At 73.0% G+C, this 55,419-nt stretch carries 48 protein-coding genes and 4 pseudogenes (1 of these 52 running past the window's edge); 28 read left to right on the forward strand and 24 right to left on the reverse strand.

What is annotated here, in order from left to right:
• Nucleotides 1-199 precede the first annotated feature (199 nt).
• From ACZ7IF_RS04010 to ACZ7IF_RS04030, 5 genes are all read left to right on the forward strand, one after another.
• Complete coding sequence (locus ACZ7IF_RS04010; RefSeq protein WP_470962615.1) at nt 200-622, forward strand: CBS domain-containing protein; 423 nt, start codon at nt 200-202, stop codon at nt 620-622.
• Nucleotides 623-716: 94 nt separating this feature from the next.
• Nucleotides 717-2,132 carry an amidase gene (locus tag ACZ7IF_RS04015; RefSeq protein ID WP_470962618.1) on the forward strand — a complete coding sequence of 472 codons (1,416 nt, stop codon included), beginning with the start codon at nt 717-719 and terminating at the stop codon, nt 2,130-2,132.
• A 165-nt stretch (nt 2,133-2,297) separates the two neighbouring features.
• Nucleotides 2,298-3,851: an alpha/beta fold hydrolase gene (locus ACZ7IF_RS04020; protein WP_470962621.1), complete on the forward strand. Its 1,554-nt coding sequence runs from the start codon at nt 2,298-2,300 to the stop codon at nt 3,849-3,851.
• A 12-nt stretch (nt 3,852-3,863) separates the two neighbouring features.
• Nucleotides 3,864-5,453, forward strand: a complete 1,590-nt coding sequence (locus ACZ7IF_RS04025; protein ID WP_470962624.1) for an alpha/beta fold hydrolase — start codon at nt 3,864-3,866, stop codon at nt 5,451-5,453.
• Nucleotides 5,454-5,663: 210 nt separating this feature from the next.
• Nucleotides 5,664-7,163: a DHA2 family efflux MFS transporter permease subunit gene (locus ACZ7IF_RS04030; protein ID WP_470962627.1), complete on the forward strand. Its 1,500-nt coding sequence runs from the start codon at nt 5,664-5,666 to the stop codon at nt 7,161-7,163.
• A 138-nt stretch (nt 7,164-7,301) separates the two neighbouring features.
• On the opposite strand, the gene ACZ7IF_RS04035 is transcribed toward ACZ7IF_RS04030, so the two are convergent.
• Together ACZ7IF_RS04035 and ACZ7IF_RS04040 are read right to left on the reverse strand one after the other, a co-directional pair.
• Nucleotides 7,302-8,081, reverse strand: a complete 780-nt coding sequence (locus tag ACZ7IF_RS04035; protein ID WP_470962630.1) for a GNAT family N-acetyltransferase — start codon at nt 8,079-8,081, stop codon at nt 7,302-7,304.
• Nucleotides 8,071-9,699, reverse strand: a complete 1,629-nt coding sequence (locus ACZ7IF_RS04040; RefSeq protein WP_470962633.1) for an amidase — start codon at nt 9,697-9,699, stop codon at nt 8,071-8,073. Before ACZ7IF_RS04040 ends, ACZ7IF_RS04035 begins: the two co-directional genes overlap by 11 nt.
• Before the next feature lie 122 nt (nt 9,700-9,821).
• Here ACZ7IF_RS04040 and ACZ7IF_RS04045 point away from each other — a divergent pair, with 122 nt between their 5' ends.
• Nucleotides 9,822-10,211 carry an SSI family serine proteinase inhibitor gene (locus tag ACZ7IF_RS04045; protein WP_470962636.1) on the forward strand — a complete coding sequence of 130 codons (390 nt, stop codon included), beginning with the start codon at nt 9,822-9,824 and terminating at the stop codon, nt 10,209-10,211.
• A gap of 136 nt (nt 10,212-10,347) precedes the next feature.
• Here the strand turns inward: ACZ7IF_RS04045 and ACZ7IF_RS04050 are convergent, their stop codons facing one another.
• Nucleotides 10,348-11,166 (reverse strand): alpha/beta fold hydrolase, encoded by an 819-nt coding sequence (locus ACZ7IF_RS04050; RefSeq protein WP_470962639.1) that lies wholly within the window; start codon nt 11,164-11,166, stop codon nt 10,348-10,350.
• Between the two features lie 90 nt (nt 11,167-11,256).
• On the opposite strand from ACZ7IF_RS04050, the gene ACZ7IF_RS04055 reads away from it, so the two are divergent.
• Both ACZ7IF_RS04055 and ACZ7IF_RS04060 read left to right on the forward strand, forming a co-directional pair.
• Nucleotides 11,257-13,281 carry a transcriptional regulator gene (locus tag ACZ7IF_RS04055; RefSeq protein WP_470962642.1) on the forward strand — a complete coding sequence of 675 codons (2,025 nt, stop codon included), beginning with the start codon at nt 11,257-11,259 and terminating at the stop codon, nt 13,279-13,281.
• 277 nt (nt 13,282-13,558) lie between these two features.
• Nucleotides 13,559-15,208, forward strand: a complete 1,650-nt coding sequence (locus ACZ7IF_RS04060; protein ID WP_470962645.1) for a purine-cytosine permease family protein — start codon at nt 13,559-13,561, stop codon at nt 15,206-15,208.
• 251 nt (nt 15,209-15,459) lie between these two features.
• On the opposite strand, the gene ACZ7IF_RS04065 is transcribed toward ACZ7IF_RS04060, so the two are convergent.
• The 3 genes and pseudogenes from ACZ7IF_RS04065 to ACZ7IF_RS04075 all read right to left on the reverse strand — a co-directional run.
• Nucleotides 15,460-16,071 carry an endonuclease gene (locus tag ACZ7IF_RS04065; protein WP_470962648.1) on the reverse strand — a complete coding sequence of 204 codons (612 nt, stop codon included), beginning with the start codon at nt 16,069-16,071 and terminating at the stop codon, nt 15,460-15,462.
• Between the two features lie 74 nt (nt 16,072-16,145).
• Nucleotides 16,146-16,337 (reverse strand): annotated as a pseudogene (gene ligD / locus ACZ7IF_RS04070) (non-homologous end-joining DNA ligase LigD); the annotation flags it as partial.
• Nucleotides 16,338-16,418: 81 nt separating this feature from the next.
• Nucleotides 16,419-16,922 (reverse strand): annotated as a pseudogene (locus ACZ7IF_RS04075) (DNA polymerase ligase N-terminal domain-containing protein); the annotation flags it as partial.
• 395 nt (nt 16,923-17,317) lie between these two features.
• On the opposite strand from ACZ7IF_RS04075, the pseudogene ACZ7IF_RS04080 reads away from it, so the two are divergent.
• Nucleotides 17,318-17,621: pseudogene (locus ACZ7IF_RS04080) on the forward strand (ornithine decarboxylase); the annotation flags it as partial.
• 64 nt (nt 17,622-17,685) lie between these two features.
• On the opposite strand, the gene ACZ7IF_RS04085 reads toward ACZ7IF_RS04080, so the two are convergent.
• From ACZ7IF_RS04085 to ACZ7IF_RS04105, 5 genes are all read right to left on the reverse strand, one after another.
• A complete protein-coding gene (locus ACZ7IF_RS04085) occupies nt 17,686-18,189 on the reverse strand; it encodes a hypothetical protein (RefSeq protein ID WP_470962652.1) in 504 nt (167 codons plus the stop codon).
• Between the two features lie 191 nt (nt 18,190-18,380).
• Nucleotides 18,381-18,941 carry a hemerythrin domain-containing protein gene (locus tag ACZ7IF_RS04090; protein WP_470962655.1) on the reverse strand — a complete coding sequence of 187 codons (561 nt, stop codon included), beginning with the start codon at nt 18,939-18,941 and terminating at the stop codon, nt 18,381-18,383.
• 134 nt (nt 18,942-19,075) lie between these two features.
• On the reverse strand, nt 19,076-20,077 hold the full coding sequence (locus ACZ7IF_RS04095; protein ID WP_470962658.1) for a PHP domain-containing protein: 1,002 nt from the start codon (nt 20,075-20,077) through the stop codon (nt 19,076-19,078).
• The gene (locus ACZ7IF_RS04100) at nt 20,074-20,967 is read right to left on the reverse strand and encodes an SDR family oxidoreductase (protein WP_470962661.1); all 894 of its coding nucleotides are present in this window, start codon (nt 20,965-20,967) and stop codon (nt 20,074-20,076) included. The genes ACZ7IF_RS04095 and ACZ7IF_RS04100 overlap by 4 nt, the downstream gene beginning before the upstream one ends.
• A 34-nt stretch (nt 20,968-21,001) precedes the next feature.
• Entirely contained in the window at nt 21,002-21,631 is a 630-nt protein-coding gene (locus ACZ7IF_RS04105; RefSeq protein WP_470962663.1) for a flavodoxin family protein, read from the reverse strand.
• A gap of 238 nt (nt 21,632-21,869) precedes the next feature.
• Between ACZ7IF_RS04105 and ACZ7IF_RS04110 the strand changes: the two are divergent.
• Nucleotides 21,870-21,956, forward strand: a pseudogene (locus tag ACZ7IF_RS04110) (plasmid stabilization protein); the annotation flags it as partial.
• Between the two features lie 175 nt (nt 21,957-22,131).
• Here the strand turns inward: ACZ7IF_RS04110 and ACZ7IF_RS04115 are convergent.
• On the reverse strand, nt 22,132-22,539 hold the full coding sequence (locus tag ACZ7IF_RS04115) for a cofilin family protein (protein ID WP_470962666.1): 408 nt from the start codon (nt 22,537-22,539) through the stop codon (nt 22,132-22,134).
• A gap of 272 nt (nt 22,540-22,811) precedes the next feature.
• Between ACZ7IF_RS04115 and ACZ7IF_RS04120 the strand changes: the two genes are divergently transcribed.
• The 5 genes from ACZ7IF_RS04120 (at nt 22,812) to ACZ7IF_RS04140 (ending at nt 26,067) form a co-directional block, all read left to right on the forward strand.
• A complete protein-coding gene (locus ACZ7IF_RS04120) occupies nt 22,812-23,087 on the forward strand; it encodes an isoamylase early set domain-containing protein (protein ID WP_470962668.1) in 276 nt (91 codons plus the stop codon).
• A gap of 14 nt (nt 23,088-23,101) precedes the next feature.
• On the forward strand, nt 23,102-23,578 hold the full coding sequence (locus ACZ7IF_RS04125; RefSeq protein WP_470962672.1) for a hemerythrin domain-containing protein: 477 nt from the start codon (nt 23,102-23,104) through the stop codon (nt 23,576-23,578).
• On the forward strand, nt 23,575-24,006 hold the full coding sequence (locus ACZ7IF_RS04130; RefSeq protein ID WP_470962675.1) for a hypothetical protein: 432 nt from the start codon (nt 23,575-23,577) through the stop codon (nt 24,004-24,006). The genes ACZ7IF_RS04125 and ACZ7IF_RS04130 overlap by 4 nt, the downstream gene beginning before the upstream one ends.
• 83 nt (nt 24,007-24,089) lie before the next feature.
• Nucleotides 24,090-24,785: a DUF6766 family protein gene (locus ACZ7IF_RS04135; RefSeq protein ID WP_470962678.1), complete on the forward strand. Its 696-nt coding sequence runs from the start codon at nt 24,090-24,092 to the stop codon at nt 24,783-24,785.
• A 289-nt stretch (nt 24,786-25,074) separates the two neighbouring features.
• Nucleotides 25,075-26,067: a DUF4344 domain-containing metallopeptidase gene (locus ACZ7IF_RS04140; RefSeq protein ID WP_470962681.1), complete on the forward strand. Its 993-nt coding sequence runs from the start codon at nt 25,075-25,077 to the stop codon at nt 26,065-26,067.
• 176 nt (nt 26,068-26,243) lie between these two features.
• Here the strand turns inward: ACZ7IF_RS04140 and exaC are convergent, their stop codons facing one another.
• Both exaC and ACZ7IF_RS04150 read right to left on the reverse strand, forming a co-directional pair.
• Entirely contained in the window at nt 26,244-27,767 is a 1,524-nt protein-coding gene (gene exaC / locus ACZ7IF_RS04145; protein WP_470962684.1) for an acetaldehyde dehydrogenase ExaC, read from the reverse strand.
• A gap of 56 nt (nt 27,768-27,823) precedes the next feature.
• Nucleotides 27,824-29,110: a GAF domain-containing protein gene (locus tag ACZ7IF_RS04150; protein WP_470962687.1), complete on the reverse strand. Its 1,287-nt coding sequence runs from the start codon at nt 29,108-29,110 to the stop codon at nt 27,824-27,826.
• Between the two features lie 197 nt (nt 29,111-29,307).
• On the opposite strand from ACZ7IF_RS04150, the gene ACZ7IF_RS04155 reads away from it, so the two are divergent.
• Nucleotides 29,308-29,880, forward strand: coding sequence for an MOSC domain-containing protein (locus ACZ7IF_RS04155; RefSeq protein ID WP_470962690.1), 573 nt, complete (start codon nt 29,308-29,310; stop codon nt 29,878-29,880).
• Between the two features lie 18 nt (nt 29,881-29,898).
• On the opposite strand, the gene ACZ7IF_RS04160 is transcribed toward ACZ7IF_RS04155, so the two are convergent.
• Together ACZ7IF_RS04160 and ACZ7IF_RS04165 are read right to left on the reverse strand one after the other, a co-directional pair.
• On the reverse strand, nt 29,899-30,375 hold the full coding sequence (locus ACZ7IF_RS04160; RefSeq protein ID WP_470962693.1) for an SAM-dependent methyltransferase: 477 nt from the start codon (nt 30,373-30,375) through the stop codon (nt 29,899-29,901).
• Nucleotides 30,376-30,421: 46 nt separating this feature from the next.
• On the reverse strand, nt 30,422-31,210 hold the full coding sequence (locus ACZ7IF_RS04165) for a hypothetical protein (RefSeq protein WP_470962696.1): 789 nt from the start codon (nt 31,208-31,210) through the stop codon (nt 30,422-30,424).
• A gap of 144 nt (nt 31,211-31,354) precedes the next feature.
• Here ACZ7IF_RS04165 and ACZ7IF_RS04170 point away from each other — a divergent pair, with 144 nt between their 5' ends.
• Nucleotides 31,355-32,269 (forward strand): oxygenase MpaB family protein, encoded by a 915-nt coding sequence (locus tag ACZ7IF_RS04170; RefSeq protein WP_470962699.1) that lies wholly within the window; start codon nt 31,355-31,357, stop codon nt 32,267-32,269.
• A 74-nt stretch (nt 32,270-32,343) separates the two neighbouring features.
• Here the strand turns inward: ACZ7IF_RS04170 and ACZ7IF_RS04175 are convergent, their stop codons facing one another.
• Nucleotides 32,344-32,952 carry a class I SAM-dependent methyltransferase gene (locus tag ACZ7IF_RS04175; RefSeq protein ID WP_470963477.1) on the reverse strand — a complete coding sequence of 203 codons (609 nt, stop codon included), beginning with the start codon at nt 32,950-32,952 and terminating at the stop codon, nt 32,344-32,346.
• Between the two features lie 169 nt (nt 32,953-33,121).
• Here ACZ7IF_RS04175 and ACZ7IF_RS04180 point away from each other — a divergent pair, with 169 nt between their 5' ends.
• The 7 genes from ACZ7IF_RS04180 to ACZ7IF_RS04210 all read left to right on the forward strand — a co-directional run bounded on the left by ACZ7IF_RS04180 (nt 33,122) and on the right by ACZ7IF_RS04210 (nt 39,741).
• Nucleotides 33,122-34,003: an MHYT domain-containing protein gene (locus ACZ7IF_RS04180; RefSeq protein WP_470962702.1), complete on the forward strand. Its 882-nt coding sequence runs from the start codon at nt 33,122-33,124 to the stop codon at nt 34,001-34,003.
• Between the two features lie 48 nt (nt 34,004-34,051).
• Entirely contained in the window at nt 34,052-36,664 is a 2,613-nt protein-coding gene (locus tag ACZ7IF_RS04185) for a sensor histidine kinase (RefSeq protein WP_470962705.1), read from the forward strand.
• Complete coding sequence (locus ACZ7IF_RS04190; RefSeq protein ID WP_469112578.1) at nt 36,664-37,107, forward strand: roadblock/LC7 domain-containing protein; 444 nt, start codon at nt 36,664-36,666, stop codon at nt 37,105-37,107. Before ACZ7IF_RS04185 ends, ACZ7IF_RS04190 begins: the two co-directional genes overlap by 1 nt.
• 17 nt (nt 37,108-37,124) lie before the next feature.
• Nucleotides 37,125-37,505: a DUF742 domain-containing protein gene (locus ACZ7IF_RS04195; protein ID WP_470962708.1), complete on the forward strand. Its 381-nt coding sequence runs from the start codon at nt 37,125-37,127 to the stop codon at nt 37,503-37,505.
• Entirely contained in the window at nt 37,505-38,146 is a 642-nt protein-coding gene (locus ACZ7IF_RS04200; RefSeq protein WP_469112580.1) for a GTP-binding protein, read from the forward strand. The genes ACZ7IF_RS04195 and ACZ7IF_RS04200 overlap by 1 nt, the downstream gene beginning before the upstream one ends.
• 299 nt (nt 38,147-38,445) lie before the next feature.
• Nucleotides 38,446-38,844 carry a roadblock/LC7 domain-containing protein gene (locus tag ACZ7IF_RS04205; RefSeq protein ID WP_470962711.1) on the forward strand — a complete coding sequence of 133 codons (399 nt, stop codon included), beginning with the start codon at nt 38,446-38,448 and terminating at the stop codon, nt 38,842-38,844.
• Nucleotides 38,845-38,958: 114 nt separating this feature from the next.
• Nucleotides 38,959-39,741, forward strand: coding sequence for a DUF6397 family protein (locus tag ACZ7IF_RS04210; RefSeq protein ID WP_470962714.1), 783 nt, complete (start codon nt 38,959-38,961; stop codon nt 39,739-39,741).
• On the opposite strand, the gene ACZ7IF_RS04215 is transcribed toward ACZ7IF_RS04210, so the two are convergent.
• The 3 genes from ACZ7IF_RS04215 to ACZ7IF_RS04225 form a co-directional block, all read right to left on the reverse strand.
• Complete coding sequence (locus ACZ7IF_RS04215; RefSeq protein ID WP_362462577.1) at nt 39,705-40,106, reverse strand: YchJ family protein; 402 nt, start codon at nt 40,104-40,106, stop codon at nt 39,705-39,707. The genes ACZ7IF_RS04210 and ACZ7IF_RS04215 overlap by 37 nt on opposite strands.
• Before the next feature lie 92 nt (nt 40,107-40,198).
• Nucleotides 40,199-41,101 carry an acyl-CoA thioesterase gene (locus ACZ7IF_RS04220; protein WP_470962717.1) on the reverse strand — a complete coding sequence of 301 codons (903 nt, stop codon included), beginning with the start codon at nt 41,099-41,101 and terminating at the stop codon, nt 40,199-40,201.
• 67 nt (nt 41,102-41,168) lie between these two features.
• On the reverse strand, nt 41,169-43,691 hold the full coding sequence (locus ACZ7IF_RS04225) for a DEAD/DEAH box helicase (protein WP_470962720.1): 2,523 nt from the start codon (nt 43,689-43,691) through the stop codon (nt 41,169-41,171).
• A 145-nt stretch (nt 43,692-43,836) separates the two neighbouring features.
• On the opposite strand from ACZ7IF_RS04225, the gene ACZ7IF_RS04230 reads away from it, so the two are divergent.
• The gene (locus tag ACZ7IF_RS04230) at nt 43,837-44,628 is read left to right on the forward strand and encodes a metal-dependent hydrolase (protein ID WP_470962723.1); all 792 of its coding nucleotides are present in this window, start codon (nt 43,837-43,839) and stop codon (nt 44,626-44,628) included.
• Between the two features lie 31 nt (nt 44,629-44,659).
• Here the strand turns inward: ACZ7IF_RS04230 and ACZ7IF_RS04235 are convergent, their stop codons facing one another.
• The 4 genes from ACZ7IF_RS04235 to ACZ7IF_RS04250 all read right to left on the reverse strand — a co-directional run bounded on the left by ACZ7IF_RS04235 (nt 44,660) and on the right by ACZ7IF_RS04250 (nt 51,879).
• On the reverse strand, nt 44,660-46,441 hold the full coding sequence (locus ACZ7IF_RS04235) for an ABC transporter ATP-binding protein (RefSeq protein ID WP_470962726.1): 1,782 nt from the start codon (nt 46,439-46,441) through the stop codon (nt 44,660-44,662).
• On the reverse strand, nt 46,438-48,267 hold the full coding sequence (locus ACZ7IF_RS04240) for an ABC transporter transmembrane domain-containing protein (protein ID WP_470962729.1): 1,830 nt from the start codon (nt 48,265-48,267) through the stop codon (nt 46,438-46,440). Before ACZ7IF_RS04240 ends, ACZ7IF_RS04235 begins: the two co-directional genes overlap by 4 nt.
• Nucleotides 48,268-48,408: 141 nt before the next feature.
• The gene (locus tag ACZ7IF_RS04245; protein ID WP_470962732.1) at nt 48,409-51,345 is read right to left on the reverse strand and encodes an FAD-binding and (Fe-S)-binding domain-containing protein; all 2,937 of its coding nucleotides are present in this window, start codon (nt 51,343-51,345) and stop codon (nt 48,409-48,411) included.
• A gap of 63 nt (nt 51,346-51,408) precedes the next feature.
• Nucleotides 51,409-51,879, reverse strand: coding sequence for a MarR family winged helix-turn-helix transcriptional regulator (locus ACZ7IF_RS04250; protein ID WP_401242498.1), 471 nt, complete (start codon nt 51,877-51,879; stop codon nt 51,409-51,411).
• A gap of 85 nt (nt 51,880-51,964) precedes the next feature.
• Here ACZ7IF_RS04250 and ACZ7IF_RS04255 point away from each other — a divergent pair, with 85 nt between their 5' ends.
• The 3 genes from ACZ7IF_RS04255 to ACZ7IF_RS04265 all read left to right on the forward strand — a co-directional run.
• Nucleotides 51,965-53,854, forward strand: a complete 1,890-nt coding sequence (locus tag ACZ7IF_RS04255; RefSeq protein WP_470962735.1) for an ABC transporter ATP-binding protein — start codon at nt 51,965-51,967, stop codon at nt 53,852-53,854.
• A 62-nt stretch (nt 53,855-53,916) separates the two neighbouring features.
• Nucleotides 53,917-54,831, forward strand: a complete 915-nt coding sequence (gene mltG, locus ACZ7IF_RS04260) for an endolytic transglycosylase MltG (RefSeq protein WP_470962738.1) — start codon at nt 53,917-53,919, stop codon at nt 54,829-54,831.
• A 71-nt stretch (nt 54,832-54,902) separates the two neighbouring features.
• Nucleotides 54,903-55,419, forward strand: partial view of a hypothetical protein gene (locus ACZ7IF_RS04265; protein WP_470962741.1) — the 5' portion only. It continues 422 nt past the right edge of the window; only the first 517 of its 939 coding nucleotides appear in the window; its start codon is at nt 54,903-54,905; its stop codon lies off the right edge, out of view.

The raw sequence follows: 55,419 nt of genomic DNA on the forward strand, positions 1-55,419 counted from the left end.
GCCCCCCAACTATCCCCCCTCACCACCCCCCCCCCCCCCCCCCCCCCCCCCTCCTCCCCCCCCCCCCCCCCCCTTTCCCCCCCCCCCCCCCCCCCCCCCCCCCCCCCCCCCCCCCGGGCCCCGGGCGAGGGGGTGTGCGTACCGCTCGCCCGGGCGGGTAGGCGCCCGGCAGGAGCCGCTTCCAGCAGCGGGAGGACCCATGACCCGAAGCGTCCACGAGGTGATGACCTCGAACCCGGTGACCGTCGAGAAGCTGACCTCACTGGCAGAAGCCGCACGGGTGATGCGGGACGCCGGCATCGGGGACGTCCTCGTCGTCGACGAGGGCCGGCTCCACGGCATCGTGACCGACCGGGACCTCGTCATCCGGGGCATGGCAGAGAACCGGGACCCGGCCGAGACGACCGTGCACGCCATCTGCACCACCGAACCGCTCACCGTCCGGCCCGGCGACGACGTGCACCAGGCCGTCGCCCTCATGCGCCGCAACGCGCTGCGCCGGCTGCCCGTGCAGACCGAGGACGGGGAACTGGTGGGCGTCGTCACCCTGGGCGACCTCGCGGTCGAAAGCGACCCCGGCTCCGCCCTCGCCGCCATCGCGGCCGCCGAACCCGGCAGCTGAAGCCGTGTGCCGAACCCGTTGAATCCCTCCCGTGTTACTTCTCGGTAGGCAATGATGGCGGGCGACCACTCACACGGCGGGGGGCTGAACAGCGGTGACCACTTTCGACGACCGGACCAGGGTGCACGCGTTCCGGGACGACGCCTTGGGCGAGCACGACGCCGTCGGCCTCGCCGCGGCGATCCGGCGGGGCGAGGTCTCCGCCGCCGAGGCCGCCCGGGACGCGCGTGAGCGGGTCCGGGCGGTCGAGGACCGGCTCAACGCGGTCCAGGCGTACGCGGACACCCCCGCTCCCAAGGGCGCGGCGGCCGGCGCCTTCGCGGGCGTGCCGACCTTCGTCAAGGACAACACCGACTACCAGGGGCTGCCCACCGGCCACGGCAGCACCGCCTTCCGGCCCGGGCCGGCGCGGCGGCACGCGCCCTTCGCCCGGCAGCTGCTGAGCAGCGGCGTCACGGTGCTGGGCAAGACCCGCCTGCCCGAGTTCGGCTTCAGCCCGACCACCGAGTACGAGGACGCCGAACCGGTCCGCAACCCGTGGCACACGGGCCATTCCGCCGGCGGCTCCTCGGGCGGGGCGGCGGCACTCGTCGCCGCCGGAGCGGTGCCCCTCGCGCACGCCAACGACGGCGGCGGCTCGATCCGGATACCCGCCGCCTGCTGCGGACTCGTCGGCCTCAAGCCGACCCGCGGCCGGGTCGTGCCGAACGACCAGAGCCGCCGGCTCCCGCTCGACCTCGTCTGCGACGGCATCGTCAGCCGGTCCGTGCGCGACGCCGCCGCCTTCCTCTCCGCCGCCGAGACGTACTGGCGCAACCCCGCGCTGCCGCCCGTGGGCCTGGCCGAAGGCCCCTCGGGGCAGCGGCTGCGCATCGGCTTCCTGGCCGACTCGCCGAACGGCGTCCGGTCCGACGCCGCCACCCGGGAGGCGGTCACGCGGACGGCGGCCGTGCTCCAGGGGCTCGGGCACACCGTGGAGCCGGTGGAGATGGCCATCGACCCCGCCTTCACCGACGACTTCCTCACCTACTGGGGGTTGCTGTCCTTCCTCATCGGCGTCACGGGCCGCACCCTCGGCACGGACTTCGACCGGAACCGCATGGACGCCCTCAGCCGGGGGCTGCGCGAGACGTACCTGGAGAACTGGCGGCGCACCCCCGGCGTGCTGCGCAGGCTGAAGCGCACCAGGGAGGCGTACGCGGCCGCCTTCCGAGGTCTCGACCTCGTCCTCACCCCCGTGCTCGCCCACACCACGCCGCCGATCGGCCACCTCAGCCCGGCAGTCGCCTACCCGACGCTGATCGAGCGGATCCTCGCGTACGTGGCCTTCACACCGGTCGACAACGTCGTCGGCACCCCGTCGGTCTCGCTCCCCGCCGCGAGCACGACGCGGGACGGACTGCCCGTCGGCGTCATGTTCTCCGCCCGCCCCGGCGGCGAACGCAAGCTGCTGGAGATCGCCTTCCAGTTGGAGGCCGAGCAGCCGTTCCGGCGCATCCAGGACCGGTGACACCGCCGCCGGACCGGCTCCGGGCCGGGCCCGCGGCGGCTCCCGGCCGCCGATGTGCGGGGGTCCCGACCGGGCGGTAGCGTCGGTCGTGTGCGTTCCGTCCGCACCGCTGGGCACCGCCCAGCCGGGCAGCTCGGGGATGTCGGCCGAGGAGCGGGATCCGGTATGACGAAGCACACCCTCCACGCGGCGGCCGCCGCGGCCGCCCTCGCCTGCCTGTCGGCGTTCGGTCCGGCACAGGGGACCGTTGCCGCGGCACCGGCGCAGCCCGCCGGGACCGGCCAGGCGGCGCCACCGGCACGGTTCGTGCCCGGCCCCTGCCCCAAGACGCCCGAGCCGATCGAGGCGCTGAGCACGGCACGGTGCGGATACCTGGAAGTCCCCGAGAACCGGTCCCGGCCCGGCGGCCGGACCATCAGACTCGCCGTGGCGGTCATCAAGCCCGCCTCGGCGAAGCCCGCACCGGACCCGCTGGTGTTCATGGCGGGCGGCCCCGGCGCCGACACCTTCGACGACATCCCCTTCCTGATCGATTCCGGTCTGAACAAGGACCGCGAACTGATCGTCATGGCCCAGCGCGGCAACCTCTACGACCAGCCCGACCTCGCCTGCCCGGAGGTCGACCGGTCCACCGAGAAGACCGTCGCCTTCGGCTGGGACGCGGACGAGGCCAAGCAGCTCGTGCTGAAGGCGTTCAAGGAGTGCCGGGACCGCCTGACGGCCGACGGGACCGACCTGAGCGCCTACAACAGCACCGAGAACGCGGCGGACTTCGCCGATCTGCGCACCGCCCTCGGCATCCCGCAATGGAACGTCTACGGGTATTCCTACGGCAGCAACCTGGCCCTGACCTACCTGCGCCTGCACCCCCAGGGGATCCGCGCGGTGGGGCTCGACTCGCTCAGCCCCCCGCAGGTCACGATCCTGCCGTGGGGCTGGAGCAGCGCCAGGGAAGGGCTCGACGCCGTCTTCGACGCCTGCGCGGCCGAACCCGCCTGCAAGAGCCGCTACCCAGACCTCCACAAGACCCTGAACGAACAGGTGGGCAGGCTGGAGGCCGATCCCCTGACGCTGAACGCCCGTCCGCCGGGCGGCGGGAACCCGGTCGAGGTCGTCCTCGACGGAGGCACCCTGCTGAACATGATGGTCGGCTTCAACGTCAAGCCCGTCGACCTCCCGGCGGCGCTGGAGGAGCTCGGCCGCGGCAACCCGGAGCGCTTCGCACAGGGCCGCGCGAAGGACTCCGTCCAGCCCGTGGGCCAGACCGCGCACGGCCTGACGCAATCGGTGGCGTGCAGCGAGTGGGTACCGGGCACCTCGGAGCCCGGCGTGCTGGCCGCGGGGCGCGAGGCCTTCCCGGGCTGGCCGGAAACGGTCCTGGCACAGACACCGCAGCTGCCCTTCGAGTACGACGTGTGCAAGGTGTGGAACGTCGCGGACAACGCGGCCGAGCACCGGGTGGCCACCGTCAGCGCGGTGCCGGCGCTCGTCATCTCCGGGACGTTCGACATGAAGACCGGGGCGAGCTACGCGAAGGACGCCTCCCGCACCCTGTCCCGCTCCACCTCCGTGCTGATCCCCGGCATCGGGCACTGGGTGGTCCCGCAGTCGAAGTGCGCGCAGCAGGTGCTGGCCTCGTTCCTCGCACGTCCGGCCGCACCCGACACCGGCTGCGTCGCCGGCCTCACCCCGCAACCGTTCACGATCACCCCGAAGTGACCGGGAGGACAGATGGCTTCCCAGCACGCGCCCCGCCGCCGCACCGCACGCCGGGTCCGCGCCACCGCGGCCGGCGCCGCGACCGGGCTCCTCATCACCGGCCTGCTGGCCGCCCCCGCCCAGGCACGGGACGACACCGCGGGGCCGGCCGGAACGGCCGCCGGGAAGGCGGGCGACGCCCGCTACGAGCCGGGCCCCTGCCCGAAGACGCAGCAGCCCGTCCCCGAACTCGAAGGGGCCCGCTGCGGCACGCTCACCGTGCCCGAGAACCGCGCCGAGCCCGGCAGCCGCACCATCAAGCTCGGCGTCGCGATCGTGCCGGCCAAGTCCGCCCAGCCGAAACCCGACCCGATCGTCTGGCTCGCCGGCGGACCCGGCGACGACGCGGTCGGAGAGGCGAAGATGGCGGTCGACGGCGGCCTCAACCGCGACCGCGACGTGATCCTCATGTCCCAGCGGGGCACCTACTCCGCCGACCCGGCGCTCACCTGCCCCAACGTCGACGAGTTCAACGCGCGCGTGGTCGGCCTCGTCTACGACGCGGCGTCCACCGAGACCGCGCACGTCCAGGCCACGAAGGCGTGCCGCGAACGGCTGGCCGCCCTCGGCGCCGACCTGAGCGCGTACAACGACGTCGAGAGCGCCGCCGACCTCGCGGACCTGCGCACCGCGCTGGGCCTCAAGGAATGGAACGTCTTCGGCATCTCCTACGGGACCCACCTGGCGCTGGTGTACATGCGCCTGCACCCGGAGGGCATCCGGGCGGTCGGCATCGACGGCATCCTGCCGCCCTCCAGGGGAGGTTCGGCCACGGCCTGGAGCAGTGCCCGGCAGGGCTTCGACGGCCTGTTCAAGGCCTGCGCGGACCAGCCCGCCTGCAACAGCCGCTATCCGAACCTGCCGGCCACCTTCGAACGCCTCGTCCGCGAACTCGAAGCCAAACCGGTCACCACCACCGTCACGGTCCCCGGCCAGGCGAAGCCCGTGAAGGTCGTACTGGACGGCGGAGCCCTGGTGACCTGGATGACCTCCGCGACCCACACGGCGACCGCGGTGCCCCGCTCCCTCGACGAACTGGCGCACGGCAAACCGCAGCGGATCGCGCAGCAGTGGGCGGGATGGAGGCTCGCCCCCCAGGCCATCGGGAGCACCTCCCACGGACTCGTCTACGGAGTCTTCTGCAGCGAGTGGATCCCCTACGAGACCCAGGACCAGGCGCTCAAGGGAGGTCAGGAGGCCTTCCCGTCCTTCCCCCGCTCGGTACAGGCGCAGGCCCCCCAGCTCAACTCCCTGCGCCCCGACTGCGACGTCTGGAAGGTCCCCCCGGCGCCGAGCTCGATCCGTGACGCCACGAACAGCGACATCCCCACCCTCGCCATCTCCGGCGGCTTCGACGCCCAGACCGGCGCGGACAACGGCCCGTACGTGGCCCGGACCCTGAGCAAGGCCCACGTCGTGACGATCCCCTACGAGCCCCACGTGGTGTTCGCGACGTCGAAGTGCGCCCAGGAGATCACCGTCTCCTTCTTCGACGACCCGGCCGCACCGGACACGGACTGCCTGAAGGGCCTGAAGGCCCCGGAGTTCGAGACCGGGCCCTGACGGCCGGGCGCCCCGCCGCCCCGATCACCGGGATTCCATCGCCCCTCCCCGACGTCGGCCCGGGCAGGACATCCGGAACCATCCGGAGTGACGCGCGGCCCGGTCCGGGCCGACAAAATGGTTTGAGCCCCGGCGGCGCTGCCGACAGGATCGGAGGAGGACTGCCCGTGTGACCGGCCGCGCGCGCAGAAGTACCCGATGGAAGGCACCATGCCCGTACCCCCCGCATCTCCCGCCCACCCGCCCGCCCGCGTCACCGCCGTGCTGCGGGTCCTCGTGCTGTCCACGTTCGTCGTCTTCCTCAACGAGACGATCATGGTCAACGCGATCCCGAGGCTCATGCGCGAGTTCGAGGTCACCGCGGCAGCCGCCGGGTGGCTGTCCACTGCCTTCATGCTCACCATGGCCGTCGTCATCCCCGTGACGGGGTGGTTCCTCCAGCGCGTGACGACCCGGACGGCCTTCGGCCTGGCCATGGCGCTGTTCCTCGCAGGCACGGCCCTGGCCGCGGCCGCGCCCGCCTTTCCCGTACTGCTGGCCGCCCGCGTCATCCAGGCCAGTGGCACCGCCGTCATGATGCCGCTGCTCATGACCACGCTGATGACCCTCGTGCCCCCGCAGGACCGCGGCCGCGTCATGGGCAACATCACCCTCGTCATCTCCGTCGCACCCGCCCTCGGCCCCGCGGTCTCCGGCGTCCTGCTGCAGCTGGGGAGCTGGCGGCTGCTGTTCCTGGCCGTGCTGCCCATCGCGGGGGCCATGGCCGTCTTCGGCCGGCGCACCCTGGTCAACGTCGGCGAGCCGCAGGCCGGCCCGATCGACTGGGTTTCCGTCCCGCTGGCGGCAGCCGGCTTCGGCGCCCTGGTCTACGGCCTGAGCGAGCTCGGCGCGGGGAACGCGTCCCAGGCCCCCGTGTCCCCGGCGGCCACGACCGCGGTGGGCGCCGTGCTGGTGGCCCTGTTCGCCTGGCGGCAGCTGGCACTGCAACGCTCGTCCACACCGCTGCTCGACCTGCGCGCCCTGACCTTCCGCCACTTCTCCGTGGCGCTCGCCCTGATGTGCCTGTCCTTCATGGGCCTGATGGGCACGTTCATCCTCCTGCCGATCTACCTCCAGGAGGTGTGCGGCCTGACCTCGCTGCAGACCGGGCTGCTCCTCATCCCCGGCGGCCTGACCATGGGCCTGCTCGGACCGCAGGTCGGCAAGCTCTACGACCGGCTCGGCGCACCGCGCCTGGTCGTGCCCGGAGCCGTGCTCACGGCGCTCTGCCTGGCGCTGTTCGCCCTCACGGGCGAAGGGACCTCGCCGTGGCTGGTGCTCGCCCTCCACGTGGCCCTGAGCGCCGGCATGGCCTTCGTCTTCACCCCCGTCTTCACCTCGGGCCTGTCCGTACTGCCGCCGCACCTCTACCCCCACGGTTCCGCCATCCTGGGCTCGCTCCAGCAGGTCGCGGCCGCGGCCGGAACCGCCCTGGTCATCAGCGTCATGACGGGACACGCCGCCTCGGCGGCCGCCGAGGGCGCCGACGCCACCGGCGCCCTGGCCGAGGGCATCCGGTGGGGATTCGGCATCGGCGCCGTACTCGGCGGACTGACCGTGCTGGTCGCGCTGCTGGTCCGCACCCCTCCCGTGCCGGAGCCGCCCGCCGGTCCGCAGGCCCAGGACGAGGGCGGCACCACGACGGACAAGACCGCCGACAAGCCCGCCTGACGCCCTCGCCGGCCGGCCTCCACTGCGAACAGCCCGCCGCCGCCCTCCCCGGGCCGGCGGCGGCCCGGTGCCCGGCATGCGCGACGGAGCGGCCGTGGCCGGCGCCGGCTGACGCGCACACGCTCCGGGGCCGCTGCGTCAGGTGCGTTCGAAGCCGTGGGAGCGGCCGATGACGGTGAAGCCACGTCGTTCGTACCAGTGGCGTGGCCAGTCGCGGGCGTCGGCGGTCAGGAAACGCGTACCGCAGCCGGCGTCCGCCGCCCGGTGCAGCGCGGCGGTCAGGACCGCGTTGGCGTGACCGCGGCGCCGGTGCTCTTCGGCGGTCATCAGGTCCTCGATCCGGGCGATCCCGAGACCGGGTTCGAGGTAGAGGTCCGTCCAGGCGGCCACGTCGCCGTTCTGCGCCCGCGCGCCGAGAAGGCACACCCGCTCGGCGCCTCGACGGTGCGTCGCGTGCCGGTCGACCAGCATGCGGATCACCTCCTCACCGGCCTGCGGCATCGCGGTCCGCCAACTCGCCGCCAGCGGATCCCGGATCGCCTCCAGGGTCACCTCCTCGACCAAGGGCCCGCCTTCGGCGACGGGACCGGGGGCGGGGGCGGTGTGCAGCATCACCAGGTAGGTGGAATGCCGGTAGCCGGCCCGCAGCAGGGGCCCGGCGCATGCCTGGCCGAAGGCTTCGTCCAGGACGGAGACGATGCGGAACGGCCGCTCGCCCATCGCCTCGTCCACCAGGCCCGGCAGGGCCGCCGGTTCCACGACCGCGCGGTCGATCACGACCTGGTTGTGCGACCAGGAGTCCGCGAAACGATCGTCGAAGACCGCGAAGCCGCCCGGCAGTTCCTTCGTCCACTCGGCCTGCCGTCGTGCGGACCCCGACAGGAACGTGTTGACCCGCCGAAGCTCGTCACTCCACACGGCCGTCCTCCAGGGCTCCGCCGGGTGCCGACGAGGGCAGGTACCGCGGTGCGCGCCGGGCGTCCAGCCGCTGCTCGACCGCCGCCCCCAGCGACAGCAGCCCGGCGTCCTGCCGGTCTCCGGCCATAAGGAGCAGGCCGACCGGCAGCTCGCCGACGAAGCCGGCGGGTACGGACAGCGAGGGGTAGCCGGCGACGGCGGCCGGGGTGGAGGACGGGATCACGTCGTTGTCGCCCCGCGCGCAGTCGGTCGTCCAGGCGGGCGGGTTCGCCGGGGAGGCGATGGCGTCCAGGGCACGGGCGGCCATGGTCTCGTCGATCGACCGCCGGGACAGGTCCTTCAGCTCCGCGCGCATGGCCAGGTAGCGCGGGTCCGCGGTCGACGGGGCGGCGAGGGCCTGCTCGAACAGCTCCTGGCCGGCGAAGCAGGTCTGTTCGGCCGGGTGAGTGCGGTTGAACGCGATCAGCCCGGCGAGGTCGCGCGGCCCGTCGCGGGAGGCGAGGTAGGCGTCGATGTCCCGGTGGAACTCGCTCAGCAGGGCGGGGAACTCCAGTTCGGCGAGCCGGTCCTGGTACGGCGGGGTCACTTCGACGACCTGCGCGCCGGCGGCACGCAGCCGCTCCGCGGTCCGGGTCATCAGGGCGTCCACCCCCTCGCCGAGCGAGGGGAGCCGCCACAGGCCGATCCGCTTGCCGCGCAGACCGCCGGTACGCGTCTGCGCCTCCGTGAGGCCGAAGGCACCGTCGGCGCCCGCGGCGTCGTGGCCGCTGAGCACCGCGAAGGCGATCGCGGTGTCGATGACGCTGCGCGCCATGGGGCCGGCCGTGTCCTGCTCGGCGGAGATGGGGACGATGCCGGACTGGCTGACCAGTCCGAGGCCGGGCTTGTGGCCGACGACCCCGTTCATCCCGGCCGGGCACACGATGGAGCCGTCCGTCTCGGTGCCGATCGCCACCTGCGCCAGCGACGCGGCGATCGCGGCGGCCGAGCCGGCGGAGGACCCGCACGGATTGCGGTCCAGGACGTACGGGTTGTGCGTCTGCCCGCCCACCGCCGACCAGCCCGACGTCGGCTTCGCCGCGCGGAAGTTGGCCCACTCGGACATGTTGGCCTTGCCGAGGATCACCGCGCCCGCCGCACGCAGCCTGCCGACCAGCTCCGCGTCCGTGTCCGGCGGACTTCCGGCCAGCGCCAGCGAACCGGCCGTCGTCGGCATGTCGCGCGTGTTCACGTTGTCCTTCAGCAGGACGGGGATGCCGTCGAGCGGGCCGCGTACCCTTCCGAGGCGGTGCCGGACATCACTGTCGGCCGCCTGGCGCAGGGCCGTCGGGCTGGTGCGCAGCACCGAGTTGATCTTCGGGTCGACGGCCTTGATCCGCCGGAGGTACGCCAGGGTCAGCTCCGAAGAGGTCAGGGACCCGCGCTTCATGCGCGTCTGCAACTCGGGGATCGTCACCGCGTCCAGGTCGATCCCACGCAGGAGCACCGGCTCGGCGCGGGATGAGGAACCGTCCGCACCGGGTTCGGCGGCCGACGCACGCTGCCCCGCGCCGCCCGCCGCCAGAAGGGGCGCCACGGCCAGGGCCACGGTCAGTGCCGCGGCACTTCTCTTCTTCATGGGGGACAGCCCACTGCACGAGGAACTCCGGGCACAAGAGACTTCTGCGCCTCTTCACGCCGCCGGGTACTCCTCACCGCCCGTGCGGTGACCTCGGCGGGGACGGTCGCGTTGGACTGCACATGAAGAAGATCGTCCTCGCCCTCGGAGCGGTTCTCGCCACCGCCTTCCCGGCCGTCGCCGCCCCGCCCCCGGCCGCCGATGCCCACATCCGGCTCACCGTCACCCGTGCCACGGGCGGCGCGGACGGAAACGGCTCCGTCTGGCTCGACTGCCCCGCCCGACCGGGTACGGACCACCCGGACCGGGAATCGGCCTGCGCCGACCTGGCCGCCGCGGACGGCGACTTCGACCGGCTGCCGGGGCAGGAGACGGCCATCTGCTCGAACGACTCCTCGCTGGTCACCGTGACCGCGGACGGCACCTACGGGGGACGCGAGGTGCACTGGCGGCAGGTGTACGGGAACGACTGCCTGCTGACACTCGCGACCGGCAAGGTCTTCGACTTCTGATCCGCGGCCCCGGACACCCCCGGACACCCCGGACGGCCCTTCGCGCACCGAACTGCCGCGCCTGCTCTCGGAAGCCCGCCGCCCCCTCGGGGAGTGAGCGGCGCACCGCCCGCGGAACCGGTCGGGGTGCCCGTGGTCAGGATGCGATCGGGTGCCGCTCCAGGAACCGGGCCAGGGCCTCGGCGACCGGCCGGGACCGTTCGATGTGGAGCAGGTGACCGACGTCGTCGATGACGCACTCCTCGATGCCGGGCACGGTCGCGCGGAGGAACTCGGCGACCTCGACCCACAGCTGCAGGGTGCCGCTTCCCAGCAGGGACAGCACCGGCTGGCGGATCGCCGCGGCGTTCTCCGGGCCGAAACGCCACTCGGCCAGGGCGGGGAGCTCGATCCCGAAGAACGTGTCGGCGTCCTTGACCGCCTGCTCGAAGCTGCCCGGCATACGGTCCTCCAGCAGGGCCCGGCAGCGTTCCCCGTCCATGCCGCTGACCAGGGACAGGAACAGCTCGATGGCGCGTTCGGCGTCTCCGTCGGCGTACGCCCCGAACGCCGGCGCCGCCTGAGCGAAGAACGCCTCGCCCGCGGGCACGGACAGCAGGGAGAGCTCCAGCAGGGCGACCGTCGCGATGCGGTCGGGGTGGTCCTGGGCCATCTGCGCGGCGACGGCCGCGCCGCTCGAGTGTCCGGCCACGTGGGTGCGGTCGATGCCGAGGTGGTCGAGCAGCGCGATGGCATCGGCGGCGTGGTCGGCGATGGCGACCGGCCCGGGGGTGTGGGTGCTGCCGCCCCAGCCGCGCTTGTGGTAGCGGACGAGCCGGTAGCGCTCGGTGAGTGCCGGTTCGGCGAGGAGCGGGGCGAACCCGTCGGCGAGGACCGGGCTGATGAGCAGGACCGGCTCCCCGGTTCCGCGGATCTCGTGTTCCAGCCGGATGCCGTTCACTGTGGCGGTGTCCATGACGTCCTCCGATGCGGTTGTGTCTCACCATGGAGGCGTAAGCAGGACGCTTACCGCCGTAAGCGACGAACCCGGGTCGAGGGAATGCCCGTGACCCACGCCGCTGGGGACGGAACCGGCCTGGAGCGGGCGCGGAACGCCGCGGCCCGCGGAGCGTGGTCGGACGCCTACGCAGGGTTCCTGTCGGCCAGGGAAGCGGGCGGCCTCGACCCGGACGGGCTCGCCGAGCTCGCCGACGTCGCGTATGCCGCCGGCCACCTCGACGTCACGATCGAGACCTGGGAGCAGCTCCACGGCGAACTGTCCCGGCTCGGCGAGGACAACGCCGCGGCCGGAGCCGCCGTACGGGTCGCCATGCACCTGCTGTTCGACACCGCGCTCATGGCACCCGTACGGGGGTGGCTGCGCCGCGCGGACCACCTGCTGGCCCCCCTGCCACCGCTGACCGGCGCGCACGCGTGGTTCGCGGCGGTGCGCACCTTCGAGCGCCTCCTCAGCGGCGACCTGGAAGCGGCGCGGGGCTGGGCCGAGCGGGCGATCGAGACCGGCTCGCACACCGATCCGGCGGCGGCGGCGATCGGGCGGGTGGCGCAGGCGAGACTGGTGATCCTCGACGGTGACGTCGCACGGGGCCTGGAACTCCTCGACGACGCCGGCACGGCGGCGATGGCGGGCGACCTCGATGCGCTGTCGACCGGAGTCGTCTACTGCGAGCTGGTGTGCGCCCTCCAGGGCCTGGCCCAGTACGACCTGGCCGAACAGTGGACCGAGGCGATGGAACGGTGGGCGCGCACGAACGCGATCGGCAGCCTGCACGGCCGGTGCCGGGTGCACCGGGCCGAGATCCTGCGTCTGCGGGGCCAGTGCGCGCGCGCCGAGCAGCAGGTGTTGCTCGCGTGCGAGGAGCTGCGCCCCTATGTGCGGCGCGAGCTGGGCTGGCCGCTGGCGGAGCTGGGCCGGATCCGGCTGCGGCGTGGCAACCGGACCGGCGCGGAGGAGGCGCTGCTCGCCGCCCATCGCCTCGGGTGGGATCCCGAACCGGGGCTCTCGCTCGTCCGGCTCGCCGACGGCGACGTCGACACGGCGGCCGCCGCGATCCGGGAGGCACTGGCGCGGCCGCTGCCGGTGCCGTCGAAGGAGCTGCCCCCCACCTCCGAACTGCGGCGGGCACCGTTGCTGGACGCACAGGTCAGGATCGCCATCGCCGCCGCCGACCTGGAGACGGCGCGGGTCGCGGCCCGCGAGCTCGAGGAGGTGGCCGTCGCCTTCGAAAGCAACGCGCTCGCCGCATCGGCACTGCGAGCCCGGGGGGAGGTCCTGCTCGCCGAGGGCGACGCGTCCGGCGCGTCCGCGTCCTTCACCGGTGCCGTCCGGGCCTGGAACGAGGTCGGCGCCCCGTACGAGACGGCCGAGTGCCGGCTCCGGCTCGCGGACGCCCAGCGGGCCCTGGGCAACCTCCAGGCGGAGGCCTTGGAGCGGGAGGCGGCACGCACCGAGCTCGACCGGATCACCCGCGCTCCCGCGGCCGAGGAGCCGCGGACGGACACGGCCGAGCCGGCCTCCTTCGTCCGGGAGGGCGACTACTGGAGGGTCGTCTTCGACGGTCGGAGCGTGACCGCGCGCGACAGCAAGGGCATGCACCACCTCGCCCGCCTGCTCGCCGCGCCGGGCCGGGAGTTCCACGTCCTCGACCTCGCCGCCGCCGACACCGCCGACCCTGACGCCGCGGCCAGGCTCGCCCGCGCAGGTGACGCCGGTCCCCTCCTGGACGCCCGCGCCAAGCAGATGTACCGCCGGCGGCTCGCGGAGATCGAGGACGACATGGAGGAGGCCCGCGCCGACAACGACATCGCCAGGCAGGAACAGGCCGAACTCGAACGCGGATTCCTGATCGGCGAACTCACCCGGGCCGTCGGGCTCGGCGGGCGCGACCGGCACGCCGGCGCAGCCTCCGAACGGGCCCGGGCCGCCGTCACCCAGGCCGTACGCAAGGCCATCGGCCGTCTCCACGACCTGCTGCCGGCCCTCGGTGACCACCTCGACCGGACGATCCGCACGGGGACCTACTGCGTCTACGTCCCCGATCCGCGCGTTCCTCCCTCGTGGTCCACGTGACGGGTGCGGAGGCCGGGCACCGGTCCCACGACTGCTCCTGTCGATGTGCGGCGACGGCGTCTGCGGCCACGCAGCTTGCAGCAACACGGTGTTCACAACGACGCCGACCCGGGGTAACAACCGCTCCCTAGCGTGACCGACCGTGGGATGACGGCCGTAACAGGGCTGCCGGAAGCCACTCATGACGGCCCTTCGTCCCCCCGTTCTGCCAACGGTGCCACACGGGGCTCCACATCGCATCGCAGCACCTGCACCCAGCCCCATCGGGAGGCGTGGCATGAGCACCACCGAGTCACCACGGATCACGACGGACCCCGCGAAGACCGCTGCCGACCAGGCGGTCAAGGAAACGCTGGAGGACTACACCCTCCGTTTCGCGCCCCGCAGTTACCGCCGCTGGACCCCCCTGGTCGTGGCCACCACGGCCCTCGGCGGCATCGCGTACATGGCCGACTTCTCCATCGGCGCCGGCATCGGCCTGGCCCACGGCACCGGCAACGCGCTCGTGGCCATCGCCGTCGCCGCGGTCGTCATCTTCATCACCGGCTTCCCGCTGGCCTACTACGGCGCGCGCTACAACATCGACCTCGACCTGATCACCCGCGGCTCCGGCTTCGGCTACGTCGGCTCCGTCATCACCAGCGTCATCTTCGCCAGCTTCACCTTCATCTTCTTCGCCCTCGAAGGCGCGATCATGGCCCAGGGGCTCAGACTCGGCCTCGGACTGCCGCTGTGGCTGGGCTACGCCGTCTCCACGCTCATGGTCATCCCGCTGGTCGTCTACGGCATGAAGGCACTCAGCACGCTCCAGGTGTGGACCACCCCGATCTGGCTGCTGCTCATGGTCGGTCCGCTGGTCTACCTGATCGCCAATGACCCCGGCACCGTGGACCGCTTCCTGGCCTACCCCGGCACGGACGGAGACGGCGCCGTCAGCACCGCCTCCGTCATGCTCGGAGCGGGTGTGTGCCTGTCGTTGATCGCGCAGATCGGCGAGCAGATCGACTACCTGCGCTTCATGCCGCCCAAGACCGAGGCGAACAAGCGCAGCTGGTGGACCGCCGTGGTCATGGCAGGGCCCGGGTGGGTGGTGCTCGGTGCACTCAAGCAGGCCATCGGTGTCTTCCTCGCCGTCCACATCATCGCCGAGGTCGGACCGGCGGCCGCGCCCGAGCCCATCCAGCAGTTCCGCGGCGCCTTCGACGCGATGTTGCCCTCCTGGACGGTCGTCCCGCTGGCCGTGGTCCTGGTGGTCATCAGCCAGATCAAGATCAACGTGACGAACGCGTACTCCGGCTCGCTTGCCTGGACGAACTCCTTCACCCGGATCACCAGGCACTACCCCGGCCGCATGGTCTTCGTCCTGGTCAACCTGGCCTTCGCGCTCGCCCTGATGGAGGCCGACATGTTCAGCTTCCTGGGGAGCGTCCTGGGCTTCTACTCGAACTGCGCGATCGCCTGGGTGGTCACCGTGGCCACCGACATCGGCATCAACAAGTACGTGCTGAAGCTGTCCCCGCTCCAGCCGGAGTTCCGCCGGGGGATGCTCCACGCGGTCAATCCGGTCGGCGTCGTGGCCTTCCTCGCCGCCTCCGGCCTGTCGATCGCCATGTACTTCCACCTCCTCGGCGACACCCTCCAGCCGTACTCGCCCGTGGCCGCAGCCGTCATCGCCTTCGTCGTCACCCCGCTGATGGCCGTGGTAACAAAGGGCCGCTACTACCTGCGCCGCGCCGACGACGGCATCGCCGAGCCCCTGCTGGACGCCGACGGGAACCCGAGCTCGATCACCCTCGACTGCCACGTCTGCCACCAGCCCTACGAGCGCCCCGACGTCACCGCCTGTGTCACCCACGACGCGGTCGTCTGCTCGCTGTGCCTGAGCACCGACAAGACCGGCGACCACGTCCTGCCCGCCGCCGTGTAGGACAGCCCCGGTCGGGACGGCCCGGCGGGCCGGCCGAGGGAGCTGTCGCCGTGTACCGCCCGGACGGACACCCACCAGCCGGATCCTCGGCCTCACCCCCTGGTGAGCCCGCGAGGTCACCAGGAGCGGCGAGGCGACGCCACCCACCGGGTTGACGGCTCCCCTCCTCATGGTCACCGGAGACCATGGCCAGGGGCGCAGCACGGCGGAAGGCGGGTGGCGGAAACGACTGCGCCTGTGCCGTGTGCGGCTCAGGCCGTTCTGAGGAGGTCGTCGGCGGCGTTCTTGGACAGTTCGACCCTCACCAGGGCGGCTGCCAGCCGTGGCAACGCCTCGGTGTCCACCAGACGGGCGAGGCCGTCAGGCGAGGTCGGGAGGCCGAGCTTGGCGGCGGCCTCGCGGGCGCGGTCGTCGAACGCCGGGAGCAGCTCTGGCCATACGGTTTGGGCCTCGCGGCAGAAGATGTCCGCTCCCACCGGCCCGATCCGCGGGATCTCCCGCAGCAGTTCGCGGATCCGGTCGGGGTCCCCGTCGGCCGCATCGCGGAGCCGGCGCAGGTCGCCGCGGTACCGGTCGAGGACGAGTTCCGCTCCGGCGCCCAGCGCGGTGGCCGTGCTCTCGTCGTAGCGGCGGTAGTGGGCGCGGCCGAGCGCGTCCACCCGATCCTGCCAGGAGGCGTCCGCCATCGCCCGGGGTGTCCGCATCCCGGCTCCGAACAGCTCGCGGGCGGCGGCTACCGCGATGTCGGCCTTGATGCGTACGGAGAAGAGCACGCAGAGGGTGAGCAGTTGGTAGAGGGGCGCGGGTGTGTTCCGCAGCTTGATGCCGGCTTCCTCGGCATGGGTCCGCCCGTACGCGTCCATCAGCCTTCCTACGGTCGTGTGTGGTCGCTGTGTCATGGCGTCGGGTTCGTTTCGTCACGGGTCAGTGCGGCGAGCAGGCCGTGGGAGCCCGTGGACATGAGCAGGGACGGCAGTTCCAGCTCGTCCAGGAGCCGGCGGAGCCCGAGCGCGGCGTCCCGCACCGGAGTGAAGTCTTCTCCGGCCGGATCGAGGTCGAACACCAGCCGGTCGGGATGGCCGGGCCGGTCGGCCCTGGACAGGAAGCGGTGTGCGTCGGCCGCGACCTGGTCGAGGGTCCGGCCGGTACGGACCGGCCTCGCCCGCCGGGGGTCAGGTGTGCCGGTGGCGGCGGCCCGCTCGTCGGCTTGCTTGACCAGCAGCCAGGCCTCCTTCCCGCTGTCTCCGTCGTCACGGATCCGGGTGAGCGAGTAGCCGCCGTGCAGCTTGCGGCCATCGAGCCGGAACGAGGCATGCCCACGCTCCAGCGCCTCGGTGAGCGGGATCTCGCGGCCGTCGTGGTCGGAGGTGGCGTTGCGGTACGTTCCCTGGTCCCAGACGATCACCGTGCCGCCGCCGTACTCGCCTTCCGGAATCGTGCCCTCGAAGTCGCGGTACCTCAGCGGATGGTCTTCGGTCGGTGTGGCGAAGCGCTTGTCGTGGGGATCGTTGGAAGGCCCCTTGGGCACCGCGAAGGATTTCAGTACGCCGTCGGCTTCCAGCCGGAAGTCGAAGTGCATGCTGCGGGCGTCGTGGATCTGCACCACGTACGAGGGCTGCTCGTCGGATGGTTCTTCCTGTCTTCCCTCGGGCCCGGCAGTCCTGGAGAAGTCACGTCGCCGGTGGCAATGAGCCAGTGATCTCTTGGCTGTCATCGCAGCCTCCTCACACCGTGGGGCAAAGGGCCCTACCCACGCGCCTACCCGGCATCGCGGCCGTCATCCACAGCGGCCCTCCGTCGTACACCCGCAGAGGGCGAAGGGTGCTTTTCGCCGATCAGCTCACCGTGCCGTGCCGAACGAGCCGGGTGTGGGCTGCTCGGCGGATCCGGAAGAGGATCCTGCGGACCATGACCGAGCAGACGAGGGCATGCCCGGCACCGGCCACGAGGGGCATAGCCGACGTCACCGTGGGATCACAGACGCGGCCGCCGTCACCGGCGTCGCCCTTCAGGTCCCCTCCCGCGGAGGCGAAAGCGCACTGATCCCGCGGTCACGGCCCTCGACCGGTACTGCCCGCGCGCGCGGGGCGGCGTTTCCGCGCCCTCGGGATGGGCGGGCGGGCAGGCACGGATCAGCCGAGGACGCCCGTTCTGGATGCGCCGGCCGCCTTCCACGATTCCGCTCAGACGCCGTTCAATCCGCCGGGACACACACAGGGACGCGGGGCCGACCCCCGGGTGCGTGCCGTGCTGGGCGACGCCGTGTTCCGTTCGGACGTCCTGGCCACCAGCGGCCCACAAGTCGGTGGTCTCGGGCCTGGTCCTGTCCGGCATCCGCCCCATCTGGGTCGATCCGCAGTGGGACGCCGAACGCCACCTGGCCCACGCGCCCTCTGCCGAGGCGTTCGAGGAGACAGGCCGGCCCGGAATCGGCCGGGCGGACAATGCCGGGAACCCCTGCTGTGGCGGAGCCCGCCCTACCTCGTAGCGGCGGTCTCGTTGTCCAGCAGGTCCAGCAGCAGTGCCCGGTGCAGGGCGGCGACCGGTTCGAGCAGGTCGGGATGGCGCAGCAGGGGCGCGGCGTCCTGTTCGTGGTCGCCGGGGCGGGTGAGCCGGGCCACATCACCGGCCTGGCCACGGTCGACGTGACGGTGGGCGTCGAGGGCGAGGGCGGGGGCGGCCAGGAGGCAGGCGGCCCAGCTGACGACGGTTTCGTCCACCCATGTCCGCCAGTCGGCGTCGGCGTCGGAGCCGTGATCGGCGCCGGTCAGCCAGTCCAGCCGGGCGCTTCCGCCCGGGCCGAGGAGATGCAGGAGCTCTGCGTCGAGCGGCGTCGGGTACCGCAGGGCCGCGGCCAGGGTGACGGCCTGGCGGGCCTGGGCCTCGGCCAGGGCCTGGCTGAACGCTCCCGGGGAGGGCGGGAAGGCGGTCAGCAGCCAGCGGGAGCCGGCGGCTATGACAGGTGCGAGATCGGCGGACACGGCGGCTTCCTCGGGGGAGTGCTCGCCTGGGCCCGGCCGGGTCCGCGAGCTGCGGCGCGAAGCTGCGCCGCTCCGCTCGTGGCCGACCAGCGTAGCCGCAAGCGACGGGCGTGCGGCATGACGCACGTCACCGTCCGTCCGGGGCGGCGGGCCCGGACGCGTACCTGCGGCCCGCCGCCCCGGACCGCCGGTCAGGACTTGCCGCGGCCGGTCACGAAGTCGCGCGCCCGGTCCACCAGACCGGCGCCCGGTGCGAGGAGCTTGCTGGCCGTGGGGCTGCTGGGTACGGCAGGGTGCGGGCGGGTGGGCGCCATGGCCTTGGCGCGGCGGATCTTGTCGCCGAGATCGTCCAGCTGCTGCGGGGTGCAGGCTCTCCTCAGCTTCGGGAAGAGGTTGCTCTCCTCGTCCTGGATGTGGGCGGCGACCTCCTCCATGAGCTGCTGCAGGAGCGGGCTCATGTGTGCGTCGTCGGTGCTCGTCTTCTCCAGCCGCTTGAGCATCTTCTCGACGCGGCCGTGGTCCTCGATCTCCTTGTCCGCCATCGGGCCGCCGCCCTCGACGTGCTCGCGTACGGCCGGGTAGAGGTACTGCTCCTCGGCGACCGAGTGCCGCACCAGCTCGATGGTGATCTCGTCGATGAGATCGCGAAGATCCTGCCCGGTGCCGGTCATGGCCTGGAGCCGGGCGAACATCCCCTCCACCTCGCGGTGGTCGGCCATCAGCTCGTCGATCACGTTCCCGCCGTGTCCCATGTCGCCTCCATACGTGTTCGGGTCGGGCCCGTACGGCCCGATCCGATCGGTTCCCCGCCGGACGTGCGGGCGCCCGCACGCCCGGGGTGTCTCACCCGCTCGGGGGAGGCAGCCACCTGCGGAAGGTGGACGGTTCACCGCACGCTGCTCCTGCTGGTCAGCAGTCGGCCGAGCGGCCAGGTCGTGATCAGCCGGTCCGCTCCCAGGCCGATCCGGGCCGCACGTGCGTATCCGGTGCTCTGCCAGTGCAGCTGTTCGGGGGCGTGGGCGTCGGTGTCCACGGCGAAGAGGCAGCCCGCGGCGGCGGCCTGCGCGAGCAGGTCGTCCGGGGGGTCGCGCCGTTCGGGCCGGCAGTTGATCTCCACCGCGGTACCGGCCTCCGCGCACGCGGCGAACACGGCCCCGGCGTCGAAGCGGGACTGCGGGCGCCCCCGCCCGGTGATGATCCGTCCCGTGCAGTGCCCCAGGACGTCGACGTGCGGGTTGCGCACCGCGGCCAGCAGGCGGGCGGTCATCGGTTCGGGCTCCGAGCGGAGCTTGGAGTGCACGGACGCCACGACGATGTCCAGCCGTCCGAGGAGGTCTTCGTCCTGGTCGAGCGACCCGTCATCGAGGATGTCGCACTCGATTCCGGTGAGCAGCCGGAAGGCCGGGCCCATCCTGGAATTCAGGTCGGCCACGGCCTCCAGCTGGCTCCTGAGCCGGTCCGGGCTCAGCCCGTGGGCGATCGTCAGCCGCGGCGAGTGATCGGTCAGAACGGCCCATTGGCGTCCCAGGGCGCGGGCCGCGTCGGCCATGTCCTCGATCGGGCTGCCGCCGTCCGACCAGTCGGAGTGCAGGTGACAGTCCCCGGTGCTCGAGGCCGCCAGGTCCCAGCCGGATCCGGCGGACGGGTCGGTTTCGGCCTGCAGGCGGGCGAGGTAGTGCGGTACCGCCCCGGTCGATGCCTGGGCGATCACCTCGGCGGTGACCGGCCCCACCCCGCGCAGATGTGTGGCCTGGGCGGCCTCCACCGGGCCCGGTGGCAGGTCGCGGACGGCGTCGGCCGCAGTGTGGAAGGCCCGCACGCGGTACGGGGACGCCCCGCGCCACTCGAGGAGGAAGGCGATCCGGCGCAGGGCTTCGGCCGGGGTCACGGCAGCGGGGTTCCGCCGGTGGCGTTGACGATCTCGCCCGTGATGTAGGAGGCCCCGTCGCAGGCGAGGAAGACGTACGCGGGTGCCATCTCGGCCGGCTGCGCCGGCCGGCCCAGCGGTGACTGCTCGCCGAACTTCGTCGGGTCGGGCATGGTCGCCGGGATCAGGGGCGTCCAGACCGGCCCGGGGGCGACGGCGTTCACCCGGATTCCCCGCTCGGCGAGCATCTGGGCCAGATTGTGGGTGAAGGAGATGACCGCGGACTTGGTCATGGCGTAGTCGAGGAGGTGCGGGCTGGGCTGGTAGCCCTGCACCGAGGCGGTGTTGATCACCGAGGCGCCGCGCGGCATGTGGGCCAGAGCGGCCTTGGTGAGCCAGAACATCCCGTACAGGTTGGTCTTCATCACCCGGTCGAACTGCTCGGTGGTGATCGCCTCGATCCCGTCCGGCTGGGCCATCTGATAGGCGGCGTTGTTGACGAGCAGGTCGATGCCGCCCAGCTCGCCCACTGCCTTGTCGACGAGAGCGGTGCACTCGCCCTCGTGCCGGATGTCGCAGGCCACGGCCACCGCCGTGCGGCCGGCCTCGCGGATCAGGCGGGCGCTCTCATCGGCGTCTTCTGCTTCCTCGGACAGATGGGTGAAGACGACGTCGGCGCCTTCCCGGGCGAAGGCCAGGCAGACGGCCCGGCCGATTCCGGAGTCCCCTCCGGTGACGAGGGCCTTGCGGCCGTGCAGCAGGCCGTGGCCCTGGTAGGTGGCCTCGCCGTGGTCGGGGCGGGGATCCATCGCCTCCGTCGAGCCGGGATGGCTCTGGTCCTGCTCGGGGAACGGGGGGCGGGCGTGGAGCGACACCGGATCGGTGAGGCGGGGCTGGTCGTGGGAGGGCATCGCGGTCTCCTTCCGGCATGGTCAGTGCGGGGTGTCAGGCAGAGGGCGGGTAGGGGGCGGCCTTGAGGCGGCGCGCGAGGTGCGCGGTGTTCGCGGCCAGGGTCCTGGTGGTGGCGGCGGTCTTCTCGGGCGTCTTGTCGAGGTCCTGGTAGTCGGTGCCCTGCATGGCTTCGCCGACCCAGTAGGTGACGGCGTTCGGGGCGAGGGAGAAGCCGACGTCGTTCAGGCCCTGGAAGAGTTCGGCACTGACGTGGTGGGCGCCGTCCTCGTTGCCGACCACACACACCGCGGCGGCCTTGCCGTAGGTGAGCATGCGGCCCTCGTCGTCGCTCTCGCCGAGTTCGGCGTCGAGCCGTTCCAGGACGCGCTGCGCAATGCTGGAAGGGTGGCCGAGCCAGATCGGCGTCGACAGGATCAGGATGTCGCAGCCCAGGACCGTGTCGCGGATCTCCGGCCAGGCGTCACCATCCCCCATGTCGACCTCGACACCCGGCTTGACGTCGTGGTCGGCGATGCGGACCACCTTTCCGGTGACGCCGTGATCGGCCAGCGCGGCCATGGCCTGTTCGGCCAGCAACTGCGAGCTGGACGGCTTGGGCGAGGGCGAGAGCGTGCAGACCAGCGCGACGGCGCGCAGCGGCGTGGTTCCGGTAGTGGTGTCCATGTGGTCCGGCTACCCGGATCGTCACCGCGTATCCCGCTCTCTGTCCGGCGAGACCGGTCGGGCCGGGGCCGGAACTGGACGCATGGCTTCCGCCGGGCGACCACGGGCCACACCCGGGGGTTGCGACCGCCGCCCCGACGGCAGGAGGCCGTCGTCCGCGGGGACCAGCGGGAGATGCGGGAACGTCCCGGGTGCGCAGACGATGGCCTTGTACGCACCGTCGATAGAGGGATTCGTCGTGCCCAGAGGATCCAGCTCCAAGCGCGAGCGCCAGTACGAGCACATCAAGGAATCCGGCGAGAAGCGCGCATCGAGGGCCGCTCGACCATGACCAAGCAACAACTGAAGAACGCCCTGGGCCACTGACTCCGGCCGCCGCGCACTCCCATCGAGGCCGGCGGAGCTCCCGGCGTCCGGTCCGGGCTCGCTCCGCGCAGTGGGCGGCGGCCCGCGGCCCCGTCCCGCGTGGCGCTGTTCTGCGCCGCCGTCTCCGTGCAGCCTCAGCCGACCAGGGCGACGAGCTTCCGGTACTCCAACTGGTCCGTTCGTTCAGCGGTCAGGTGGACGCGGGCATCGGCAAGGCAGTCCTTGAGGGAGGCGTAGGCCGCCCCGTAGCCTTCCGTCCGACCGCCGCTGCCGGCAGCAGTCGGCAGCCAAAGGATCAACAGCTGTTCGTGTCGGCGTGCGCCCTCCCGGGAGGCGAAGGACAGCTCGTGGACGACCAGACGCGGCTCCCCGTCGGGCAGGGCCTGGAGCAGCTCCTCGTGGGTCAAGTTGGCCTCGACCTCCACCACCAGGGCGCCCGCAAGATCCGCACGGCGCAGTACCACCGTGTTGATCTCCCGGGTCTCCTTCATGTGCCGGAGGGCCTCGATGGCCCCTGCGGAGAGGGACACACGACTGCTCACTGGAATCTCGCCTCGTTTCGTGGCCGCTACCCAGGCTTCAACGGTGCGGGCCCCGCCGGGGTTGCGGTGGGCGGGCTCGCACGACGTGTCCGGTGGGTGACTGACAGGCGATGCGGAAGGGCGGCCACGAGGCGCCGGTCCGGCGGGGGTTTCGCCCCGGCCTCCAGGTGAGTGACCGTCTCCCTTCCGGCGGCGTGTGCGGGGCCGGGGCGAGGAGCACTGTGCGAGGGTGCTCGGGCCTCCGCCAGCACTCGCCAGCCAGGAGCCATCCGGTGCTCGAACGCAAACAGCTCAAGGGCCGCACGCAGGTCACCTTCGTTCTCCCCGCCGACAGCCCGGACGGTCCGGTCAGCGTCGTGGGGGACTTCAACCAGTGGAACCCCGCCGCGCACCCGCTTCAGGTCCGGGGTGACGGCATGCGCACGGCCACGGTGGTCCTGCCCACGCACAGGGGCCACTCCTTCCGCTACCTGGCGGCCGGCGACTACTGGTTCGACGACGACCAGGCCGACGGCCATGACGGCATCAACAGCCGCGTCAACACCTGACGAGGAGTGCCCGCATGGATGCGATCGTGCTGCTGCGCGAAGACCACAAGACCGTCGAGAAGCTGTTCAAGCGCTTCGAGAAGACCTCCGACGACGACACGGCCGAACGCAGCCTGATCGCCGATGAGGTGATCGAGGAGCTCACCGTCCACGCCTGGACCGAGGAGAAGTTCTTCTACCCGTCCGCACGCGAGGCCGCACCGGACACGACGGACCACATCCTGGAGAGCATCGAGGAGCACCACGCGGTGGTGTGGATGGTGTCGGAGATCAAGGGCATGGACCCGGGCGACGAGCCGTTCAAGGCCAAGATGAGCGTGCTGATGGAACAAGTCCGCCACCACGTCGAGGAAGAGGAGCAGGACTGGTCCCCGGAGGTCCGCAAGTCGATGGGCCGCAACAGGCTCACGGAGCCGGGCGGTGAGCTGGAGGCCGGGAAGAAGCAGGCACCACGCGATCCGCTGGCCGTTCCCAGCGCCGACTCGAAGTGACCCGATCACGGCACCGTACGGCCGGCCGCCCCTGGGGCGGTCTGGTCCTGGCGGCTGCGGCGGTGCTCGCGGCGGCCGGGTGCGGGGCCCCTGGGGCACGACAGGACGCCGCAGCCTCGGCAGGAGCCGCCTTCGAAGCCGCCCTCGCGGCCGGCGACCACGTCCGGGCCTGCGGACTGCTGGCTCCGCAGACCCGCAAGCAACTGGAGCAGGACGAGCAGAAGGCCTGTCCCGCCGCGTTCGCGTCGCAGGAGCTGCCCAGGACGCGCGGTATCCAAGGGGTTGAGGCGTACGGGCGTCAGGCGATGGTGCGTATGGCGGGCGACACCCTGTTCCTGTCGCTGTTCACCGGCGGCTGGAAGGTCGTGGCCGCCGGCTGCGCACCGCGGCCCGACCAGCCCTTCGACTGCCTGATCAAGGGGGCGTGAGGCGTGCGGATCCTGTTCGTCGCCACCCTGGTGGTCATCCTGGGCGGGCTCGGCTACTTCATCACCATCGGGGTGCTCCAGCGATGACCGGCAGCCGCGAACCGCGCAGAGGGTTCTGGCGGGAGAACAGCCTGACCCTCGCCTTCGGCATCGCCTTCCTGCTGGTGCTCGTCGGCCAGGCCATCGCCGGGCACGCCGAGTTCAACGAACAGATGACGGTCGACGGCCTCCAGCCGCTCAGCTTCGGCGAATACCTGACGTCATCCGACTTCGCCGTGGACGTCACCGAGAACTGGCAATCGGAGTTCCTGCAGTTCTTCCTCTACATCTTCGGCACCGTCTACCTCGTCCAGCGCGGCTCCCCGGAGTCCAAGAAGGTCCACAAAGCCGGTAACGAAAGCGAGCAGGAGCAGCGCATGGGTGACCACGCACGCCCTGACTCGCCCCGCTGGGCGGGCACCAAGGACTGGCGCCAGACCCTCTACGCACGCTCCCTGGGCACCGTCATGGGCACGCTGTTCGTGCTCTCCTGGCTGGCCCAGTCGATCACCGGCACCGCCGCCTACAACGACCAGCAGCTCCGCCGGCTCGAGGAGCCTGTCAGCTGGGCCGGCTACGTGGCCACCCCCGACTTCTGGAACCGGACCCTGCAGAACTGGCAGTCCGAACTCCTCGCCGTCGCCGCCATGGTCGTCCTGTCCATCTACCTCCGCCAGCGCGGCTCCCCCGAATCCAAACCGGTCGGTGCCGCCCACACCGCCACTGGCATCGAAGGCTGACCAGCCCCGGCCGGTGCAGTCTCCAAAGATCCGGCTTCCAAGCCTCTGCCGCCTGCGGGGAGGCCGCCAGGGACCTGATCACGGCCGTCGGCTTCTTCGCGTGTCTGGCGGATCCAGTCGGCGGTGAGCCGGCGGAAGGCGGCGTGGGCCTGCGGCTGGCCTGCATGTTCGGATCGTCGTCTTCGCCGACACCGTGGCGGACGGTCCCCCGTACGGGCGGCTCGACGGGCGCCCGGCGCCGGACGGCCGGAGGATCAGTGCGGGGACACGCGATGGGAGCCGACCAAGGATGCCGAACACCGCCGGTCGCCCGAAGCGGGCGCGCATCGTCCTGTCAGGCGTGCTGGCCCTCGCCGGGGTCGTCGTGACCGGGTGCGGCGGCGAGGCCCGCGACGCCGGGCGGGCGCCCGGAGCAGGGCCTCGCCCCCAGGCGGCGAGCTCCGGCAGGGTCACCGTCGTCTACGAGGCCCAAACGGTCAAACCGGAGGACCGGCAGGCCGTGGCGCTGATCCGGAAGTCCCGTGTGCTGGAGCGGTCGGCCGAATGGGTGAACAGAGCTCTGACCCTCCCGCACGACATGGTCGTGAAGGTCACCGCCGACGTGCCGCCCGGCGTCACCGACGCCGTCACCCAGCCCGACGGCAGGACGATCTTCATCCCGCCGTCGTTCCTGACGGCCATCGAGAAGGCCCTCGCCGACGTCGTGAAGACCGTCGAACGGCCCGCCCCGTTCCCCGCGTCCGAGTACAACACCGACGATCTGACCGTGCTGTCGACCGAGTTCGTCTTCGGCCACGAGATGGGCCACGCCCTGCAACGCCAGCTCCTCCTGGCCAACCTCGGCCTCGAAGAGGACGCGGCTGACGGCTTCGCGTCCTTCTACACCGTCAACGAGGTCGGGCCGGGCCCGTCGCTGGCCGCCGCGGTCCTCTTCGACGAGCTCGCCCGCAAGGAAGGCCAGCCGACCCTGGAAGGCCTGGCGAGCGACCATCCCGTCACCCAGCAACGGGCCTTCAACTTCCTCTGCTACCTGGAGGGAAGCGACCCGAAGAAGTACCAGAAGTCCCTGGTCGACAGCGGCTATCTCCCCAAAACCCGCGCCCCTCTCTGCCCACAGGCGTGGGCGATGCTGGACTACGGCTGGTGGACCCAGCTCCAACCCCACTTCAGCGTGGCGTTCAGGGCCCAGGGCGATGAGGAGCAGAAGAAGGCGCGTGCGCGGCTGATCGCGGAGACGGAGGCCCTGGCGCGGCGCATCGACGAGATCCGCAGCAGTCAATGAGCCCGTGCGCGTTCTGGTCTCAGGGGTCGGCACGGAGGCCTTCGCGGTAGCCGCCGAGGCGGGCATCGAGGACTCCGTGCGTTCGAGGAACTGCGTAAATCGAATTGGCTGTGAGTGAGTCGCGCCCAAGGCGCCTGCCGGGCAGAAGCCCAGGTCAGGCGCCTTTTTTCGGGCCCCTAGAAGAAGCCGAGACGCTTCGGCGAGTACGACACCAGGAGGTTCTTCGTCTGCTGGTAGTGCTCCAGCATCATCTTGTGGGTCTCTCGGCCGATGCCCGACTGCTTCACCCCTCCGAAAGCAGCGTGGGCCGGGTAGGCGTGGTAGCAGTTCGTCCAGACGCGGCCCGCCTGGATGGCGCGGCCCGCGCGGTAGGCCGTGTTGATGTCGCGGCTCCAGACGCCCGCGCCCAGGCCGTAGGCCGTGTCGTTGGCTATGCGGATGGCGTCGTCGAAGTCCTGGAAGGACGTCACCGACACCACCGGGCCGAAGATCTCCTCCTGGAAGATCCGCATCCGGTTGTCCCCCTCGAAAATGGTCGGCTCCACGTAGAAGCCGCCCGCCAGATCGCCGCCGTGGTCGATGCGGCCGCCGCCCGTGAGGATCTTCGCGCCCTCCTGCTGGCCGATCTCCACGTACGAGAGGATCTTGCGCAGCTGTTCCTCCGAGGCCTGGGCGCCGATCATCGTGTCCGTGTCCAGCGGGTGGCCCGGGACGATGAGTTCGGTGCGGGCCACCGCCGCGTCCAGGAAGTCGCCGTACCGGCCGCGCTCGATCAGCGCGCGCGACGGGCTCGTACACACCTCGCCCTGGTTCAGGGCGAACATCGTGAACCCCTCCAGGGCCTTGTCGCGCAGGTCGTCGTCCGTCGCCCAGATGTCGTCGAAGAAGAGGTTCGGGCTCTTCCCGCCGAGTTCGAGCGTCACCGGCTTCAGGTGCTCCGCCGCGTACTGCATGATCAGGCGGCCGGTGGAGGTCTCCCCGGTGAAGGCGACCTTCGCCACTCGCGGGCTCGACGCCAGCGGCTTGCCGGCCTCCTCGCCGAAGCCGTTGACGACGTTCACCACGCCGGGCGGGAGCAGGTCCGCCACCAGGCCCAGCCAGTAGTGGACGGACACCGGGGTCTGCTCGGCCGGCTTGAGGACCACCGTGTTGCCCGCCGCCAGCGCCGGGGCCAGCTTCCACACGGCCATCAGGATCGGGAAGTTCCACGGGATGATCTGGCCGACCACGCCCAGCGGCTCGTGGAAGTGGTACGCCACCGTGTCCTCGTCGAGCTGGCTGAGCGCGCCCTCCTGCGCGCGCAGGGCGCCCGCGAAGTAGCGGAACTGGTCGATGGCCAGCGGCAGGTCCGCGGCCAGGGTCTCGCGGACCGGCTTGCCGTTCTCCCAGGTCTCCGCGACCGCCAGCGCCTCCAGGTTCTGCTCCATCCGGTCCGCGATGCGCAGGAGGATCGCGGCGCGTTCGGTCACGGACGTACGGCCCCAGGCCGGCGCCGCCGCGTGCGCGGCGTCCAGGGCCCGTTCCACGTCCTCCGCCGTGCCGCGAGCCACCTCGGTGAAGGGCCGGCCGGTGACGGGGGAGGGGTTCTCGAAGTACCGGCCGCGGGCCGGCTCCACGTACTCCCCGCCGATGAAGTGGCCGTAGCGGGACTCGTACGACATCAGCGCGCCCTCGGTACCGGGTGCCGCGTAACGGGCCATGGGTGTCCTCCCCTTGCCGGGCGCCGGCCGCCGTCGGACAGCGCTCGGGGAGGAAACTAGGGGCGGGCAGGTTGCGGGTACGTTGCGGGCCGGACGCCGAGCTCCTCGTCGAGGGAGCGTACGCGGGCCAGCGCGGCCGGCCGGCCCTGCGGCGGCAGGGCTTCGGCCAGCGCCCGCCACACCGCCGGATCCTCCGCGCCCCACGGGCTGCACACCCAGTCGGCCAGCAGCCCCGGGTCCGCGCGGGCGATCACCGCGGCCCGCGCCTGCTCCTCGATCCGCCGCCGGAGGCGGACGATGCCGGGCGCCGAGGAGGCCGGCAGCAGCGGGCCCGGATAGCGGGTGAGGGCGGACGAGACGGCCCCCGCCGCCAAGTGCCGGGTCACGGCGGTGAAATCGGCCTCCAGGGGGACGGCGGTGCGGTACGGGCGGGAGAGCAGGTTCCCGGCGCCGAGCAGGGCGCGCAACCGGGACATCTCCGCCCGCAGCGTCACCGCCGCCACCGATCCCTCCTCGTACAGGGCGAAGGCAAGCTCCTCCCCGGACAGCCCCTCGGGGTGGTGCGCGAGCAGCGTCACGATCTCGCTGTGCCGCCGCCCCAGCTGGATCCGCCGGCCGCCGAGCACCAGCAGCGCCTCGTCCCGCCCGAGCGCGGCGAGGGTGTCGCGGGAGGCCGGCGGCTCCGGTGCCAGCAGCGCCAGCTGGGCCTCGGCCGCCCGCGCCACCGCCTGGACGAACGCCAGCGAATGGGGGTGGGCCAGCCCGTCGCCGCCGGTGATGTCGACCGCCCCGAGCACCCGGCCCGTGCCGGGGTCCCGCACCGGGGCCGCCGCGCAGGTCCAGGGGTGGACCAGGCGGCTGAAGTGCTCGGCGCCGAAGACCTGTACGGGCTCCCCGACGGCGACCGCCGTGCCGGGCGCGTTGGTTCCCATCGCCGACTCCGCCCAGCGCGTGCCCGGTACGAAGCCGAGCCGCTCGGCGCGGCGCAGGGTGGCCGTCTCCCCCTCGACCCAGAGCAGCTCGCCGCGGGCGTCGCACACCGCGAGCAGATGGGCCCCGTGCGCCGCGAACGCCCCCACCAGGTCCCGGAACAGCGGCATCACCGGGGCCAGCGGATGCTGCTCGCGGTAGGCCGGCAGCTCCGCCTCGGCCCGGGCCTGCCGGGGCGCGCACTCCGGACTGACCCGCGCCCGCGCGCACCGCCGCCAGGACTGCGCGATCACGGCCCGGACCGGCGGCTCGACCCGCCCGTCCCGGGTGAAGGCCTCGTGCGCCCGCCGCATGACGCGCGTGCGCTCGACGGGATCGGCCCCGCCCGGCAGCGCCAACGACGGATCGCCCATGTCACCCTCCCGGGGGGTCGTGGAGCCGAGTACGCGGAGGGCCCCATCGTCATGCGGCTCCCGGACCCCGGCAAGCGTCGTGTCGGCCAGTCCGTGCCGGAACCCGGCCGGGAACACGCGGCCGCGTTCGTCCGTTGACCATGGCGGAAGCAGTAGTTCGGCCGCCTGGGGCGGCAGGGGGGACACAGGACTTTCTCATGAGCACCACCGAGCACGGCGCGGCGGCGGACAGCGCGAGGGTCGCGGCCGTCAGCAGCAATGCCGAGTACTCCTTCACCAAGCCCAACCGGGAGAGCATCACGCTCCTCGCCGGCCTCGGCGTCGAGGGCGACGTGCACGCCGGGGTCACGGTCAGGCACCGCTCGCGCGTGGCGCAGGACCCGACTCAGCCCAACCTGCGTCAGGTGCACCTGATACACCGGGAACTGTTCGACGAGGTCGCCGAGGCCGGCTTCAGGGTCAACCCGGGCCAGCTCGGCGAGAACGTGACCACCGAGGGCATTGACCTGCACGCTCTGCCGACGGGCACGCTGCTGCGCATAGGCGAGGAGGCGGTGGTGGAGGTGACGGGCCTGCGCAATCCGTGCCCGCAGATCAACGCCTTCCAGGACGGCCTGCTCAAGCAGGTCGTCGGCCGGGACGAGGAGGGCCGGGTGGTCCGCAAGGCCGGGATCATGGGCGTGGTCCACCAGGGCGGCACGATCCGCCCCGGCGACACCATCACCATCACCCTCCCGCCCCTCCCGCACGTCCCGCTCGAACGCGTCTGACGGAGGCGGGGCGCCGGACTAGTAGTAGTCCCGCATCAGGGCCGTCGCCCATTCGGGCTGGCGGGTTTCGCCGCGGGGAGCGAATTCCGTCATGTACGGCTTCAGGTCGAGCACGGGGGTGCCGTCCACCGCGTCCAGGCCCTCCACGTGCACGTCCAGCCCGTCGACCTTGAGCACCCTGCACCGTGACAACCCGATGCGGTTGGGGCGGTTCTTGCCGCGCTGGGCGAAGATCCCGACCAGAGGCCAGTCCTGGTTCCCCCGCGGGTGCCTGGCGCCCGTCTCGATCTTCTCCACCGGTACCCGGTCGAAGTGGTACACGACCTCGACGTGGGAGAAGTCCTCCAGGCCGTAGAGGGCTTCGGGGCCGAACCGGTCGGCGTCCAGGCGGATCACCGCCCGCTCGCGTCCCCAGTCGTCGTCGACGACCTCCGCCCGGCCGCCCACGACCACGCCCACCGGCCGGGACTCCACCGACTGCAATGACTCCGCCATCACGTTCTCCTGTGTTCCGTCTTCCACTTGCCCGTACTCCGTGTGCTCAGGCCGGCCGTGCCGCGACGCCGTCCAGCGCCGACAGCAGGCCGGACAGCTCCGGCAGCCCGGCGTCCCCTCCGCGGGGGACGGCCAGGACCCCGCCGGGTTCCTCGTCCAGCAGGACGAAGGCCGGGCCGCCCGTCCGGGCCACCAGCGACCAGCCGGGCCCGTCGGCCCGCAGGGTCCGTACGCCCTCGCCGGCGAAGGCCGACCGGACCCGCCCCGGCGGCGGCGCCTGCCGCGCGTACCCGGCGGCCTCCCCCAGCGCCCGCGCGAGCCCTGGGTGCGCGGCTGCCGCCGCCCCGCCGTCCTCCGCGACGCGCTCGTGCCAGTCCGTCCACTCCCGGGCGATCTGGTCCGCGCCCAGGCGCCGCTGCACCGGTCCCCAGACCTCCGCCGAGGGCGGCGCCAGCGGCACCCGCCCCGTGCCGTCCGCGCCCTGTTCCGGGTCGTGCGGCTCCGGGATGTCCGGCGTCGACACCGTCAGCTCCAGCGGCCAGCCCGCCAGCGAGACCACGATCGTGCGCTCGTCGGGCGACAGGTCGTACTCCATGCCGCAGTCCCAGGAGGCGATGGCCGTGGCCACGAGCGAGACGTCGTCCACGACGACCGTCCAGCGCGCGCCCTCCTCGTCCTGTCCCAGGACCAGCCCGTACCCGTCGGCGGCCGGCTCCACGCCCAGCTGCGCGCACGCCTCGGGGAAGTCGTCGCCGAGCACCGCCGGGAACTGCGCGGGGGTCAGCAGTACGGCCGTCAGCACGTACAGCGAGCCCCCGTCCTCCTCGTCGGACACGTGGCCTCCCGGTGCCTCCCGATCGCGTTCTCGTCGGCGCACCTTAACCAGCGGGTAACTCGCGCGTCGAGACCTGACGGGGGTCGATTTCCAAGCCCGCTACCTGCACGTAGAGTTGGGGACCCGCCACAGAAAGGGAGACCGGTGCAGCGTTACGACCGGCTGAGGGAGATCCTCCGGCTCGACCCCGACAAGGACTTCCTCGCCATCTACCGGCTCACCGCCACCTACGAGTTCCCCTGGGACTTCACCCGTGCCCTGGAGCTCGCGCTCTTCAGGACCTACGCCGTCCCCTCCATCGGGGCCCTCCTCGCCGAGACCGCGGAGTTCACCGACCGCGCCCAGAAGCGGTACGACGACACCTCGCTGCTCCTCGACGCGGTCGTGGAGCACGGCTTCGAGAGCGACACCGCGCGGACCGCGATCCGCCGCGTCAACCAGATGCACCGCAGCTACGACATCTCCAACGACGACATGCGCTACGTCCTGTGCACGTTCGTGGTGATTCCGGCGCGCTGGCTCGACGTCTACGGCTGGCGCCCGCTGACCCACCACGAGCGCCGGGCCTGCGCCAACTACTACGCCGCCCTCGGCCGGCACATGGGCATCACGGACATCCCGGGCTCCTACGAGGAGTTCGAGACCACCCTGAACGCCTACGAGGAGGCCCACTTCGGCTGGGACGAGGGGGGCCGCGAGGTCGCCGACTCCACCCTCGACCTGATGGCCTCCTGGTACCCGGCGCCGCTCGCCCCCGCCGTGCGCGGCGCGAGCCTCGCCCTGCTCGACGAGCCGCTGCTGAACGCCTTCCGCTACGAGACCCCGCGCCCGGGTCTGCGGCGGCTGGTCCGGGGGGCGCTGCGGCTGCGCGGCCGGGCGGTGCGGCTGATGCCCCCGCGCACCGCCCCGCACTACGCCCGCCAGAACCCGGAGATCAAGGGCTACCGCGATGGCTACGACGTCGGCGAGCTCGGTACGTTCCCCGTGCCCGGCGCCGGCGGCTGCCCCGTGCCGCACCCGCGCCGCCCGGCCGGAGCCGAGGCCCAGCCCCCGGCGTAGCCGCCGGGTTCGGGCGGGCGCGGGCGCGCGGGCCGACGTACGAAAGGGTCCGGGCCGTGCCTCGCGCGGCCTTCTCAGCCGCCGCGTACGGCCAGGACCAGGAAGCGGGTGTCCTCGTCGGCGTACGAGGTCATCCGCCAGCCGGAACCGGACAGCAGCGGGCCGAGGTTGCGCTCGGCCCGCAGGTCGTCCGGGGTCAGCTCGCGGCCGTGGCGCGCGGCGAGCGCGGCTCGCCCGATCGGGTGAAAGAGTGCGAGCCGGCCGCCGGGGCGGACCACGCGGGCGAGCTCGCGCAGGTTCTCGGCGGGCTCGGGCAGGTGGGCGATCAGCCCGGCGGCGAAGACCGCGTCCAGCGCCCCGTCGCGCAGCGGCAGCCGGGCCACGTCGGCGCGCAGCAGGGTCCCCTCGCGGTCGCGACCGGCCCGCCGCGCCTCGGCCAGCATCTCCTCGGTCAGGTCCACGCCGAGCACGGTTCCGGACGGCCCGACGGCCGCGCGGAGCGGGACCAGCGCCCGGCCGGTCCCGCAGCCCGCGTCGAGCACCCGGTCTCCGGGCCCGACGCCGAACTCCGCCACGGCGGTCTCGAAGGCGGGCCCGTCCTGCGGGAACTTTCCGTCCCAGGCGGCTGCGCGCGCCCCGAAGAACTCCTGCACATGCATGTGGTCTTCGTTCGTACGACTCATGCGGCTCATGCGCACATGATCCCGCACCGCCCCGGCCCTGCGGACCGTGCACAAGGTGACACGTGGTGTGATCGGAGATGAACGTCTCTCTGTCATATTCCAGCAGTTGTAGCGTCTTTCGAAATGCGCCCCTTGTTCGCGCCCTCACCCGGACTAGCGTCCCGTGGCCATGGGACACCTGGACCACGCCGCCTATGGCTGGCTGACACCCGCACTGTCATACGTGATGGCATCGATCGGCGCAGCCCTCGGCCTGCGCTGCACCGTCCGCGCGCTCGCCGCGACCGGCTCCTCCCGCCGCAACTGGCTCCTCACCGCCGCCTCGGCCATCGGAACCGGCATCTGGACGATGCACTTCGTCGCCATGCTCGGCTTCCACGTCACCGGCACCGAGATCCACTACAACGTGCCGATGACCCTGCTGAGCCTGCTCGTCGCCGTGGTCGTCGTCGGCGCCGGGGTCTTCGCGGTCGGCTACGGCAAGGACCGCGGCCGCTCCCTCGTCCTCGGCGGCCTGACCACCGGACTCGGGGTCGCGAGCATGCACTACCTCGGCATGGCCGCCCTGCGCCTGCACGGCCGGACCGAGTACGACCCGCTCACCGTCGGCCTCTCGGTCGCCATCGCCGTCGGCGCCGCCACCGCCGCGCTGTGGGCCGCCCTCAACATCAAGTCGCCGGTGGCCGTCGCCGTGGCCTCCCTCGTCATGGGCGCCGCCGTCAGCAGCATGCACTACACGGGAATGACCGCCGTCTCCGTCCGCGTCACCCCCTCGGACGCGGCACTGCCCGGAGCCACCGCCATGCAGTTCATCTTCCCGCTCGCGGTCGGGCTCGGCTCCTACCTCTTCATCACCGCCGCCTTCGTGGCGCTCTCCCCGACGGCGGACGAGCGGGCGGCGTCGGCCTCCGCGCCGGGGGTCCCCGGAGCTCCGGCTCCGGCCGGCCCGGAGCCCGCGCCCGGGGCGGCTCCCGGCGCCGGCTTCGCCCCGGCCGCCGCCGGGAGCCGCCCCGGACGGCTGCCCGGCGAAGGCCCCGTCCCCTCCCGCTGACCCCCGCCCGCCACCTGAGGATCCGTACCGCCCCGGAACGAGGAGCCCATGCGCAGACCCCGCAGAAGACCGGAAGCAGCGCCGCAGCGGCACCCCGGGCCCCCGTCGCGCGGACGCCACGCACACGCCGGTCCCCCCGCCGCGGAACCGCCGGAGCCCGGATCCCGCCGCCCCGCCCCGGCCCGGGGCGCCGCCGGCGGCCGGGCCGGCGGGCCGTGGGAGCGGCTGCGGCCCGCCACCGTCCGGGCGAAGGTCGTCTCCCTGCTGATGGTCCCGGTCGTCTCCCTGCTCGCCCTCTGGGGCTTCGCCACCGTCAGCACCGCCCAGGATATGGCCCGGCTCAGCCGGGTCCGCCAGGTCGACGCCGAGATACGCACCCCCGTCGCCGCCGCCCTCACCGAGATCCAGGCCGAGCGCCGGGCCGCCGTGCGCTTCCTGGCCGACCCCGGCTCCGGTGAGGCGTCCGCCCTCGAACAGCAGGCCCGCCGCACCGACGCAGCCGTACGCCGGCTGCGCCTCGGCGACCGGCACACCGTCGCCGACTCCGGCGACCACCGCACCGACACGGTCGCCCGCCTCGGGGCCTTCGTCGCCGCCGCGGAGGCGCTCGGCCCCGCCCGCAGGGACCTCGCCGCCCGCCGCGCCACCCCGGAAGGCGCCTACGAGACCTACACCCGCGTGGCCGACTCCGCCCTCGCCGCCGAGGGCGCCCTGTCCGGCGGTTCCGACGCCGAACTCGGCCCCGACGCGCGGGTGCTGCTGGAATTCGCCCGGGCCGGCGAGCTGCTGTCCCGGGAGGACGCGCTGCTCGCCCTGCCCGGCCCCCGCACCGCCGACGCGCTGCGCCGCCTGGCCGGCGCCGTGGAGACCCGCCGCACCCTCACCGCCGCCACCGCGCGGGACCTGCCCGCGGCCCAGCGGTCCGCCTGGGACGCCGTCTCGAAGGGCACCTCCTACGCCGAGCTCACCGCCGCCGAGGACAGGGCCCTGGCCGCAGCCCCCGCACCGGCCGCCGCGAACCCCGTCCCCGCCGCCGCGACCTCCGCCCCCGCGGCTTCGGCGGCCGCCTCGGCGGCGCGCGAGGTCCACGGGGTGCCCGCCGGATGGGACACCGCCTACGCGGCCGTGAGCGGCTCGATGCGCGAAGTGCGGCAGGCCGCGCACGCCCGGTCCGCCGGGAGCGCCGACCCGCTCGCCGAAGGCGCGTTCAGCCCGGCCGGGGCCGCGGTGCTGCTGGGCCTGGCGGCGGTCGCCGCCTCGCTGGTGATCTCCGTACGGATCGGCCGCGCCCTGGTGGTGGAGCTGGTGTCCCTGCGCAACACCGCGCTGGAGATCGCCCACCGCAAGCTCCCGCAGGCCATGGAACGGCTGCGGGCCGGGCGGGCCGCCGACATCGACGTCGAGGCCGAGGCCCCGTCCGGGCCGCCCGCCGAGGACGAGATCACCCAGGTCGGCGAGGCCCTGTCCACCGTCCACCGGGCCGCCCTCAGCGCCGCCGTCGAACGCGCCGAACTCGCCAGCGGGGTGAGCGGTGTCTTCGTCAACCTCGCCCGGCGCAGCCAGGTCCTGGTGCACAAGCAGCTCGACCTCCTCGACGCGATGGAGCGCCGCGCCGACGACCCCGGCGAACTGGGCGACCTCTTCCGCCTCGACCACCTCACCACCCGGATGCGCCGCCACGCGGAGAGCCTGATCATCCTCTCGGGCGCGGCCCCGGGCCGGGCGTGGCGGATGCCGGTGCCGCTGACCAACGTCGTGCGCGCCGCCGTCTCGGAGATCGAGGACTACCCGCGCGTGGAGGTCCGCCGGCTCGCCGAGGCGGCCGTCAGCGGCGGATCCGTCGCCGACCTCACCCACCTGCTCGCCGAACTGATCGAGAACGCCACCCAGTTCTCCCCGCCGCACACCAGGGTCCGCGTCAGCGGCGAACCCGTCGGCGCCGGCTACGTCCTGGAGGTCGAGGACCGCGGACTCGGCATGGGCCGCGAGGCGCTCGCGGAGGCCAACCGCAGGATCGAGCACTGCGAGGACCTCGATCTCTTCGACAGCGACCGGCTCGGCCTGTTCGTGGTCAGCAGGCTCTCCGCGCGCCACGGGATCCAGGTGCACCTGCGGCCCTCGCCCTACGGCGGCACCACCGCCGTGGTGCTGCTGCCCAACTCCCTCCTCCAGGGGGCGATCGAGGCCCCGCCCGCCGCCGGGCCGGAGTCCGGGCCGGAGCCTTCGTTCGCGCCCGCGCCCGCGCCCGCGCCCGCGCCCGCGCCGGAGTCCGCGCCCGCAACCGCGGCCGTGTCCGCGTCCCGGGCCGATGCCGGACCGCGGCCGGACCCGGTACGCGCCCCCGTGGCGCCGCTGCGGCCGCGCGGCCCCGGCGGCACGGTCATCCGTACCGCACCCGCACCCGCGCCGGTGCAGGTGCCGGAGCCGGTCGCTCCGGCCGCCTCGGTGACCGAACTGCCGCGCCGCGTACGCCAGGCCAGCCTGGTCCCGCAGCTGCGCGAGGCGCCCGCCGCGCAGGCGCCCGCCGGTGCACGGACCCCGGCGGACCCCCCGGAGCGCAGCCCGGAGCAGGCGCGCGACCGGATGGCCGCGTACCGGGCCGGATGGGCGCGCGGCTCCCAGGACGATTCCCCCCACGCAGGCAGCGAAGGAGAAGTGTGATGACCGAACACCACAGGACCGCCCTCGACGGTGTCCGCAGATCCGGCGAACTGGACTGGCTGCTCGACGAGCTCGTCATGCGGGTCCGCGAGGTCCGCCACGCGGTGGTGCTGTCCAACGACGGGCTGGCGGTGGGCTCCTCCAGCGCCCTGGGCCGGGAGGACGCCGAGCACCTGGCGGCGGTCGCCTCCGGCTTCCACAGCCTCGCCAAGGGTGCCGGCCGGCACTTCCACGCCGGGAGCGTGCGACAGACGATGGTCGAGATGGACGAGGGGTTCCTCTTCGTCGCGGCGGCCGGGGACGGCTCCTGTCTGGCCGTCCTCAGCACGGCCGGCGCCGACATCGGGCTGATCGCGTACGAGATGGCCCGGCTGGTGAAGCGGGTCGGAGAGCACCTTTACACGCCGCCCCGGTTCGCGGTCCGCCCCCCGGCCGCCGGGTGAGGACGGCGGTCCGGCACATGGACGGCCAGTGGTACGACGCCGAGGCGGGCCCGCTGGTCCGCCCGTACGCCATGACCGGAGGGCGTACGAAGCCGGGACCGCACGGCGTCCGCTTCGACCTGATCGCCCTGGTCGTGGTGGACCCGGAGGCCGTCGGCACGGGGGACGAGGCCCTGCTCGGCCCGGAGCACCGGACCCTGCTCGGGCTCTGCCGCTCCGAGACCCAGTCGGTCGCGGAGCTCGCCGCCGAGGCGGACCTGCCGGTGGGCGTGGTGCGGGTGCTGCTGGGCGACCTGCTGGAGGCGGGACACGTGCGGGTCAGCCGCCCGGTGCCTCCCGCACAGCTGCCGGACGAGCGGATTCTGCGGGAAGTCATCGAGGGATTGCGAGCACTGTGATGGGACTGCACGACAACGGCACGACCGGTCCCGGGGGTTCCGGTGCCGGCGCCGCGGCAGAGGAGGAACTCGCCGCGCTCGCCCTGAAGATCCTCGTGGCCGGCGGCTTCGGGGTCGGCAAGACCACGCTCGTGGGCGCGGTCAGCGAGATCAGGCCGCTGCGCACAGAGGAGCTGCTGAGCGAGGCGGGCGAACTGGTCGACGACACGGGCGGGGTGGACCAGAAGACCACGACCACCGTGGCCATGGACTTCGGCCGGATCACCATCCGGGCGGGCCTGTCGCTGTACCTGTTCGGGACGCCGGGCCAGGACCGGTTCTGGTTCCTGTGGGACGAGCTGTCGCAGGGCGCGCTCGGGGCGGTCGTTCTCGCCGACACCCGCCGGCTGGAGGACTGCTTCCCGGCGGTGGACTACTTCGAGCACCGGCGGATCCCCTTCGTGGTCGCCGTCAACTGCTTCAGCGGCGCGCGCAGTTACGCCTCGGACGAGGTGTCGCGGGCGCTGGACCTGGAGCAGGGGACTCCGGTGGTGCTGTGTGACGCGCGGGACAAGGACTCGGGGAAGGAAGTGTTGATCAGGCTGGTGGAGTACGCCGGCCGGGTGCACACCGCCCGGCTGCTCGACGCCGTCGGGCCGTAGCCGTCAAGGGGCCGGATTCCGCCCCTTGACGGCCTTCTCGCCGGTGGTGAAGACGACGGGACCCGCAGTCGGGAACGGAGCAGATGGGAGCGGTGTGCGGGCTCGCGTTCTCACCGGGCGGGGGCGGCGTCGAGGTGCCGGCGGAGCGGCGGCGGAACGCCCGCCATTCCTCTTGAGTCATCTTCCGTGCCATGCGTCCATCCTCCTTGCCGGAAAGCCCCTGGTGGGGAAGGCTGGCGGCACGACCAAGCGGGGTGGGGCGCGGCCGCGTCGGCCGGGTCAACGGGGAGGGGCTGGAAATGGCACTGGACAAGAAGCTCGACTGGCTGTTGGACGATCTGACGCGCAGGGTCCAGCAGGTCCGGCACGCGGTGGTCCTGTCGAACGACGGGCTGGTGACGGCCGCGAGCGCGGGGCTGGCGCGGGAGGACGCGGAGCACCTGGCGGCCGTCGCGGCCGGTCTGCAGAGCCTGGCGAAGGGCTCCGGGCGGCATTTCCGGGCGGGTGAGGTGCGTCAGACGATGGTCGAGTACGACGAGGGGTTCCTCTTCGTGGTGGCGGCCGGCTCCGGCAGCTGCCTGTGCGCGCTGAGCGCGGCGGAGGCCGACATCGTGCAGGTGGCGTACGAGATGACACTGCTGGTCAACCGGGTCGGGGAGCACCTGGGCGTCGCGGAGCGGCGGATCACCGGGGGCTGACCGGGCGCCGGTCCCCCTCTCGGTCCGGGAGTTGTCCACAGGCCTCGCGCGTCACCGTCACCCCCGGTTACGGTCTTCACATAGAGTGATCGTCACTCGTGGGGGAGGACTGTGATGAAGGTGGAGATGCCGGCGTGCGCGCCGCTCAACGGGGTCCGCGCAGCCGGGGAACTGGGGCTGAGCCGGGGCGAGTTCGCCCGGGCCGTCCAGCTGGGGCTGGTCCGCCAGGGCCCCCGGTCGGCGAGCGGCGCCGCCCGCTTCACCCGGGCCGAGCTGGACCGGGTCAGGGCGGGGGAGGGGTTCCCGCGGGAGCTGCGCGCGCGGGTCGAGACCATGGCCGGCGCCGACGCGGGGGCGCGGGTGCTGGGGGTGGGGCCGAGCCGGTTCACCCGGCTCGCGCGCTGCGGGCACCTCACGCCCGTCGGCTACCGGATCAACCGCTACCGGGCCGTCGTCTGGCTCTACCTGGCCGCGGAGCTGCGGGGGTTCGCCGCCCGGGAGCCGGGGATGCTGGGCGGGGCCGCGCCCCCGCGGGACCGGGAGCTGATGGCGGCCGGGGCGGACCTGCGGCCGAGCAGGTGGCGGGGGCGGCACGTGGGGCTGCTGCTGAGACGGACCGCCGACCCCTGGGAGCGGGCGGCCGTACTGGCGTCCGTGCTCCCGGAGGAGGAGGTACGGGCGGCCGTGCCCGACCCGGCGGAGCGGATCGTGCTCGCCGCCCTCGCCCCGCCCCCGCCCTACGGTCACCCCCGCGTTCCGGCGGCCGAGGCGGTGGCCCGGCGGCTGCTGCTGGCGGAGCCGCCCGAGGAGGTCCGCCGCTACCGCGTCGGCCTGGACTCCGCCCTGGCCGGCGCGCGCGGTCAGTCGAACTCGACGGGGGAGAGGGGGCCGACGTAGACCCAGGCCCCGCCCTCGCGGGAGAAGGAGCTGTGCTCGTGCAGCGAGCCGGTGTGGCCGCCCTCGCGGTAATGGGCGCGGAACTCCACCGCCCCCTCCGTCTCGAACATCCCGCCGCGTTCGGTGGCGAGGATCTCCAGGCGCTCCCAGCGCTGGTCCGGATCCAGGTCGAGCCGGCCCGGGCGGGTCGAGGGGTGCCAGGAGCGCATGAGGTAGGCGGTGTCGCCGACCGCGAAGGCGCTGAAGCGGGACCGCATCAGCAGCTCGGCGGTGGGCGCCTGCCGGGCGCCGGAGTGGAAGCGGCCGCAGCAGTCCGCGTAGGAGGCGGGCAGCCCGCAGGGGCAGGGGAGGGCCGGGGTGGGCATCGGTGCGATCAGCTCTTCGGTGAGGAGGGCGGGGAGTCAGGAGAGGGCGGAAGGCGCGGACGGCGCCCGGGACGTCGCGGGCGCCGCGGGTGTCACTGGGGCGAAACGGCGGGCCTGGCCTTCTCTGCCGGGTACGGGCGGAAGAGGCCCTCCTGCACCACGGAGACCAGCAGCCTGCCCTTCAGGTCGTAGATGCGGCCGCGGGCCAGCCCCCGGCCGCCGTGGGCGATGGGCGATTCCTGGTCGTACAGGAACCACTCGTCGGCCCGGAACGGCCGGTGGAACCACATGGCGTGGTCCAGCGAGGCCATGTCGAAACCGCGCATGCCCCACAGCGGCTCCACGGGGATGCGCACGGCGTCGAGGAGGGTCATGTCACTGGCGTAGGTGAGGGCGCAGGTGTGCACGAGCGGGTCGTCGCCCAGCGGGCCGACCGCCCGCATCCACACCGCGCTGCGCGGGTCGGCGTCCTTGAGTTCCTCGGGGGTCCAGCGGAGCCGGTCCACGTACCGGATGTCGAAGGGCTGGCGGCGGGCCATCCGCTCCAGTGCCTCGGGCAGTGTGCCCAGGTGCTCGCGGATCTCGTCCACGACCTTCGGGAGCGTGTCCGGGTGGGGGAAGTCGAGGCGGGGAGGCAGCTGGTGCTCGATGCTGCCCTCCTCCGGGTGATGGAAGGAGGCGGTCAGGTTGAAGATGGTCTTGCCCTGCTGGACGGCCGTGACCCGGCGCGTGGTGAAGGAACGCCCGTCACGCACCCGCTCCACCTGGTACACGATCGGCACCCCGGGGATGCCCGGGCGCAGGAAGTACGAGTGCAGCGAGTGGACCGGCCGGTCGCTCTCGGTGGTCCGGCCGGCGGCCACCAGCGCCTGGCCGGCGACCTGGCCGCCGAACACGCGCTGGAGGGACTCCTGGGGGCTCGCCCCCCGGAAGATGTTGACCTCGATCTGCTCCAGGTCGAGCAGATCGACCAGTCTCTCGGCGGGGTTCGTCATCACGGGTTCTCCACTGTCGGGTCCGGCGGGCCGGGCGGGGCCGCCCGCGGTGGCTTGCGGGTTCCGGTCAGAGCTCGCCGAGCTCGCCGACCGAGGTGACCCGGACGACGGCCCGGCCCTCCTCGTCGGACGCGGCGAGGTCGACCTCGGCGCTGATGCCCCAGCCATGGTCGCCGCTCGGGTCGGCGAAGGTCTGGCGGACGCGCCACAGGCCGTGCGCCGGGTCCTCCTCGATCTGGAGCAGCTTCGGGCCGCGCGCGTCGGGGCCGGTGCCGAGGTCGTCGTACTCGTCCCAGTACGCGTCCATGGCCTCGCCCCAGGCGTCGGCGTCCCAGCCGGACTCGGCGTCGAGCTCGCCCAGCTGGTCGACGTGGTCCAGGGCCGCCAGCTCGACCCGGCGGAACATCGCGTTGCGGACCAGCACGCGGAACGCGCGGGGGTTGGCCGTGACCGGCTTGACCTGGTCGGCCTTCTCCTGGGCCTGCTCCGCCGTCTCCACCTCCGGGTTCGCCAGCTGCTCCCACTCGTCGAGGAGGCTGGAGTCGACCTGGCGGACCAGCTCGCCCAGCCAGGCGATGAGGTCTTCGAGGTCCTCGGACTTCAGGTCGTCGGGGATGGTGTGGTCCAGCGCCTTGTACGCGCTCGCCAGGTAGCGCAGCACGATGCCCTCGGTACGGGCCAGCTCGTAGAAGGAGGTGAACTCGGTGAAGGTCATCGCGCGCTCGTACATGTCGCGGATGATCGACTTCGGGGAGACGGGGTGGTCCCGCACCCACGGGTGGCTCTTGCTGTAGACGTCGTAGGCGTGGACGAGCAGCTCTTCGAGGGGCTTGGGATAGGTCACCTCCTGGAGGCGCTCCATCCGCTCCTCGTACTCGATCCCGTCGGCCTTCATCGCGCCGACCGCGATGCCCCGCTCCTTGTTCTGCTGGGCCGCCAGGATCTGGCGCGGGTCGTCCAGCGTGGACTCGACGACGGAGACCATGTCCAGGGCGTAGGAGGGGGACTCCGGGTCCAGCAGGTCGAAGGCGGCCAGCGCGAAGGTGGACAGCGGCTGGTTCAGCGCGAAGTCCTGCTGGAGGTCGACGGTGAGCCGGATGGTGCGGCCCTCGGCGTCCGGGGTGTCGAGCTTCTCGACGACACCGCCGTCCAGCAGCGAACGGTAGATCGCGATGGCCCGGCGGATGTGGCGCAGCTGGGCCTTGCGCGGCTCGTGGTTGTCCTCCAGGAGGTGGCGCATCGCCTGGAAGGCGTCGCCCGGCCGGGCGATCACCGAGAGCAGCATGATGTTGGTGACCTTGAAGCGGGAGGTCAGCGGCTCCGGGTCGGCGGCGATCAGCTTCTCGAAGGTGGTGTCCGACCAGGCCACGAAGCCCTCGGGGGCCTTCTTGCGGACCACCTTGCGGCGCTTCTTCGGGTCGTCGCCGGCCTTCGCGAGGGCCTTCTCGTTCTCGATGACGTGCTCGGGCGCCTGCGCGACCACGAAGCCGGCCGTGTCGAACCCGGCCCGGCCGGCCCGGCCGGCGATCTGGTGGAACTCCCGCGCGCGCAGCGTGCGGACGCGGTTGCCGTCGTACTTGGTGAGCGCGGTGAACAGCACCGTGCGGATCGGGACGTTGACGCCGACGCCCAGGGTGTCGGTACCGCAGATGACCTTCAACAGGCCGGCCTGGGCCAGCTTCTCGACGAGGCGCCGGTACTTGGGCAGCATGCCCGCGTGGTGGACGCCGATGCCGTGGCGGACGTAGCGGGAGAGGTTCTGGCCGAACTTGGTGGTGAAGCGGAAGTTGCCGATCAGCTCCGCGATCTTGTCCTTCTCCTCGCGGGTGCACATGTTGATGCTCATCAGCGACTGCGCCCGCTCGACCGCCTGGGCCTGGGTGAAGTGCACGATGTAGACCGGTGCCTGCCGGGTCTCCAGCAGCTCGGTGATGGTGTCGGTGATCGGCGTGGTCACGTACTCGTACGAGAGCGGGACGGGCCGGGTCGCGGAGCGGACCACCGAGGTCGGGCGGCCGGTCCGGCGGGTCAGGTCGTCCTCGAACCGCTTCACGTCGCCGAGGGTCGCCGACATCAGGACGAACTGCGCCTGGGGCAGTTCGAGCAGCGGGATCTGCCAGGCCCAGCCGCGGTCGGGCTCCGCGTAGAAATGGAACTCGTCCATCACGACCTGGCCGATGTCGGCGTACTTGCCGTCGCGCAGGGCGATGGAGGCCAGCACCTCGGCGGTGCAGCAGATGACCGGGGCGTCGGCGTTCACGGACGCGTCGCCGGTCAGCATGCCGACGTTCTCGGTTCCGAAGAGCTTGCACAGGTCGAAGAACTTCTCCGACACCAGCGCCTTGATGGGCGCGGTGTAGAAGGTGACCTTGTCCTGGGCCAGCGCGGTGAAGTGCGCGCCGGCCGCGACGAGGCTCTTGCCGGAGCCGGTCGGGGTGGACAGGATCACGTTCGCGCCGGAGACGACCTCGATCAGCGCCTCCTCCTGCGCCGGGTACAGGGTGATGCCCTGGTCCTCCGCCCACGAGGAGAAGGCCTCGAAGAGGGCGTCGGGGTCGGCGGTCGGCGGGAGCTGATCAATGAGGGTCACGCCCCCCATCTTGCCTGGATTCCCCCCGGAAGAGGGAACCGGCGGACGGAGCGAAGATCATCACGGGTACGCTGGGCCGTCGAGGCGGCCCGACCGAATCCCTCCACAGGGCCCCACCACGACAGGACCGGGGCGGGAAACGAGCATGATGGGTCCGGCGCACTCACTGTCCGGGGCGGCGGCCTGGCTGGGGGTGGGCGCGGCCGCGGCGGCGTTCGGACACCCGATGCCGTGGCCCGTGCTGGTCGTCGGCGCCCTCATCTGCGCGGGCGCGGCCCTCGCCCCCGACCTCGACCACAAGTCGGCGACGATCTCGCGTGCCTTCGGCCCGCTCTCCCGGGGCTTGTGCGAGGTGGTCGACAAGATCTCCTACGCCGTCTACAAGGCGACCCGCTCCCCGCGCGACGCCCGCCGCAGCGGGGGCCACCGCACCCTGACCCACACCTGGCTGTGGGCCGTCCTCATAGGCGCCGGATCCTCGGCGGTCGCGGTCGGCTTCGACCGCTGGGGCGTGCTGGCGCTGCTCTTCGTGCACCTGGTGCTGGCCGTCGAGGGTCTGCTGTGGCGGGCGGCCCGGATGTCCAGCGACGTCCTGGTCTGGCTGCTGGGCGCGACCAGCGCGTGGATCCTGGCCGGGGTGCTCGACCAGCCGGGCAACGGCGCGGGCTGGCTGTTCACCGGCCCGGGCCAGGAATACCTCTGGCTCGGCCTGCCGATCATGCTCGGCGCGCTGGTCCACGACATCGGCGACGCGCTGACGGTCTCCGGCTGCCCGATCCTGTGGCCCCTGCCGATCGCCGGGAAGCGCTGGTACGCGGTGGGCCCGCCGAAGATGATGCGCTTCCGCGCCGGCAGCTGGGTCGAGCTCAAGGTGCTCATGCCGGTCTTCATGCTGCTCGGCGGCATGGGCGGCGCAGCGGCCCTCGGCTTCATCTGAGCGCCCGCCGCCCGCCCCCAACCCCGGCCCGTCAGCCGTGCCAGGACCTCCACAGGGCCGCGTACGCCCCGTCGGCCGCCACCAGCTCGTCGTGCGAGCCGAGTTCGCTGATCCGGCCGCCCTCGACCACCGCGATCACGTCCGCGTCGTGCGCGGTGTGCAGCCGGTGCGCGATCGCGATGACCGTACGGCCGTCCAGCACCCGTGCCAGCGAACGCTCCAGGTGGCGGGCCGCACGCGGGTCCAGCAGCGAGGTCGCCTCGTCCAGCACCAGCGTGTGCGGATCCGCCAGCACCAGCCGGGCCAGCGCGACCTGCTGGGCCTGCGCCGGAGTCAGCGCGCTCCCGCCGGAGCCCACCTCGGTGTCCAGCCCCGACTCCAGTGCCCGCGCCCAGCCGTCGGCGTCCACCGCGTCCAGCGCCGCCCACAGCTCGGCGTCCGCCGCGCCCGTCCGGGCCAGGCGCAGGTTGTCCCGCAGGGTGCCCACGAACACGTGGTGCTCCTGGTTGACCAGCGCCACGTGCTCGCGCACCCGCTCCGCGGGCATCCGCGACAGCCGGGCCCCGCCGAGCGTGACCTCACCCGTCCGGGGCGCGTAGATGCCCGCCAGCAGCCGGCCCAGCGTGGACTTGCCCGCCCCCGAAGGGCCCACCAGCGCCATCCGGGTGCCGGGCGGCACGGACATCGACACCCGGTGCAGGACGTCCACGCCCTCCCTGTAGCCGAAGCGGACCTCCTCCGCCCGGACGTCCCGGCCCTTGGGAGCGACCGCACGGTCACCCGCGTCCGGCTCGATCTCCCGCACGCCCACCAGCCGCGCCAGCGACACCTGGGCGATCTGCAGCTCGTCGTACCAGCGCAGGATCAGGCCGATCGGGTCGACCATCATCTGGGCCAGCAGTGCCCCCGTGGTCAGCTGGCCCACCGACATCCAGCCCCGCAGCACGCAGTAGCCGCCGATCATCAGCACCGCGCCGAGGATCGTCACATAGGTGACGTTGACGACGGGGAACAGGACCGTCCGCAGGAACAGCGTGTACCGCTCCCACGCCGTCCACTCCTTGATCCGCCGCTCCGACAGCTCGATCCGGCGCCCGCCCAGGCGGTGCGCCTCGACCGTGCGCCCCGCGTCGACCGTCTCGGTCAGCACGGCCGCGACCGCCGCGTACCCGGCGGCCTCCGAGCGGTAGGCCGCGGGAGCCCGCCGGAAGTACCAGCGGCACCCGATGACCAGCACCGGCAGCGCCACCAGCGCGGCCAGTGCCAGCGGCGGCGCGGTGACCGCGAGGGCACCGTAGAGCAGCCCGGCCCACACCACGCCGATCGCCAGCTGCGGCACGGCCTCGCGCATCGCGTTGGCCAGCCGGTCGATGTCGGTGGTGATCCGCGACAGCAGGTCGCCGGTGCCGGCCCGCTCCAGGACGCCCGGCGGCAGGCCGACCGAGCGCACCAGGAAGTCCTCGCGCAGATCGGCCAGCATCTCCTCGCCGAGCATCGCCCCGCGCAGCCGCACCAGCCGCACGAAGCAGGTCTGCACGGCCAGCGCCAGCGCGAACAGCAGCGCCACGCGCCCCAGATGGAGTTCGCGCGCCCCAGCCGAGAGACCGTCCACGACCTGCCCCAGCAGGTACGGGCCGGTCATGGAGGCGACCACCGCGACCGCGTTGACCGCCACCAGCACCACGAAGGCCCGCCGGTGCCGCCGCAGCAGCCCGCGCACATAGCCCCGTACGGTCGCCGACGTGCCCACCGGCAGGGTGGCGGCCGTCTCGGGGGCCGCCGGATCGTATTGCGGCGCAGCCACGCCGATCATGCGGATTCCTCGATCCCTGTGAGTTCCTCGGCCGGTACGGCCGCGCCGGACGCGGCCGACCGCTGTTCCTCTTCCGTCTCCCGGGTGACGACCGCCCGGTAGCGGGGTTCGCCGCGCAGCAGCTCCCGGTGGGTGCCCGCCGCCAGCGCCCTGCCCTCGTGCACCAGGACGACGCGGTCCGCGCGGTCCAGCAGCAGCGGCGAGGAGGCCAGGACCACCGTCGTGCGCCCGGCGCGCAGCTCCGCGACGCCCTGGGCGATCCGCGCCTCGGTGTGCGAGTCCACCGCCGACGTCGGCTCGTCCAGTACGAGCACCTCCGGGTCGGTCAGCAGGGACCTGGCCAGCGCGAGCCGCTGGCGCTGCCCGCCCGACAGGGACCGGCCGCGCTCGGTGATCCGCGCGTCCATCGGGTCCGCCACACCTTCGGGAGCCGACTGGAGCAGGGCGTCAAGGACGTCGCCGCACTGGGCGGCGGCCAGCGCGGCCCCCGCCGTGACCGACCCGGAGGCCGGTACGTCGAACAGCTCCCGCAGCGTCCCGGAGAGCAGCACCGGATCCTTGTCCTGTACGAGGACCAGCCCGCGCGCCGCGTCCAGCGCGAGTTCGTCCAGCGCGACCCCGCCCAGCAGCACCGGGGGCGCCCCGCCCCCGCCGTCCACGGGGTGCCCGCCGAGCCGCTCCGCGAGCCGTCCCGCCAGGTCCGGGTCCCCGCACACGACCGCCGTGAACCGCCCTGCCGGGGCCAGCAGCCCCGTGCCCGGGTCGTACAGGTCCCCGCCCGGCGCCGGAGGAGCAGCCGCGGCGGCGGAACCCTCCGCCGCCCCGTCCTCCGTACGCGTCAGCGACAGCACGCGGGCCGCCCGCGCGGCGGAGGGCCGGGAGAAGGAGTACGCCATCGCGATCTCCTCGAAGTGCCGCAGCGGGTACAGCATCGTGGCCACGGCGCTGAAGGCCGCGACCAGTTCGCCGACCGACAGCCGGCCGTCCCGCACGAGCAGCGCGCCGTACCAGACCACGGTGATCAGCAGGGCGCCCGGGAGCAGCACCTGGATCGCGGAGATCAGGGCCCACATCCGGGCGCTGCGCACGGCCGCCTCGCGGACCTCCTGGGAGGCCTCCCGGTAGCGGCCCAGGAACAGTTCCTCACCGCCGATCCCGCGCAGCACCCGCAGGCCCGCCACGGTGTCCGAGGCCAGCTCGGTGGCCTTGCCGGCCTTCTCGCGCTGGAGGTCCGCACGCCGCGTGGCACGCGGCAGCAGCGGCAGCACCGACAGGGCGAGCACCGGCACGCCCGCCGCGACGACCACGCCGATGGCCGGCGCGTAGAAGAGCAGGCCCACGCAGAGGGCGACGACCGCGAAGGCGGCGGCGAGGAAGCGGGACACCGCCTCGACGAACCATCCGATCTTCTCGACGTCACCCGTGGAAACCGCCGTGACTTCTCCCGCCGCGACCCGGCGGGTCAGCGCGGAGCCCAGCTCGGCGGTCTTGCGGGCGAGGAGCTGCTGCACCCGGGCGGCCGCGGTGATCCAGTTGGTGACGGCGGTGCGGTGGAGCATGGCGTCGCCGGCCGAGATGGCCGCGCCGAAGAGCAGCAGCAGTCCGCCGGCCAGCAGCAGCCCGGCGCCGTCGCGGTCCACGACGGCCTCGACGCCCAGGCCGACCGTGTACGGGAGCCCGGCGATCCCGCAGAAGTGCACGAGGCCCCAGGCCAGGCTCCGGGCCTGGCCGCCGAGCTGCCCCCGGCCCAGCCACCAGAGGAATCGGGGCCCGGACCGGGCGTCGGGTACCCCGGGATCCGGATAGGGAAGATCGCTGATCTGCATGACGCCCCACGAACTGGTCGATGACTGCAACCCGCGCAAGGTTCGTCCTCGGGACCGGGCCGGGGCAATCGATTTTCCGGCCCGGGGGCGCGCGTACGGCGCCTGTTCCGGCGTACGCGCCTCATTGTGCGCGGTGTGTGCTCAGGGGCGCGTCGCGCGCTCCAGCTCGATCAGCGCCGAGTGGTAGCGGCGGCCCGTGGCCCGGTCCATGCCCACCTCGCACATCCGGTTCGCCGACAGGTACGCGTCGAACTGCCGTGCCGTCACCTCCGCGGCCTCCCGCGCCGTCGCCGCGGCCGTCAGCTCCGGGTGCAGCATCCCCCGGTCGCCCGCGAAGGCGCAGCAGCCCGCGTCGTCCGGGACCACCACCTCCGCGGCGCAGGCCTCGGCCACGGCGCGCAGCTGCGGCTCGTCGCCCAGGTGCCGCGTCGAGCAGGTCGGGTGGAGGACCGCCGAGCCGACGGTACGGCGGACCTCCAGGTGCGGCAGCAGTTCCTCCGCCGCCCAGACGACGGAGTCGACGATCCGCAGCTCGGCGTGGAGGGCGAGGTTGTCCGCGTCCAGGAACGGGACCACCTCGTGCGCGAGGCCCAGGGTGCAGGAGGACGCGTCCACCACCAGCGGGAGCCGGCCCCCGGCCGTCCAGCCCCAGGCGGCCTCGACGATCCGGTTGGCCATCAGCCGGTTGCCGGCCTCGTAGCCCTTGGAGTGCCAGATCGTCGCGCAGCAGGTCCCGGCCACGTCGCGGGGGATCCACACCGGCTTCCCGGCCCGCTCCGACACGGCCACCACCGCCTCCGGCAGCGACGGACCGGGGTCCCCCGAGGGCCCGCCGAAGATCCGGTTGACGCAGGCCGGGTAGTACACGGCGGCCGCGCCCACCCGCCGGGTCGCGGGCAGCCGCCGCGCGGCGGCCCCGGGGACCTGCGGCAGCCACTCCGGCACCAGGTCGGGGCGTACGGCCCTGCGCGCCGCCCCCGTGACGGCGCTCAGCACCCGGTCCCCCAGGGCGTGCGTGATCTTCTCGGAGGCGGCCACGGCCAGCCGGGCACCGGCCTCGACGGCACGGAACCGCCGGGCGGCCAGCTCGGCGGCCCGCTCCTCGCGCGCGCCGTGCCGGCGGTGGCGGAAGTCCCGCATCAGCGCGCCGGTGTCGATCCCGACCGGACAGGCGAGCTTGCAGGTGGAGTCGCCCGCGCAGGTGTCGACGGCGTCGTAGCCGTAGGCGTCGAGCAGTTCGGCGAGCACGGGGGAGCCCGGCTGCTGGCGGGTCATCTCGCGGCGCAGCACGATCCGCTGGCGCGGAGTGGTCGTCAGGTCCCCGCTGGGGCAGGTCGGTTCGCAGAACCCGCACTCGATGCAGGGGTCGGCCACGTCCTCCACCCTCGGGATCGTCTTCAGGCCGCGCAGGTGGGCCAGCGGGTCGCGGTCGAGGAGGACGCGCGGGGCCAGCACCGAGTCCGGGTCGACGAGCCTCTTGGTGCGCCACATGAGGTCGGCCGCCCCGGGCCCCCACTCCAGTTCCAGGAAGGGGGCCATGTTGCGGCCGGTTGAGTGCTCGGCCTTCAGGGAGCCGTCGAACCGCTCCACCGTGAGGTGGCAGAAGGCGTCCATGAAGGCGGCGTACCGGTCGACGTCGGCGGGCGCGGCGGCGTCGAAGGCGAGCAGGAAGTGCAGGTTGCCGTGGGCCGCGTGACCGGCGACGGCCGCGTCGAAGCCGTGCTCCGCCTGGAGTGCCAGCAGCGCCTCGCAGGCCTCCGCCAGCCGCGACGGCGGCACCGCGAAGTCCTCGGTGATCAGGGTGGTGCCGGGCGGGCGGGCTCCGCCGACGGCCGTGACGAAGGCCTTGCGGGCCTTCCAGTACCCGGCGATGGCGGCCGGGTCGCTGGTGAAGGCGTTGGTGACCGAGGCGACCGGAGCGACCAGCTCCAGCGCGGGCAGCACCGCCGCCGCGCGGCGCTCGTACTCGGCGCGGCCCGCCGCGTCCGGGGCCCGGAACTCCACCAGCAGCGCGGCGGTGTCCTTCGGCAGCTCCGCCCAGTCGGAGGGCACGCCCGCGACGCTGACCGAGGCGCGCAGGGTGTTCCCGTCCATCAGCTCGACGGCGATGGCGCCCGCGTCGTTGAAGAGCGGTACGGCGGCGGCCGCGGCGGGCAGGGACGGGAAGAAGAGCAGCGCACTCGTGAGCTCGCGGTCCAGGGGGAGGGTGTCGAAGACGACCTCGGCGATGAAGCCGAGCGTGCCCTCCGAGCCGACCATCAGGCCGCGCAGGATCTCGACGGGCGTGGTGCCGTCCAGGTAGGCGTCGAGACGGTAGCCGGTGGTGTTCTTGATCTCGTACTTGGCCCGGATCCGGGCCACGAGGGCCGGATCCGCCTCGATCTCCCGCTTCAGCTCCATCAGTCCGTGGCACAGGGCCGGTTCCGCGCGGGCCAGCTCCTCGTCCGCGAGCGGGTCGGCGGTGTCCACGACGGTGCCGGTCGGCAGGACCAGGGTGAGGGAGGACAGGGTGCGGTACGAGTTCCTGGTGGTCCCGGCCGTCATGCCGGAGGAGTTGTTGGCGACGACCCCGCCCAGGGTGCAGGCGATGGCGCTGGCCGGGTCGGGGCCCAGGATCCGGCCGTGCCGGGCCAGGGCGGCATTGGCCCGGAACACGGTGGTGCCGGGCCGGATCCGGGCGCGCCGGCCCTCCTCCAGCACCTCGATGCCGGCCCAGTGGCGGCGTACGTCGACGAGGATGTCCTCGCCCTGCGCCTGGCCGTTCAGGGAGGTCCCGGCGGCCCGGAAGACCACCTCGCGCCGCTTGCCGTGGGCGTACGAGAGGACCGCGGAGATGTCGTCGATGTCCTCGGCGACCACCACGACCTGCGGGACGAACCGGTACGGGGAGGCGTCGGTGGCGTAGCGGACCAGGTCGGAGACCCTCCACAGCACCTTCTCGGCGCCGAGCAGCTCGCTCAGCTCGGCGCGCAGGGCCGGCGGGGTGCCGCCGGCCAGCCGGTCGGGGACCCGGTCGGGGGCGGGGGCGCGCGTGCCGCGCGGGCGCAGGGCTCCCGGCTTCGGTTCGAGCAGCGGCATGAGCAGCCCCTTGTCTGTCGCGGTCCGGCACGGGCGCCGGTGCCGGCGCCCGCCCCGCCCGTCTCAGCAGCGGCGCTCCGCGGGAGCGTCCGCCAGCGCGTTCAGCAGGCCGCCGAGCACCTCGCGCTGTCCGGCGGTCAATGGAGCAAGGATCTCCTCTGCGGCGTCGGTCCGCGCGTTGCGCAGACGGCGCAGCGTGGCGCGACCGGTTTCGGTGAGCTCGATCCGGATCACCCGGCGGTTCGCGGGGTCGGGCACGCGCCGTACGCAGTCGGCGGCCTCCAGCCCGTCCACGAGGGTGGTCACCGCACGCGGCACGACCTCAAGGCGCGTTGCCAGGTCGGCCATTCGGGGCGGCTGGTCCCCGCCGTAGTGCGAGACGAGCCGCAGCAGCCGGCCCTGGGCGGGGGTGATCCCGAGCGGCTCCATGTGGCGCTTCTGGATGCGGTGGAGCCGGCGCGTGAGGCGCAGCAGCTGCTCGGCGAGGACGCCGTCGGTGGAATCGCGGGTGTCGGTCTCGGAACCGGTGCTCATACTGGGAACAGTATCAGGACCGGATTCATTGTGAGCATAGGTAACAATGAGCTATGCTCATCCGAGTCCCGTCAGAAGGAGGCCCATGCGCCACGACGAACCGAAGTGGACCCCATCGAACGAAGCCCTCGACCCCACCCGCCCGGCCCCGGCGGACCGCCCCCGCGAGCTGCGCCGCATCCTCGGCCTGTTCCGCCCCTACCGCGGCCGGCTCGTCGTGGTCGGAGCGCTCGTCGGTGCGTCCTCGCTGGTCGGCGTGGCGTCCCCGTTCCTGCTCAAGGAGATCCTGGACGTCGCGATCCCCCAGGGCCGGACCGGGCTGCTCAGCCTGCTCGCGCTCGGCATGATCCTCACGGCGGTCGTGACCAGCGTCTTCGGCGTGCTCCAGACGCTGATCTCCACCACCGTCGGCCAGCGCGTCATGCACGACCTGCGCACCGCCGTCTACGCCCAGCTCCAGCGGATGCCGCTGGCCTTCTTCACCCGCACCCGCACCGGCGAGGTGCAGTCCCGGATAGCCAACGACATCGGCGGCATGCAGGCCACCGTCACCTCGACCGCGACCTCGCTCGTGTCGAACCTGACCGCCGTGATCGCCTCCGTCGTCGCGATGCTCGCGCTCGACTGGCGGCTGACCGTGGTCTCCCTCCTGCTGCTGCCCGTGTTCGTGTGGATCAGCCGGAGGGTCGGCCACGAGCGCAAGAAGATCACGATGCAGCGGCAGAAGCAGATGGCCGCCATGGCCGCGACCGTCACCGAGTCCCTCTCGGTCAGCGGCATCCTGCTCGGCCGCACCATGGGCCGCTCGCAGTCCCTCACCGACGCCTTCTCCGAGGAGTCCGAGAAGCTCGTCGGCCTGGAGGTGCGCTCCAGCATGGCCGGGCGCTGGCGGATGTCCACCATCGGCATCGTCATGGCCGCCATGCCCGCGCTGATCTACTGGGCCGCGGGCATCGCCCTGCAGACCGGCGCCCCCTCGCTCTCCGTCGGCACCCTCGTCGCCTTCGTCACCCTCCAGCAGGGCCTGTTCCGGCCCGCCGTGAGCCTGTTGTCGACCGGTGTGCAGATCCAGACCTCGCTCGCGCTGTTCGCCCGGATCTTCGAGTACCTCGACCTGCCGGTGGACATCACCGAGCGGGAGGAGCCCGTGCGGCTGGACCGCGCCAAGGGCGAGATCCGCCTGGAGGACGTGCACTTCGCCTACGAGGCCAAGACCGGCCCCACCCTCACCGGCATCGACATCACCGTCCCGGCCGGCGGCTCCCTCGCCGTGGTCGGCCCCACCGGCTCCGGCAAGAGCACCCTCAGCTACCTGGTGCCGCGGCTCTACGACGTGACCGGCGGACGGGTCGCGCTCGACGGGGTGGACGTACGCGACCTCGACTTCGACTCGCTGGCCCGGTCCATCGGCGTGGTCTCCCAGGAGACCTACCTCTTCCACGCCTCCGTCGCCGACAACCTGCGCTTCGCCAAGCCGGACGCCACGCAGGAGGAGATCGTCGAGGCCGCCCGCGCGGCGCAGATCCACGACCACATCGCGTCCCTGCCCGACGGCTACGACACCCTGGTCGGCGAGCGCGGCTACCGGTTCTCCGGCGGCGAGAAGCAGCGCCTGGCCATCGCGCGCACGATCCTGCGCGACCCGCCGGTGCTCATCCTCGACGAGGCCACCAGCGCCCTCGACACCCGGACCGAGCACGCCGTGCAGCGGGCCATCGACAACCTCTCCAAGGGCCGCACCACCATCACCATCGCCCACCGCCTCTCCACCGTCCGTGACGCCGACCAGATAGTGGTCCTGGACGCCGGCCGGATAGCCGAGCGCGGGACGCACGAGGAACTGCTGGGGGCCGGCGGCCGCTACGCCGCCCTGGTCCGCCGGGACCGTGACGCCGCCCAGGCGCCCGACCGGGATCGGGGCGACTCCGGGAGGGGGCCCGCGGGGGAGCCCGTACCCACTCCGGTGAACGTGTGATCGTATGACTGGAGCGGGGTGTGATGCCCGAAAGGTGCCGGTTCGGGGGTTAACGTGCCCGCATGCCTGATGAGTACCAGCCGCACCAGCCGCCACCGCGCCGCTCCCGGCTCACCCGTCGAGGCCGCCTGGTGCTCCTCTTCGGCGCGCTCCTCGGCATCGGGCTCGCCACGGTGGTGATCGAACCCCTGCTGCCCGGGGAGGAAGCCCCCGAAAAGCCGCGCCGGTTGCTGATCCCCGAAGGCTGGCGGGCCGCGCAGGTCTACGCCGCTGTCGACCGCGCACTGCGGCTCCCCGCGGGTACCGCCAAATCGGCCGCCGCCACGGCATCCCTGGACCTGCCGGCGGAGGCGAAGGGCAACCCGGAGGGCTACCTCTTCCCGGCGACCTACCCGGTGACGGCGAAGTCCACCCCGGCCTCGCTGCTCTCGTCCATGGTGCGGACGGCGCACCAGAAGCTCGCCACCAAGGCCGTCGCCGACGGCGGCAAGGCGCACGGGATGACCCCGTACCAGACGGCCACCCTCGCCAGCGTCATCGAGGCGGAGGCCGACAACCCGGCCGACATGGGCAAGGTCTCACGGGTGGTGCACAACCGGCTGGCGAAGTCGATGCCGCTCCAGATGGACTCCACCATCAACTACGCCCTGGGCCGCAACACCGTGGACACCACCCTCGCCGACACCCGCATCGACCACCCCTTCAACACCTACGAACGCCAGGGCCTGCCGCCCACCCCCATCGACAGCCCGGGCCTGCGGGCCATGGCCGCCGCGGTCGCGCCGACGCCCGGCGACTGGCTGTTCTTCGTCACCGTCAAGCCCGGTGACACCCGCTTCTCGGCGACCTACGAGGAACACAAGAAGCACGTCGCCGAGTTCAACCGGCTGCGCGCCGCCGCCGGTTCGCAGGCGCCCGCCGGCCGGCCCGACCGCGCCCAGGCCGGACCGCCCGCGAAGGCCCCCGCCGTGAAATGAAAGGGCGCCGCCGCCGCGCCCCGGCCTGCCATCGGCCGCCTGACGGACGCGCGGACAGGGGGCGGCGGAGCATGAGACGGCCATGGAGGACACGTCGTACGAGGAACCGCGCGGCAGCGCCGGCCGCAGCGGACGGCGTCGCACCGCAGGCGGAGGAAGCGGACGAGGACCCGGACGAGGACCCGGACGAGGACCCGGACGCGAAGGCCGCCCGCCAGTACCTGGAGGAGCTCTGGGGCAGCGACGTGGCGGACTGGCAGGAGTGGCTGGCACGTTCCCCGGAAGGGGTCGACCTGCTCCTGTGGTGGCACCGGGAGCGCGAACTGACCGCCCTCGTCGGCCCGGACCGCTACCGCGAGCGCCTCGCCCGGCTGCTTTCCCGGGCCGCGCCGCGCGACATCGCCGCCATGGGCCTGGGCTGCAGCCGCCGGGTCGACCGGCGGTGCCGCACCCCGCAGGTCTGCGGCCAGGACCCCGCCCCGCGGCCGCCCGGCAGCCCGGTCTTCCGCCGGTCCGGGCCCGTGCCCGGGGCCTGTAGCCGCTTCATCGACTGCTTCACCGCGCACGAGATCCGGGTCCACTTCACCG

The organism is Streptomyces sp. NPDC037421 (assembly GCF_055602105.1).

Excerpts from the sequence above, each read along its gene's own strand:
- ACZ7IF_RS04180 (WP_470962702.1), top strand. The coding sequence starts at position 33,122 with ATGGGACACCTGGACCACGCCGCCTATGGCTGGCTGACACCCGCACTG.
- ACZ7IF_RS04040 (WP_470962633.1), bottom strand. The coding sequence starts at position 9,699 with ATGAAGAAGAGAAGTGCCGCGGCACTGACCGTGGCCCTGGCCGTGGCG.
- ACZ7IF_RS04025 (WP_470962624.1), top strand. The coding sequence starts at position 3,864 with ATGGCTTCCCAGCACGCGCCCCGCCGCCGCACCGCACGCCGGGTCCGC.
- ACZ7IF_RS04125 (WP_470962672.1), top strand. The coding sequence starts at position 23,102 with ATGGATGCGATCGTGCTGCTGCGCGAAGACCACAAGACCGTCGAGAAG.
- ACZ7IF_RS04190 (WP_469112578.1), top strand. The coding sequence starts at position 36,664 with ATGACCGAACACCACAGGACCGCCCTCGACGGTGTCCGCAGATCCGGC.
- ACZ7IF_RS04230 (WP_470962723.1), top strand. The coding sequence starts at position 43,837 with ATGATGGGTCCGGCGCACTCACTGTCCGGGGCGGCGGCCTGGCTGGGG.
- ACZ7IF_RS04195 (WP_470962708.1), top strand. The coding sequence starts at position 37,125 with ATGGACGGCCAGTGGTACGACGCCGAGGCGGGCCCGCTGGTCCGCCCG.
- ACZ7IF_RS04090 (WP_470962655.1), bottom strand. The coding sequence starts at position 18,941 with ATGGGACACGGCGGGAACGTGATCGACGAGCTGATGGCCGACCACCGC.
- mltG (WP_470962738.1), top strand. The coding sequence starts at position 53,917 with ATGCCTGATGAGTACCAGCCGCACCAGCCGCCACCGCGCCGCTCCCGG.
- ACZ7IF_RS04200 (WP_469112580.1), top strand. The coding sequence starts at position 37,505 with ATGGGACTGCACGACAACGGCACGACCGGTCCCGGGGGTTCCGGTGCC.
- ACZ7IF_RS04020 (WP_470962621.1), top strand. The coding sequence starts at position 2,298 with ATGACGAAGCACACCCTCCACGCGGCGGCCGCCGCGGCCGCCCTCGCC.
- ACZ7IF_RS04050 (WP_470962639.1), bottom strand. The coding sequence starts at position 11,166 with ATGGACACCGCCACAGTGAACGGCATCCGGCTGGAACACGAGATCCGC.
- ACZ7IF_RS04210 (WP_470962714.1), top strand. The coding sequence starts at position 38,959 with ATGAAGGTGGAGATGCCGGCGTGCGCGCCGCTCAACGGGGTCCGCGCA.
- ACZ7IF_RS04100 (WP_470962661.1), bottom strand. The coding sequence starts at position 20,967 with ATGCCCTCCCACGACCAGCCCCGCCTCACCGATCCGGTGTCGCTCCAC.
- ACZ7IF_RS04105 (WP_470962663.1), bottom strand. The coding sequence starts at position 21,631 with ATGGACACCACTACCGGAACCACGCCGCTGCGCGCCGTCGCGCTGGTC.
- ACZ7IF_RS04220 (WP_470962717.1), bottom strand. The coding sequence starts at position 41,101 with ATGACGAACCCCGCCGAGAGACTGGTCGATCTGCTCGACCTGGAGCAG.
- ACZ7IF_RS04250 (WP_401242498.1), bottom strand. The coding sequence starts at position 51,879 with ATGAGCACCGGTTCCGAGACCGACACCCGCGATTCCACCGACGGCGTC.
- ACZ7IF_RS04240 (WP_470962729.1), bottom strand. The coding sequence starts at position 48,267 with ATGCAGATCAGCGATCTTCCCTATCCGGATCCCGGGGTACCCGACGCC.
- ACZ7IF_RS04140 (WP_470962681.1), top strand. The coding sequence starts at position 25,075 with ATGCCGAACACCGCCGGTCGCCCGAAGCGGGCGCGCATCGTCCTGTCA.
- ACZ7IF_RS04245 (WP_470962732.1), bottom strand. The coding sequence starts at position 51,345 with ATGCCGCTGCTCGAACCGAAGCCGGGAGCCCTGCGCCCGCGCGGCACG.
- ACZ7IF_RS04215 (WP_362462577.1), bottom strand. The coding sequence starts at position 40,106 with ATGCCCACCCCGGCCCTCCCCTGCCCCTGCGGGCTGCCCGCCTCCTAC.
- exaC (WP_470962684.1), bottom strand. The coding sequence starts at position 27,767 with ATGGCCCGTTACGCGGCACCCGGTACCGAGGGCGCGCTGATGTCGTAC.
- ACZ7IF_RS04045 (WP_470962636.1), top strand. The coding sequence starts at position 9,822 with ATGAAGAAGATCGTCCTCGCCCTCGGAGCGGTTCTCGCCACCGCCTTC.
- ACZ7IF_RS04175 (WP_470963477.1), bottom strand. The coding sequence starts at position 32,952 with ATGAGTCGTACGAACGAAGACCACATGCATGTGCAGGAGTTCTTCGGG.
- ACZ7IF_RS04235 (WP_470962726.1), bottom strand. The coding sequence starts at position 46,441 with ATGATCGGCGTGGCTGCGCCGCAATACGATCCGGCGGCCCCCGAGACG.
- ACZ7IF_RS04065 (WP_470962648.1), bottom strand. The coding sequence starts at position 16,071 with ATGGACGCGTACGGGCGGACCCATGCCGAGGAAGCCGGCATCAAGCTG.
- ACZ7IF_RS04255 (WP_470962735.1), top strand. The coding sequence starts at position 51,965 with ATGCGCCACGACGAACCGAAGTGGACCCCATCGAACGAAGCCCTCGAC.
- ACZ7IF_RS04060 (WP_470962645.1), top strand. The coding sequence starts at position 13,559 with ATGAGCACCACCGAGTCACCACGGATCACGACGGACCCCGCGAAGACC.
- ACZ7IF_RS04135 (WP_470962678.1), top strand. The coding sequence starts at position 24,090 with ATGACCGGCAGCCGCGAACCGCGCAGAGGGTTCTGGCGGGAGAACAGC.
- ACZ7IF_RS04205 (WP_470962711.1), top strand. The coding sequence starts at position 38,446 with ATGGCACTGGACAAGAAGCTCGACTGGCTGTTGGACGATCTGACGCGC.
- ACZ7IF_RS04155 (WP_470962690.1), top strand. The coding sequence starts at position 29,308 with ATGAGCACCACCGAGCACGGCGCGGCGGCGGACAGCGCGAGGGTCGCG.
- ACZ7IF_RS04010 (WP_470962615.1), top strand. The coding sequence starts at position 200 with ATGACCCGAAGCGTCCACGAGGTGATGACCTCGAACCCGGTGACCGTC.
- ACZ7IF_RS04030 (WP_470962627.1), top strand. The coding sequence starts at position 5,664 with ATGCCCGTACCCCCCGCATCTCCCGCCCACCCGCCCGCCCGCGTCACC.
- ACZ7IF_RS04150 (WP_470962687.1), bottom strand. The coding sequence starts at position 29,110 with ATGGGCGATCCGTCGTTGGCGCTGCCGGGCGGGGCCGATCCCGTCGAG.
- ACZ7IF_RS04160 (WP_470962693.1), bottom strand. The coding sequence starts at position 30,375 with ATGGCGGAGTCATTGCAGTCGGTGGAGTCCCGGCCGGTGGGCGTGGTC.
- ACZ7IF_RS04185 (WP_470962705.1), top strand. The coding sequence starts at position 34,052 with ATGCGCAGACCCCGCAGAAGACCGGAAGCAGCGCCGCAGCGGCACCCC.